56 protein-coding genes and 2 tRNA genes (2 of these 58 running past the window's edge) are annotated in these 57,671 nt (G+C 38.3%); 46 read left to right on the top strand and 12 right to left on the bottom strand.

All coding sequences use genetic code 11. The features are described 5' to 3' along the window. Window positions 1–56 carry the 5' end (the start) of a PHP domain-containing protein gene (locus Q7J54_05165; protein ID MDO8740931.1) on the bottom strand. It extends 778 nt beyond the left edge of the window, so the window shows 56 of its 834 coding nt (coding positions 1–56); the start codon lies at window positions 54–56; its stop codon lies beyond the left edge, outside the window. A gap of 116 nt (window positions 57–172) precedes the next feature. Between Q7J54_05165 and Q7J54_05160 the strand changes: the two genes are divergently transcribed. Further along, a complete protein-coding gene (locus tag Q7J54_05160) occupies window positions 173–1,018 on the top strand; it encodes a GGDEF domain-containing protein (GenBank protein ID MDO8740930.1) in 846 nt (281 codons plus the stop codon). 3 nt (window positions 1,019–1,021) lie between these two features. Here Q7J54_05160 and Q7J54_05155 read toward each other — a convergent pair whose 3' ends face one another. The 5 genes from Q7J54_05155 to Q7J54_05135 all read right to left on the bottom strand — a co-directional run bounded on the left by Q7J54_05155 (window position 1,022) and on the right by Q7J54_05135 (window position 5,766). Further along, the gene (locus Q7J54_05155; protein ID MDO8740929.1) at window positions 1,022–1,537 is read right to left on the bottom strand and encodes a DUF4416 family protein; all 516 of its coding nucleotides are present in this window, start codon (window positions 1,535–1,537) and stop codon (window positions 1,022–1,024) included. Then, a complete protein-coding gene (locus Q7J54_05150; GenBank protein ID MDO8740928.1) occupies window positions 1,534–2,202 on the bottom strand; it encodes a nucleotidyltransferase domain-containing protein in 669 nt (222 codons plus the stop codon). The genes Q7J54_05155 and Q7J54_05150 overlap by 4 nt, the downstream gene beginning before the upstream one ends. Before the next feature lie 70 nt (window positions 2,203–2,272). Beyond that, a complete protein-coding gene (locus tag Q7J54_05145) occupies window positions 2,273–2,584 on the bottom strand; it encodes a hypothetical protein (protein ID MDO8740927.1) in 312 nt (103 codons plus the stop codon). Window positions 2,585–2,741: 157 nt separating this feature from the next. Beyond that, window positions 2,742–4,109: an adenylosuccinate synthetase gene (locus Q7J54_05140; protein ID MDO8740926.1), complete on the bottom strand. Its 1,368-nt coding sequence runs from the start codon at window positions 4,107–4,109 to the stop codon at window positions 2,742–2,744. Between the two features lie 19 nt (window positions 4,110–4,128). After that, window positions 4,129–5,766: an IMP dehydrogenase gene (locus tag Q7J54_05135; protein ID MDO8740925.1), complete on the bottom strand. Its 1,638-nt coding sequence runs from the start codon at window positions 5,764–5,766 to the stop codon at window positions 4,129–4,131. 185 nt (window positions 5,767–5,951) lie between these two features. On the opposite strand from Q7J54_05135, the gene Q7J54_05130 reads away from it, so the two are divergent. From Q7J54_05130 to Q7J54_05075, 12 genes are all read left to right on the top strand, one after another. Next, window positions 5,952–8,087 (top strand): hypothetical protein, encoded by a 2,136-nt coding sequence (locus tag Q7J54_05130; protein MDO8740924.1) that lies wholly within the window; start codon window positions 5,952–5,954, stop codon window positions 8,085–8,087. 1 nt (window position 8,088) lies between these two features. Beyond that, on the top strand, window positions 8,089–11,115 hold the full coding sequence (locus tag Q7J54_05125; GenBank protein MDO8740923.1) for a hypothetical protein: 3,027 nt from the start codon (window positions 8,089–8,091) through the stop codon (window positions 11,113–11,115). Window positions 11,116–11,128: 13 nt separating this feature from the next. Then, complete coding sequence (locus Q7J54_05120) at window positions 11,129–11,278, top strand: hypothetical protein (GenBank protein ID MDO8740922.1); 150 nt, start codon at window positions 11,129–11,131, stop codon at window positions 11,276–11,278. A 1-nt stretch (window position 11,279) separates the two neighbouring features. Beyond that, window positions 11,280–12,242 (top strand): PDDEXK nuclease domain-containing protein, encoded by a 963-nt coding sequence (locus Q7J54_05115; protein MDO8740921.1) that lies wholly within the window; start codon window positions 11,280–11,282, stop codon window positions 12,240–12,242. A 1-nt stretch (window position 12,243) separates the two neighbouring features. Continuing rightward, on the top strand, window positions 12,244–14,871 hold the full coding sequence (locus Q7J54_05110; GenBank protein ID MDO8740920.1) for a hypothetical protein: 2,628 nt from the start codon (window positions 12,244–12,246) through the stop codon (window positions 14,869–14,871). Between the two features lie 72 nt (window positions 14,872–14,943). Beyond that, entirely contained in the window at window positions 14,944–15,555 is a 612-nt protein-coding gene (locus Q7J54_05105; protein MDO8740919.1) for a hypothetical protein, read from the top strand. Continuing rightward, window positions 15,546–16,466, top strand: a complete 921-nt coding sequence (locus Q7J54_05100) for a nucleotidyl transferase AbiEii/AbiGii toxin family protein (GenBank protein MDO8740918.1) — start codon at window positions 15,546–15,548, stop codon at window positions 16,464–16,466. The genes Q7J54_05105 and Q7J54_05100 overlap by 10 nt, the downstream gene beginning before the upstream one ends. Before the next feature lie 161 nt (window positions 16,467–16,627). Then, complete coding sequence (locus tag Q7J54_05095) at window positions 16,628–17,212, top strand: winged helix-turn-helix transcriptional regulator (GenBank protein ID MDO8740917.1); 585 nt, start codon at window positions 16,628–16,630, stop codon at window positions 17,210–17,212. After that, window positions 17,196–17,816: a hypothetical protein gene (locus Q7J54_05090; protein ID MDO8740916.1), complete on the top strand. Its 621-nt coding sequence runs from the start codon at window positions 17,196–17,198 to the stop codon at window positions 17,814–17,816. The genes Q7J54_05095 and Q7J54_05090 overlap by 17 nt, the downstream gene beginning before the upstream one ends. A gap of 1 nt (window position 17,817) precedes the next feature. After that, entirely contained in the window at window positions 17,818–18,558 is a 741-nt protein-coding gene (locus Q7J54_05085; protein MDO8740915.1) for a hypothetical protein, read from the top strand. A 12-nt stretch (window positions 18,559–18,570) separates the two neighbouring features. Continuing rightward, a complete protein-coding gene (locus tag Q7J54_05080) occupies window positions 18,571–20,601 on the top strand; it encodes a hypothetical protein (GenBank protein ID MDO8740914.1) in 2,031 nt (676 codons plus the stop codon). Next, window positions 20,598–26,606, top strand: a complete 6,009-nt coding sequence (locus Q7J54_05075; GenBank protein ID MDO8740913.1) for a fibronectin type III domain-containing protein — start codon at window positions 20,598–20,600, stop codon at window positions 26,604–26,606. The genes Q7J54_05080 and Q7J54_05075 overlap by 4 nt, the downstream gene beginning before the upstream one ends. Here the strand turns inward: Q7J54_05075 and Q7J54_05070 are convergent. Then, on the bottom strand, window positions 26,598–26,834 hold the full coding sequence (locus Q7J54_05070) for a hypothetical protein (GenBank protein MDO8740912.1): 237 nt from the start codon (window positions 26,832–26,834) through the stop codon (window positions 26,598–26,600). The genes Q7J54_05075 and Q7J54_05070 overlap by 9 nt on opposite strands. 51 nt (window positions 26,835–26,885) lie before the next feature. Next, the gene (locus Q7J54_05065) at window positions 26,886–27,152 is read right to left on the bottom strand and encodes a hypothetical protein (GenBank protein ID MDO8740911.1); all 267 of its coding nucleotides are present in this window, start codon (window positions 27,150–27,152) and stop codon (window positions 26,886–26,888) included. A gap of 40 nt (window positions 27,153–27,192) precedes the next feature. Between Q7J54_05065 and Q7J54_05060 the strand changes: the two genes are divergently transcribed. Next, entirely contained in the window at window positions 27,193–27,459 is a 267-nt protein-coding gene (locus tag Q7J54_05060; protein ID MDO8740910.1) for a hypothetical protein, read from the top strand. An 11-nt stretch (window positions 27,460–27,470) separates the two neighbouring features. On the opposite strand, the gene Q7J54_05055 is transcribed toward Q7J54_05060, so the two are convergent. Further along, a complete protein-coding gene (locus Q7J54_05055) occupies window positions 27,471–28,136 on the bottom strand; it encodes a hypothetical protein (protein MDO8740909.1) in 666 nt (221 codons plus the stop codon). 175 nt (window positions 28,137–28,311) lie between these two features. Between Q7J54_05055 and Q7J54_05050 the strand changes: the two genes are divergently transcribed. The 30 genes from Q7J54_05050 to Q7J54_04905 all read left to right on the top strand — a co-directional run bounded on the left by Q7J54_05050 (window position 28,312) and on the right by Q7J54_04905 (window position 55,450). Continuing rightward, window positions 28,312–30,234 carry a nucleotidyltransferase domain-containing protein gene (locus tag Q7J54_05050; protein ID MDO8740908.1) on the top strand — a complete coding sequence of 641 codons (1,923 nt, stop codon included), beginning with the start codon at window positions 28,312–28,314 and terminating at the stop codon, window positions 30,232–30,234. A gap of 11 nt (window positions 30,235–30,245) precedes the next feature. Continuing rightward, window positions 30,246–30,794, top strand: coding sequence for a CBS domain-containing protein (locus Q7J54_05045; protein MDO8740907.1), 549 nt, complete (start codon window positions 30,246–30,248; stop codon window positions 30,792–30,794). Window positions 30,795–30,843: 49 nt separating this feature from the next. Continuing rightward, window positions 30,844–31,028 (top strand) — tRNA-Leu (locus tag Q7J54_05040). Window positions 31,029–31,107: 79 nt separating this feature from the next. Further along, on the top strand, window positions 31,108–31,983 hold the full coding sequence (locus Q7J54_05035) for a hypothetical protein (protein MDO8740906.1): 876 nt from the start codon (window positions 31,108–31,110) through the stop codon (window positions 31,981–31,983). Next, the gene (locus tag Q7J54_05030; protein MDO8740905.1) at window positions 31,949–32,296 is read left to right on the top strand and encodes a hypothetical protein; all 348 of its coding nucleotides are present in this window, start codon (window positions 31,949–31,951) and stop codon (window positions 32,294–32,296) included. The genes Q7J54_05035 and Q7J54_05030 overlap by 35 nt, the downstream gene beginning before the upstream one ends. A 75-nt stretch (window positions 32,297–32,371) precedes the next feature. Next, window positions 32,372–33,088, top strand: a complete 717-nt coding sequence (locus tag Q7J54_05025) for a PGF-pre-PGF domain-containing protein (protein MDO8740904.1) — start codon at window positions 32,372–32,374, stop codon at window positions 33,086–33,088. 149 nt (window positions 33,089–33,237) lie between these two features. Beyond that, a complete protein-coding gene (locus Q7J54_05020) occupies window positions 33,238–33,483 on the top strand; it encodes a hypothetical protein (GenBank protein MDO8740903.1) in 246 nt (81 codons plus the stop codon). Between the two features lie 67 nt (window positions 33,484–33,550). Then, window positions 33,551–33,784: a PLDc N-terminal domain-containing protein gene (locus Q7J54_05015; GenBank protein ID MDO8740902.1), complete on the top strand. Its 234-nt coding sequence runs from the start codon at window positions 33,551–33,553 to the stop codon at window positions 33,782–33,784. Between the two features lie 137 nt (window positions 33,785–33,921). Then, window positions 33,922–34,074 (top strand) — tRNA-Val (locus tag Q7J54_05010). A 59-nt stretch (window positions 34,075–34,133) separates the two neighbouring features. Continuing rightward, window positions 34,134–35,102, top strand: a complete 969-nt coding sequence (locus Q7J54_05005) for an AI-2E family transporter (protein ID MDO8740901.1) — start codon at window positions 34,134–34,136, stop codon at window positions 35,100–35,102. After that, entirely contained in the window at window positions 35,099–36,592 is a 1,494-nt protein-coding gene (locus Q7J54_05000) for an AMP phosphorylase (GenBank protein MDO8740900.1), read from the top strand. The genes Q7J54_05005 and Q7J54_05000 overlap by 4 nt, the downstream gene beginning before the upstream one ends. 177 nt (window positions 36,593–36,769) lie before the next feature. Next, window positions 36,770–37,270: a hypothetical protein gene (locus tag Q7J54_04995; protein ID MDO8740899.1), complete on the top strand. Its 501-nt coding sequence runs from the start codon at window positions 36,770–36,772 to the stop codon at window positions 37,268–37,270. A gap of 39 nt (window positions 37,271–37,309) precedes the next feature. Next, window positions 37,310–37,858 (top strand): nucleotidyltransferase domain-containing protein, encoded by a 549-nt coding sequence (locus tag Q7J54_04990; protein ID MDO8740898.1) that lies wholly within the window; start codon window positions 37,310–37,312, stop codon window positions 37,856–37,858. Beyond that, on the top strand, window positions 37,833–38,390 hold the full coding sequence (locus Q7J54_04985) for a HEPN domain-containing protein (protein ID MDO8740897.1): 558 nt from the start codon (window positions 37,833–37,835) through the stop codon (window positions 38,388–38,390). The genes Q7J54_04990 and Q7J54_04985 overlap by 26 nt, the downstream gene beginning before the upstream one ends. A 204-nt stretch (window positions 38,391–38,594) precedes the next feature. Further along, entirely contained in the window at window positions 38,595–39,113 is a 519-nt protein-coding gene (locus tag Q7J54_04980; protein MDO8740896.1) for a THUMP domain-containing protein, read from the top strand. 117 nt (window positions 39,114–39,230) lie between these two features. Further along, a complete protein-coding gene (locus tag Q7J54_04975) occupies window positions 39,231–39,821 on the top strand; it encodes a hypothetical protein (GenBank protein MDO8740895.1) in 591 nt (196 codons plus the stop codon). A 2-nt stretch (window positions 39,822–39,823) separates the two neighbouring features. Further along, window positions 39,824–42,466 (top strand): AIR synthase-related protein, encoded by a 2,643-nt coding sequence (locus tag Q7J54_04970; GenBank protein ID MDO8740894.1) that lies wholly within the window; start codon window positions 39,824–39,826, stop codon window positions 42,464–42,466. Window positions 42,467–42,472: 6 nt separating this feature from the next. Continuing rightward, on the top strand, window positions 42,473–43,291 hold the full coding sequence (locus Q7J54_04965; protein ID MDO8740893.1) for a phosphoribosylformylglycinamidine synthase subunit PurQ: 819 nt from the start codon (window positions 42,473–42,475) through the stop codon (window positions 43,289–43,291). Window positions 43,292–43,303: 12 nt separating this feature from the next. Then, window positions 43,304–45,235: a glutamine-hydrolyzing GMP synthase gene (gene guaA, locus Q7J54_04960; protein MDO8740892.1), complete on the top strand. Its 1,932-nt coding sequence runs from the start codon at window positions 43,304–43,306 to the stop codon at window positions 45,233–45,235. 14 nt (window positions 45,236–45,249) lie between these two features. Beyond that, window positions 45,250–46,512, top strand: a complete 1,263-nt coding sequence (locus Q7J54_04955) for an AIR synthase-related protein (protein MDO8740891.1) — start codon at window positions 45,250–45,252, stop codon at window positions 46,510–46,512. Further along, window positions 46,496–47,386 (top strand): AIR carboxylase family protein, encoded by an 891-nt coding sequence (locus Q7J54_04950; protein MDO8740890.1) that lies wholly within the window; start codon window positions 46,496–46,498, stop codon window positions 47,384–47,386. The genes Q7J54_04955 and Q7J54_04950 overlap by 17 nt, the downstream gene beginning before the upstream one ends. Before the next feature lie 47 nt (window positions 47,387–47,433). Next, window positions 47,434–48,258 carry an IMP cyclohydrolase gene (locus tag Q7J54_04945; GenBank protein MDO8740889.1) on the top strand — a complete coding sequence of 275 codons (825 nt, stop codon included), beginning with the start codon at window positions 47,434–47,436 and terminating at the stop codon, window positions 48,256–48,258. A gap of 1 nt (window position 48,259) precedes the next feature. After that, the gene (locus Q7J54_04940; GenBank protein ID MDO8740888.1) at window positions 48,260–49,549 is read left to right on the top strand and encodes an IMP cyclohydrolase; all 1,290 of its coding nucleotides are present in this window, start codon (window positions 48,260–48,262) and stop codon (window positions 49,547–49,549) included. A 15-nt stretch (window positions 49,550–49,564) separates the two neighbouring features. Beyond that, a complete protein-coding gene (locus Q7J54_04935) occupies window positions 49,565–50,626 on the top strand; it encodes a phosphoribosylaminoimidazolesuccinocarboxamide synthase (GenBank protein MDO8740887.1) in 1,062 nt (353 codons plus the stop codon). 6 nt (window positions 50,627–50,632) lie between these two features. Then, window positions 50,633–52,081, top strand: a complete 1,449-nt coding sequence (locus tag Q7J54_04930; protein ID MDO8740886.1) for a lyase family protein — start codon at window positions 50,633–50,635, stop codon at window positions 52,079–52,081. Between the two features lie 11 nt (window positions 52,082–52,092). Beyond that, on the top strand, window positions 52,093–53,400 hold the full coding sequence (gene purD / locus Q7J54_04925) for a phosphoribosylamine--glycine ligase (GenBank protein ID MDO8740885.1): 1,308 nt from the start codon (window positions 52,093–52,095) through the stop codon (window positions 53,398–53,400). A gap of 4 nt (window positions 53,401–53,404) precedes the next feature. Next, the gene (locus Q7J54_04920) at window positions 53,405–54,256 is read left to right on the top strand and encodes a formyltransferase family protein (GenBank protein MDO8740884.1); all 852 of its coding nucleotides are present in this window, start codon (window positions 53,405–53,407) and stop codon (window positions 54,254–54,256) included. A gap of 47 nt (window positions 54,257–54,303) precedes the next feature. Beyond that, entirely contained in the window at window positions 54,304–54,771 is a 468-nt protein-coding gene (locus Q7J54_04915; protein MDO8740883.1) for a hypothetical protein, read from the top strand. Continuing rightward, a complete protein-coding gene (locus tag Q7J54_04910) occupies window positions 54,768–54,917 on the top strand; it encodes a hypothetical protein (protein MDO8740882.1) in 150 nt (49 codons plus the stop codon). The genes Q7J54_04915 and Q7J54_04910 overlap by 4 nt, the downstream gene beginning before the upstream one ends. Continuing rightward, on the top strand, window positions 54,914–55,450 hold the full coding sequence (locus tag Q7J54_04905) for a methyltransferase (protein MDO8740881.1): 537 nt from the start codon (window positions 54,914–54,916) through the stop codon (window positions 55,448–55,450). The genes Q7J54_04910 and Q7J54_04905 overlap by 4 nt, the downstream gene beginning before the upstream one ends. Window positions 55,451–55,468: 18 nt before the next feature. On the opposite strand, the gene Q7J54_04900 is transcribed toward Q7J54_04905, so the two are convergent. The 3 genes from Q7J54_04900 to Q7J54_04890 are packed head-to-tail and all read right to left on the bottom strand — an operon-like array spanning window position 55,469 to window position 56,434. After that, window positions 55,469–55,780 carry a hypothetical protein gene (locus Q7J54_04900; protein ID MDO8740880.1) on the bottom strand — a complete coding sequence of 104 codons (312 nt, stop codon included), beginning with the start codon at window positions 55,778–55,780 and terminating at the stop codon, window positions 55,469–55,471. 22 nt (window positions 55,781–55,802) lie between these two features. Further along, window positions 55,803–56,033: a hypothetical protein gene (locus Q7J54_04895; GenBank protein ID MDO8740879.1), complete on the bottom strand. Its 231-nt coding sequence runs from the start codon at window positions 56,031–56,033 to the stop codon at window positions 55,803–55,805. A gap of 41 nt (window positions 56,034–56,074) precedes the next feature. After that, complete coding sequence (locus Q7J54_04890) at window positions 56,075–56,434, bottom strand: hypothetical protein (protein MDO8740878.1); 360 nt, start codon at window positions 56,432–56,434, stop codon at window positions 56,075–56,077. 211 nt (window positions 56,435–56,645) lie between these two features. Here Q7J54_04890 and Q7J54_04885 point away from each other — a divergent pair, with 211 nt between their 5' ends. Further along, window positions 56,646–57,254, top strand: coding sequence for a nucleotidyltransferase domain-containing protein (locus Q7J54_04885; protein ID MDO8740877.1), 609 nt, complete (start codon window positions 56,646–56,648; stop codon window positions 57,252–57,254). A gap of 2 nt (window positions 57,255–57,256) precedes the next feature. Beyond that, window positions 57,257–57,671, top strand: partial view of a hypothetical protein gene (locus tag Q7J54_04880; GenBank protein ID MDO8740876.1) — the 5' portion only. The gene runs 209 nt beyond the window's last position; the window shows 415 of its 624 coding nt (coding positions 1–415); it begins with the start codon at window positions 57,257–57,259; the stop codon falls past the right edge of the window.

Below are 57,671 nucleotides of genomic sequence, written 5' to 3'. Positions count from 1 at the left end.
CTTTTCAGCGCCTTCAAATTGGGCTTTTTGAAGTCAACTCTTGCCTTTATCAGCATATATTTCTGCGGTGAAAGCTTGCTTATAAAGGTTTATCAAATAAAATAACTACTTAAAAGTGACTATAAAATAGAAAGATTTATATAGTAGCTGTGCTTGGTTATTAAGGGATAAAATGGATAAAGATACAGACGACAGGTTAAGTGTAATAATCGGGGAATATGAAAAATTAAAGAGAGATCAGAAGCCTATAGGCTATGATGATGTTTTAAAGTGGCAGAAGCAATTAAACAGCAATTTTGATTTACTCAGACTGTGCCAAACAATAAAAAATGACGCTCTTATAGGAGATATTCATCCAATTCTGGAAAGAGGGCTGGAAGGCTATATCATAGGTAAAGAAAAGGAAGCCTCAAATGAAATAGAGGAATCAACTACAACTGATGAGCTTACAGGATTGACAAATGTAAAAGGGTATAACAGCGGCATTGAGAGGTGCATAAAGAGAGCAAATAGAGAAGGATACAAAGCATTGGGCAAGTATGTTGCATTGGTGTTTATTGATATAAATAGATTTAAAGAAGAAGCAAATGACAAATATGACCATAAATTCGGCGATGATGTGCTAAAATACGTTGCTGGCGCACTTAAAGAATATACGAGGGATACAGATTTGAAGGCAAGAGTGGGCGGCGATGAATTTATACTTGTATTTGATCCCTTTAATATGCAAAACCCAAATGATTTTCTGATGAACCTGACCGCCAAGATCAACAGTTATGTGCAGAAGAAGATTGGGCTTGAACACCCAGATAAGCAAGCAGCAGTTAGCGTCAGCTTGGGAATGTCATTCTACGAAAAAGATGCCGAGAATAAGGAAGAGCTTAAAGATCATGGTGATAAAGCAATGTACTATGCAAAAACCAACCCTGCCAAGACTGAAAAAGGCATACTTAATTTCCACTTTTTCGATCCAAGCATAAATTATGTTGAAAAGAAAGATAGAAAAGGCCGTGTTTAAGTCTCATATTAAAGATGTGATTATCTTCTTGATAAAATCCTGATTCTTTTTCTCCCTATAATCCGGAAACGTATGCCAAAACATGATTGCTTCATTTTTCCTGAATTCCAGCACTTTGTGCGCATAAACCCTCTCGCTTATCTGCTCCTTGTAATTTGTGCCTTTCTTGAAAGAAGCCAGGACTAGGGAATCATTTGTCAGGCAGCCCGGATCAATGTTTACTTTTCTTTTTTTGTATCTCTTATATTTGTTTTCTACTTCTATTGTGAATAATTTTATTCCTGCCAGATCATCTTTATTTATTTTATTCTTAAAAACTAAAAATTTTTTTAAAATCCTGCTGCCCATTTCATCTGCGTAATAATCAGTTATCTTTGAGAATTCATATTCCTTGCTTTCAGCTTCAATATCGCCGAATCTGGATTTTAGATCATTCATGGCATTGCTATAGAGCTTCTTATCCGAGAACATGATGCCGATGAGAAGCTTTGCCGGATGGGCTGTTGTGATAATCTTCATTTTTCTCTGACCCAAATCTCTGTAATCTTGGGTGTTACTTTCTTCTTTGTAAAAAATTTTTGCACAACAACGGCTTCTTTTGACGGAACTATTATGTTGTTATTTTCCAGTTTTACGCCGCTTATTTTTTTAATCAGACCCTCATGAACGTATGTTTTCTTCTTTTTCCTCGATTTATATCCTACCAACTCCCTCAAGAAAGCAACCCTGTCTTTCTGCTTGAAATCCTTAAGCGAGTATTCGAACAAGCTGTGCGATTCAAGATTCTCATAACCGCTTTTGAAGCTGCCATAAAGCACAATGCCGTAAGACTGAATCTCTTTCTTAAGCTCCCTCCACTTTTCGTCCTTTAGTGCCCCGATAACGCATTTTATTGGGTTTTTGATATTGCGTATATGCCAGACTTCCCTTGCTTTTATTTCGAACTCGTTTATTGTCGAGTCTACAATCTCTTCCGTGTTTTTTACTTCTATTCTGTCTTTTACATCAATGAAAAGATCAATATCGCTGTCCTTATCAAAATCTCCTCTGGCGACAGAACCAAACAATATGACATTATTTATTTTATCTAAAAAATCCTTTTTAAAATACAAAACAGATAAAAAATCACCAATGTATGAAAATATTTCATTCCTCTTCATTTTTACCGCTCTTTTCCAGCTCATTTTCAATCAGCTCTTTTAAATTGAAGTAATTTCCTATGGCTTCTTTTGCAAGGGACTCATCTTTGTTTTTTCAGTAGCACAGCATGTCCCTGTACTTCTCCTGCTTTACCAAAAGCTCAAGAATTTTAGCTTTGTTTTGAAACTCAAAACCAAACTTTTCTTTTGCCCTCTCCACCGATGCAAAAAACCTATGATTCACATTAAAACCCGGGCTGATCAAGTTTAGTTTATGCAACAATCTGGCAAAAAGATTGGCTGACGCTTCTGATGTTGAAAAGCCGATTAGTTTCTGCCGCTTCCCTATAATGCCTCTGCTGATTTTTTCATTCAGATCTTCTTCGAGCTCATCCTGAATGGTTTCATGCTCTTCTTCTGTCGTCATGTTCTATCTTGTGATGTCCGGATATTTAAATCTTTCTGTTAATGTTAACATATTTTTCCGTTAATCATAACATACTATTCTGTTAACAATAACAACATTTTCTGTTAGTATTAACACAGAGAATTTTGGGTTTTATATAGATATTTATGTTTCGGGGTTATAGTTTAACTATCTCTCCTCTTGCCGGACCTATCGACATGCCGATAATGGGTTTTTTGATGTAATTTTCATGATCAATAATGTATTCTTTTAGACTTTTAGGAAGGCTCCCACTTCCTTCTTTAACATAATCTGCTCTTTTATCATGAAGCGCTTTGTCAACTTCTTCGGGCTTGGATAAATCAGCAGGACCGTCCCATAAATGCCAGCTATAAATTTTATCAGAGTAAATTGGCGTTGCTGTTTCTAATTTTGAAGGAACCCTTTCTGTTCTTTTCCCGTTGACCTCATAGGCTGTGCAAACTTTTATGTCTCTATCTTGTACATTATCAACTCTTGTTAAATAAATTCCGTCTATATCATTAAGCATAGCGGTATATTTTATTATGACCCAATCCGGATAGCCGACTCTTCTGTCTCTTCCTGTACTAGCTCCTACTTCTCCAGCATTTTTCTGGGTTTCAATTCCAAAATTATCTTCTGCCAATGTTGGCATGACACCTTCGCCAACTCTTGTAGGATAAAGCTTTTCAACGCCATATATCCTGAATGCGCTTCTCGGCAATCCCAAACCCGCCAGCGGATCTGTAGCTAAAAGGTGGGAAGAAGTTTGAGTTGGCTTAGTTCCCATGTCTATATCCAACATTGATCCTTGAGCTCCTTCAAGGATTATATTTTCTCCTTTTTCCAATGCCTCCCTTAATATATATTCAAGTTCGCAGGCACATTCTTTTAACTCTTTTCTTATGGGATCGTGTGTTGCAATCAGCGTATCAAGGTATTTGCCAGTTACTAGGCCGGGTATTCTTGCTGCTACCAGCTCATGGCTTTTTTGTTCCAGGACTTTTGCTAACGTATCATGGAAGTTGTCACTTACATACTCTGCAAATGTTATTCTTGTTGCCCTATTAGCATTGTCCATATAGAAAGGACCGATTCCTGAAACTGTTGTTCCTATTTTTAAATTGCCAGTTCTTAAGCTCTCCTGCCAGGCATCCAGCTTTCTGTGATAGTCAAATAAGATTCCTGTTCTTTCAGAGATATGGATTCCGGCATTATAGCCAAATAATTTCCTTGCTTCTTCAACCTCTTTTATGAATTTTTCAGGATCAAAAGCAACATTGGGGCCTATTCCTATTTCTGAATTGCTAGTTACTCCGATTGGCGCAGCATGGGATACAAATTTGACAAGTCTTCCATCAGGCATAAGAATGTAATTCGTATGGCCTGCATTTGGGCCGCCTTGAAATCTAACAACCCATATTTTTTTATCATTGGCCTGTTTTGCTTCCTGGACTAAATCATCCAGAATTTTTGCTTTTCCTTCATCCCCCCATTGCAGTCCTACGACGATTGTGTTTGGCATTTTATTATTTTATGGTCATCTAAACTGACCACTCATTGTTTTTATATTGACCCAATCTATCTGAAAAAAATGAGCCATCATCTTTTGGTATTATATCATGAACTCTTCCCTCTCTTATTGAAAGAAATGAAGGCACCTCAACCGTAACAGGCCTTTTGTGCATATCCAGTATGCTTTTCCTTGCTGTATCGCACATTGCTTCTTTTATTTTAGGCATTAGTCCGATAAGATTGCTTTTAAGATCTCCTGCAAATGGAACATATCCTTCAACGCCCTCTTCAAAATTTTCTTGGCCGTATCTTTGCCAGTTTCTTGCCCTCATAGAACCCTCCCCCCAATAAGGTTTCAACTTATGTCCGCCTCTTTCTTCAATTTCAGTAGGGCTTTCTTTTAACCTTGCAAACCATCTTCCCATCATGACAGAATCTGCCCCGAATGCATAAGCCATAGCAATGTCTTTCGCATTTACCAGGCCTCCATCTGATATAAGCGGAATGTAGATTCCAGTCTCTTTTAAATACTTATTTCTTTCTTCAGCTATCTCGTATAAAGCGGTTGCTTGCCCTCTTCCAGTTCCTTTCTGCTCTTGAGTGATACATATAGAACCGCCACCCATTCCAATTTTAACTGCCCATGCCCCATTTTCAACAGCATGCCTAAAACCTTCTTTTGTTATATAATTGCCTGCAACAATAGGAATATGCGGAAAATGCTTTTGCATAAATTGCAAACATTCTCTGCTGTATTGAGAAAATCCATTTGAAGCATCTATAAAAAGAATATTGACTCCTGCTTTGACTAACTCAGGTACTCTTTCGCTATAATCGCGTGTGTTTATCGCAGCTGATGCAAGTAGCCTTTTGTCGTCATCTGCTAATTCAAAAGGGTAGTTTGTATGTCTTTCCTTATCTTTTGAAAAAACCATTGATTCCAATATATCCTCTTTTCCAATTATTGGCAAAAATTTAACCATGCTTTCACTTAGAATGCAGTTTGCTTCTTCCAAAGAAACCCCGCTTTTTGCATAAGTGATATAATCACGGACAGCTCTTATTACTTCTATCGTGCAGTCTTTACTATTTGTTTTTATCAGGTTGTTGATTATTCTTTCAAGCGAATCACTTGTAAAAAGAATCATAACATTGCTGACTTTTTCATCTCCTGCAATATCTTTAAGCCTATTTTGATTTATTACGCCCAAAAATTTTGAATTGGAAGAACCATCTTGTGTTACAGCAATATTCGAATAACCGGATTTATTAATTAAACCCTTGGCCTCTTCTACTGATGCAGTAGACGATATTGAAACAACGTTTCTTTGAAAACCCGCTTTATACCGTTTAACACTTCCAACCATCGCAGCTTGATTACCTATAGATTGGCTGCAATAGATAGCTCCGATACCGCCCTCCAATGAAAGTGCCACGGCCATATCAATCCCCGTTACGGCTTGCATTGCTGCAGAGATCACAGGAGTGTTTAACTCGATCAGAGCTTTCTCACATTTATCGTTATTGAATTTTGTCAAGGGTGTACGAAGATTAATATTTCCCGGAGTATATTCGTATGTCTTTTCCTCATTTATCAAAAACCTATACTCCCCAAAAGTTCTAGAAGTCTTTTCGCTAATTATCACCGGTTCAGTTTTATTCCCCATCAGAAATCAAAAAGTTCATTCGTTTAAATAATTTTCTATTCTGTAATGGTGATTTCCAAAAATAATGAATGCAGTAAATTAGCAAAATACTTTTTCATCGTCGTATATTGGTGACGAAAACAAAATCCAAGAGAAAACCGAAAACTATATATAGTAATCTTAAAGGTTATTGATGATAAATAAAAATGCCAATTAAAAGAGGTTTTTCAGGCAAAAAGGCCCAGATAACAGTATTTATAATAATCGGCTTAATCATCGTTATTGCAGCCGGGATTCTTATTTTTGTCAGCCAGAAAAAAGAGGAAGTAAAGTTAACAATAGACCAGATTCCTGCAGAGCTTGAGCCGATAAGAACATTCACAGAATCGTGCATCGCAAAGCTGGGGGAAGAGGCTGTTGTTGAAATAGGAAAGCACGGCGGCTATATAAGCCTGGATGATCCTTATCTGCTGCAAACACCGTATTCTTTCATTATAACAAACAATCCTACAGAATCAGATGCAGTTGCTTTTTCTCCGGGCAGTAATTTTAAGATCCCTTACTGGTATTATATGACCTCTCCGAATGCATGCTCTGGAAACTGCAGATTCAGCTTTGGCAAGATTCCCCCTCTTGAGGAAGGCAGCACTTCAATAAAAGCGCAGATTGAAAGGTATGTAAACAGGGAGCTTCCGAAGTGCCTGAAGAATTATGATGCATTCAAGCCAGAATTTGCAATAACTCCGAGTGCTGCTGTTGATGCAAAAGTTATAATAACAGACCAAGTCATCATAGCAGTTGATTACCCTCTCACAGTCAAAAAGCAGACAGCAAGCGCAATGCAGCACTTTAATGCCAAAGTCCCTGTCGACTTGAAAAAGGTTTATGATGCAGCGATGAATCTTGCATTGATGGAGCCTGTTTTTGGCTATATTGAGCGCTATACGATGAACCTTATTTCAGCATTCTCAGATGTTGACAGGTCAAAGCTTCCTCCAATATCAGAATTCAGGTTTGACTTTGGCCCGACAACATACTGGACAAAGACAGAAACCAAAAACAAGATTGAAGGGATTTTAATGGCATACATTCCTTTAATGCAGGTCAATAAATCATTGACTTACAAAAGAATAACAACTGGCAGCGACTATCAGGATGCGCTTTACAACAAAGTTATTCTTCCTGAAATTTCAAATGACCTTTCATTCAGCTTCAATTATCTTGGCTGGCCGATTTACTTTGACATAAACAGCGAGGGCGAGCTCATAACTCCGACATCAGCATCAACCAGCTTTAAAAGCTTCAACTTTGGAATGCAGCAGTATGAATTTTATTATGATGTTTCTTATCCTGTTGTTGTTGAAATCAGAAGCCCGAATGACCTGAACAAGAGAGGCTATACATTTTGGATTGCCCTTGAAGCAAATATACGGAATAATGCTGCATTCAATGAAAGCTACATAGCTCAGAAACAGGAAGATGTAGGCAAGTCTCTTTTCTGCAACCAGAACCAGAGAAATTCAGGCAATATAACAATAAATATCACAGATGCAAAAACAAAAGCGGCTTTGAAAGATGTCCAGATAAGTTATGGCTGCGGTGAAAATGCGTGCTTTATCGGCCAAACAGATGAGAACGGATTGTTGAATACAAAGTTCCCGATCTGCACAGGCGGGCTTGTTTCAGTTGTGAAAGAAAATTATTACTCTCCGCTGTCTGCCCTTGATACAAAACTCGATGAAGAAAAATCAGTTAAAATGTCCGTGGAGCCTTACAGGACACTGAACTTTACAATAAAGAAAAAAGTGATCAGGAAAAATGCAGTTGGAGACTGGGTTCTGAGCACCAATCCTTTGAGCTTGTCAAACAAGGAAGTTTCAAGCTTAGTGCTTAGCAGGGTTAATTCAGTTTATGATACAGATTTTGTTCAGGCATCTGAGTTTAGAAAAAACATCAGCGAAACATTCGAGATAAATTTAATTCCAGGGAAATATGAGGTCACAATCAACAATATACTGTATGATAATATTACAATCCCTGAAGAAACAAGAAAAGAAAGCGGTGGATTGTTCAGCGATGATATTGAATACACAATTCCTGAAGTGAAATTCAAAGCAGAAGATGGCATAACAGCAGGCGGCTTAATGCTGAATAATGCAACCGGATTGTGGGATGTGAAAGCTGCTTCGCTTGACAGCAGCAATCTTGTAACATTTTATATAATGCAGGCAGATCCTTACAGCTTCAGGCATATTGAGGATCTGGAGCAGATGGGAAAAACAGAGGATTACAGCGGCCAATACAGAAGGCCGGAACTAGAGCCGCTGTTTAGCAGGGAATAAAATGCTGAATAAAAAAATCGCTTCAATTGCCCTTTTCATGATGGCTTTAATTATTTTAATCCCTGTTTACAGCGCAAATGCAATTGCAACAAGCTTTTCTGTCTATACGATAAGCGGCAAAGACGGCGTTAATGGATATAGGCGATATGATGATCAGACATTAATAACAGCGCAGGCAGAGCTTGACGGAGATTCTGATATAACCCCGAATCAGGTTAGATTTGGGACTGACAGCTTTTCAACCTGTGTTAATATCGGAGGCGGAATATTTCAGTGCAGCTATTCTTCATTGCAGTTTGCAATAACACCGAAAAGCTACACTGTTTCGCTTTATTTATGGAATGACACTAATGTTTCGCTGTCAACAGCAAGCTCAGAAATAACTGTTGACAATACTGCGCCTGCTGTATCTTCTTTTGATACAACGCAGACATCTGTTGGAGCAGAGGATATTAATTTTTCTTATACAGTGGATGACACAGCATGCACAGATGCAACATGCTCGGGAAAATGCTCGGGGATAAATAATATTGATGTTTACGGCAATAATGCATTTTTGCAGAAAATAAGCCTGAACTCATCATCGTGCTCTGTTTCAGGCGCATTCGGAGTTAATTCATCGCAGCTGACAGCAACAAGCAGCGATGTTTCAGTCTGCATAACTGCTTACGATAAATTTAATTTTTCATCATCTGCTTCATGCAAGACATTGTCTGTTGATTTAAGCGCGCCTACGATTGATACAGCTTCATTCGCAATAAAAAGCAATGATGTTTCAATTTTTTATATCCCGGCTGCAGGCATTTCAGCAACTGTTTCGGTTGATGTCAGCGACGATTCCGGAATAGTTCCAGCTGTTTCAGCTGATTTGTCGAAAATAAATCCAATCTATGCTGTGTCAGTTCCAGCAGACAGCTGCACCGGGCCAGGGCCATTCACATGCTATTGGAACAGCAGGATTGTGACGGCAAATTCAACTCAGATTATTAATATAACAGCAACTGATAGTGCTGGCAATTCAAAGACAGAGCAGATAACATATAATTTCGGGATTGACAATACTGCTCCTGATGTAACATTCATTGGGACAGACAACATATTTAATGGCACAAGCTATATTGTTTCTGGCTACAATACATTGAAGGTTACAATAACAGAAGCAGAATCCGGCATTGATGCTGTTTATCTTGATTTAAGCGAAATTGGCGGGGGAGCATCTGTAGCAGCAAACAACTGCACAGCATCTGGCTCAACATGGGACTGCTATTGGTATAATGTAACATCAACGCTTGCGAACAATATAGATGGTAAGATATGGATTTACGGCGATTTAAAGGACAGATCAGGCAATACTTATACAGGACTTACTTATGGAACAGTAAAAGCAGATTTATTAACACCTTCTGTTGATTCTATAATTATGTCTTCTTTTGATGCCCTTGGCAGCCACAACTATACAAAATCAGGTGATTTGCTTACCCTTGTTGTGAATTTAACAGAAGACAAGGATTTAAATGCAATGGCTAATTTTTCAGGCATTGGCTTAGGAGAAAATGAGCCTGGCGCATGTGTTGATTTAGGAAGCTCAAAATGGAGCTGTTTATGGGAGACTACCGGAATTGCATCAGGCCCTCTTTCAACATATCTGAAATTTAATTTTTCAGATCCTTTTGGGAATTCCCTGCTTTATTCTTACCCGATTGTTATTCTTGCTGTGGGCAATGAAACTTCTCCGGATTACTGGGAGCTTGGCACAATAACAGCAATGCCATATGCGCTTGAATTGGGTGTTATGAATCTTATCGAGCAGAGGATGTATTTTAGCATTCCTTTAAGTTCATTGAATCCTGATGCCGGAATTTTAAGCATGGAGCTTGGAAGCTGCACTGGCGATGTTGCTTATTTATCTGAAGATCCTTCTTTGATAAATGCAGAGCAGAGCCTTAACCCTTACATTTTACTGCAGTTTGCAGCAACAGCAGACAATCTTACAGAATTGGTTTATAACTGCTCGCTGAACATAATGTCGCAGGTTGGCAATACAATAATGGACTATCCTGAAGTTGAGAATCTGAGCCTGGCTGTGAGCTTCTATAAAGGCGACCTGGGCGGATTTGGGGATAACGTTGAAGATAAAATAGAGAAAGAAAAAGACAACTGGCTTGTGGATAGCAAATGGATAAGCACATTGAAGAAGTTTTTGTATTATGCTGAGAAGATCTGCGGATTGCTGAATACTTTGGGAAAGCTAAAGGCTCTTTGGACTCAGATCACTCAGTGGACGACAGTAATTGCGAAATTTCAACCCATTGCTGTGCAGCCAGTTTTGATGACTACTCAAACATCTAATGAAGTTACAACAACTGGCTTAAAAAAGGCAACAGATTATTTAGATGGCTTTTGCAAATTCGTTTCCTGCAGCCTTTACGTTGATCCAAATGGAAAATTTGGGATAATTGGCAAAATTCAAACAGGAGGAACCAGTTTAATAGATAAAATGGGTGGAGACCTTGTTTGGAGCTGGACTGGCAAGACACCATTTAACTTTGATTATACTGGCAGAGATCCAAGCGGCTATATGAACCCAAAAGACAGCATTGTATTGAGTATGCTGACATTTTGCATACCCGGAATAATTTATAATCTTGAAAAATACAGGCAGATAAAATGCCAGTACATAGACTGCCTGCAGAATGAAGTGCCGCAGGGAATTCCAATTTCCGCCTGTGATGCAGTCCAAAGCCAGGAAACATGCAAGTATTTTGTAGGAGAAATTTTCAAGGTATTTCCATTCACTGCTATGTTTGATTATTATATGGGTATGATAAAAGATATGCTGTCTGATCCGTTAAAAATATTAGGAACACTTGTAGCATGGTATTGTAAGCCGCTTATCGGTCAACATGAACCCTATCTAATTTGCACAATAACCGACACTCTTTCATTAATAGGCGACATAATACAAGATGTCAAGGCAATGGGCAAAGGATGGAAGCTGGAAGGCGAGGATTACTGCAAGAAGATCTGAGGCAAACAATAAAATGAACAAGAACCCATCGCTCGGAGCAGCGCTTTTAATGGTTTTAATAGTTACAGGAATATTCACATTCGGACTGTTCAGCGCAGTACAGAGAGAAAACAAGGCAACGGGAGCGGCTGGGCTTGAGAAAGTGATGGGGATGGATAGATAAAATGGGAAAAGAGATAGAAATGAAAAAGGAGATTGAGGGATATAATGATTTAGTCAGGGATATACGGTCTATCCTTCAAAAAGGACTCGGCAGAGCTTATAAAGCAGTCGATAATATTAAAGTACAAACATACTGGCAGGTGGGCGATAGGATTGTGAGAGAGGAATTAACGCATAAGAATAGGGCTGATTATGGACAAAGGGTAATTGACAATTTAGCTAAGGACCTTAGTTTTAGAAGAGACGAACTTTATAGAATAGTTCAATTTTATAAAACATACCCGATTGTCGTGACAGTGTCACAACAATTGAGCTGGTCACATTATGTAGAGTTAATAAAGATTAAAGGAGAAGAACGTAAATTTTATGAAATCCAGTCAGTAAGGGAAGGCTGGAGCATTAGAGAACTTAGGAAAAAAATAAAGGATAATGAATACAAGCAAATTAAGAAAAAAGGGCAATTAACTGTTAAATTGCCCCCACAATTACCTGCTCCTGAAGATGTATTTAAGGATGTTTACAATTGGAATTTTTTAGAGCTGGAAAAGAATCACGATGAAAAACAACTGGAAGGTGCCTTATTAAACAACATCCAAAAAATTCTTTTGGAATTCGGGCATGGTTTTGCGTTTATGGGCAGCCAACAAAAGATACTAATTGCTGGCCAATGGCATAAAGTTGATCTGGTTTTTTATCACAGATTTTTAAAATGCATTGTCTTAGTTGAATTAAAAACAGAAAAATTCAAGCCAGAGTTTGTAGGCCAAGCAAATAAATATTTAACTTATTTTAGGGAAAACAAGCTTGAGGACGAAAGAGATCCTATTGGCTTGATAATCTGCAAAGAGAAAAACGATGAAGAAGTTCATTACGCGTTAGGAAAGTTAAGCAAAGATATTTTTGTAGCTGAGTATAAGGCTTATTTGCCCTCTGAAAAAGAGATAAAAGAAAAGCTAAAAGACTAAAATGAGCAAAAACCCATCAGTCGGAGCAGCGCTTTTAATGGTTTTAATAGTTACAGCTATATTTACATTCGGCCTGTTCAGCGCAGTACAGAGGGAGAACAAAGCAACAGGAGCGGCTGGGCTTGAGAAAGTGACGGGGATGGTGACAACCACTATAACTTATGCTGAACCAAGTGACACTCAACAAAAATTGATGGCGGAGAGAGCAGCTAAAAGTTATGCTCAAAATAATTGGGTGAAACAATATGGAGATGGAACAAACATGCCACCAGCGACATATTCTGAAGCGGTATGGAATTCAAACACAGGCGCTTATGAAGTGACTGCAACAGCTGAAGGCAAAACTGCAACTGGTTATGGGACCTCTTCAACACTTCCATATTACAATGATGTAGTATCTAGTATTGCAGATCTAAACGCGCAACAAGCAACAGCACAAACAACTCCAGCAGTTTCCGTGGCAACATCAGGTTATGATATTAAAATAGAAGAAGGAGGACAAGTTTTATACAAAGATGGAACAAAGATAGCCGAAGGTTATTCTGTTAGTGATTATTTAGATGGGAGGTATAGTGTGCAAGCTACTGGAGATAGCAAAGAGGTATTATACGACTCATCTGGCAATAAAATAGCTGAAGGTTATTCTGTTTTTTCTTATGAAGATGGCAGATATAGTGTGAAAGATACTGCATATGGCAACGATGTATTATACGACTCATCTGGCAATAAAATAGCTGAAGGTTATTATGTTTTTTCTTATGAAGATGGGCGGTATGATGTGCAAGCTACTGGAGCTAGCCTGGCAGTACATTACAATTCAGACGGGACAGTGATTACTGAGGAGTATGCAATAGCACCACCACCAGCACCAGAAGCACCACCAGCAGAAGTAGCACCAACCACACCAATAGTAGTAACATCAATTGTTCCACCAGAAGGAGCAACTTATTTTATAAAGAGCGCTGATGGCACAATAAATTACTATAAGGAAGGAAGTTGGTGGGATGGCATATCGGGAACTAAATCTTACTGGTGGGATAACACAAACCAAAAATGGGTTAGCAGTGCTACAGCAGTGAGTGGTATGAGTAATGTACAGTCAATAGAAGTACTGGGATCACCTCTAGAAGTAACACTGCCACCAACAGAAGTAGAACCACAAACACCTACACCAACAGGATGGGATTATGATTTTAAAACGAACACATTTATCAATCTTGCTACAGGATGGAGTTATGATGTAACTACAGGCATATATACAGATCTTGCTACAGGATGGGATTATAATCCTGCTACAGGGCAGTATGATAATCCTACTTTAGGTACGAGTACAACTGAACCTCCTGCAGGATTGATAGCACTGCCAGCAAGCAGTCTGCCAATTCAAGAACCACCAATAACCGCGTCTGGAGTAGCAGAGCCTGCAGTGCAGACGCAGGCAGTTGCACCACTGAAATTTCATTTTGATACTTCTAACAAAATTACCAACGTGGTTGATTGGGACAGCACCGATTATTCTAAATTTAGCACTAAAAAAGAAGAGGACAAGGATGTTCTTTACTATAATAATGAGGAGGTTACTGGCGTAGTTAATGGTGTTGTAACCACCACATCAAGCACTACAGAGAACGGTGTAACAACTAAAAGAACAACTGAATATAATAACAAAAATCTTATTGAAGATTTGGCGACAGTGACAACAGACTCGACTGGGCAGATTCTATCAAGAACAAAACTGACCTATACGCGTGATGACCAAAATCAAGTTACTTCATATACAACTGTGGATACAACTTACAGTGAAAATAAACAGATTGTTGTAACCACTGAAAACGGAAATATGGCTTCTTATGAGGTAACAGATGGGCTTGGTAACTCACTATATAAATATGATGAGAAAACTAAAACATACACTTGTAATGGCGGAACTTGTAATGACAATGATCTCAAATACATCAAATCTGAAGTAACCCAGTTTAAAACACAGCAGTTCTTCGGTCGCCTTGACTTTGCCCTCACAAAATTCTCTGGATTGTCGGGATTCTCATCCTTGATCTGGGGTGATGACAAGCTTAATGAATGGAGAGAGTCTGTTGACAAGGCATTTGCAAGCGCTTATCTTGGCACAGAATACTGGACAAGCGAGATCTGCAAGTCAAATATTGAAAGCGTTCCGTCAAATGTTGCAATGGTTGAAACTGCACCTGGAGTTTTCCAGGCAGCTGCTACAATATCAGCAGAAAGGTCTCCGCCAGTTCCGTTTGAGAATGAAACAATAAACATAACGCAGAATGTAGTCCAATACCTTTACAAGATCTCAGCTTATGTCAAGGCAGTGGAAGACAACACAAAGTTCAACATCTATGTCATGGGATCTGGCATGAAAAAGCCTGTTTTTAATGGATCGCGGATGATCAATGAGAGCGGCCAAACTTTCTCTCTGACCGGAGATGCTATTATCGTAAAATACAGCTTTAATTATTATAACACAATCTGCCTCGTATTCGAATCTGGCGGCATAGACATGACATGCAACACAATACCTGAAGCAAGCGGCATAGTGCTGAAAGGAACAGAAACAGGCACAACAACCACTGGCGGCACAGCATCTTCCTGGGAAGATTGGTAAAAAATTACTTGTTCTGAAAAAGAAAGATTTAAATAGTTATATCATATTTCAACTAAAAGGTGGAAATGTAATATGAAAAAAACAGAGATTGCTTTAAGAGAGATGAAAAGCAAGATTATAACAAGAAAAGATTTAGACGGCCTTGCCGATAAGTACAAGTTTAACAGGCTCTCTTTAAGAAAACTTTTGCTAAACAAAGGCTACTTGGTAACTATCTTCAGGGGGATATATTACCTTAAAAGCTATGAAGAAAAAAACTTCAATAGAATCGGATACTCTCCGTATGAATTATTGTCAGCAGGATTGAAGCTTAAAGGGGTAAAATGGCATTTTGGGCTGAATTCCGCATTAAAATTCCTGAATCTCACACATGAAGTCTTTCCAGTAAATTATGTTATTAATGACAGGTTTAACAGGCTCAAGCCCATGAAAATTGCCGGTACAAGCTTTCTTTTCATTAAAGTAAAGCCTTCCCTGTTTTTTGGGCTTGAAAGGATAAAAACTTCAAATAAGCTTATTTTAAACTATAGTGATTTGGAAAAAACATTATTGGACTTCATTTACTTAAAAAGGGGCATTGATCTAAAGGAATATAAATTCAGCAAGCAAATATTTTTAAAATATTTGCCCAGATACGGCAGATCAACAGAAAAGAGGGTGAATCAAATTTTACAATGGAAATAAACAAAGCCAAGCTGAGGGAATTTCTGCTGTTTATCCAAGAGAAGACAGGGACAGCCTCTCTTGAGCTTATCGAAAAGGATTTTTACCTGAATGTGCTTTTATCAAAATTAAATCTGGAGGAGTATATTTTCAAAGGGGGAACTTGCCTGGCAAAAATCTACCTTGATTATTTCAGATTTTCGGAAGATTTGGATTTTACGTTTGCAAATCAAAAATTATTAGAGAACAAATCTGCAAACCAGATAAAGAAACTCTGCAAGGAGAAGATAAATGAGCTTGGAAAACAGCTTGAAGCTATTGGCTTAAATTTTGTTTTTGACAAGGCTGACCGAAAATATGTGGAGCTAGGGAGCAATAACAAACTTGTTACATTTAAAATTTGGTATGAGTCGGTTTTTACAGGCGCCTTTTCTTTTATAAAGCTGCAAATTAACTTTCTAGAAAAAATTAAGTTTGAAGTAAAATCAATGGAAACGCTCTCCTTGATAAAAGAGGGCCTAAGAAGCGAGGAAAAGATTTACTTTCAGGAGTTTATTGTTTTTTATGAAAAAAGGGAGCTTCTTGCTTATGATATCAGAGAGATTGCAGCAGAAAAGATACGCTCTTTAGTTACAAGAAAAGCCAAAAAATCAAGAGACGCTCTTGATCTTTTTTTTATTTATCAAAGATTTAAGATAAAACCGGAAGATTTGGCAAAAGAGGCAAAAGAAAAAATAGCTTTCGCAATCAAATATTATGAAAAATATAAGGAGAGCCTCATATTAATCAAGGAAAAAATCGGCAATATTGATTTTTCTTATGATGAAGTAAAGCACTTAATAGTTCAGAACTTGAAAAAAGAAGAGTTTGAAGATTTTGCAGTGAGAATCAGGCTATTTTTGCAAAAAATCCTTAAAGAAATTGAAGTGTAACAATACACATTCTACTGTATTTTTATAGCTTTCACCAAAAAGCGAAAGCTTCACTAGTGCTGTGAGTTTCCATATGGTAACTTTAAGTTACTATGACCTAACTTAAATATCTTTCTTAGAAAATCGAAAGATTTATAAATAAAGGTGTTTTAATTTAAATCGTGAAAAAGATCGAATTTGTCTACAGGGAAGTGCTCTACCAGTTTATAGAGAAGAAAAATAAGACATTGACGCAGTCCGAATTAGCTAAAACTTTAAAGATCTCATTAAGCACAGTGAATCTTGCATTAAAGCCATTAGTAAAGATGAATTCAGTAAAGGTGAACCAAAGGAATTTTGATGTTATTGATGCCAAGAAAATCCTCTATTATTGGGCAAGCACAAGGAACATAGAAAAAGACGCAATATATAAAACAAGGGTCGAAAAGCCTGTTAGGAAAATAGAGTCTGAAATGCCTGATACTGCCGTATACGCCGCATATTCCGCGTATAGAATGAAATTCGGGGATGTCCCTGCGGATTATTCAGAAGTTTATGTTTATGGCGATGAAGAAATTGAAAAAAGATTTCCGAAAAATATCAACAACCCCAACTTATTTGTGTTAAAAAAAGACAGCGCCATAGATAAATACGGCAAAAGCTCAACAACAGCCCAGTTATTTGCCGATTTGTGGAATTTAAGGGAATGGTATGCAAAGGATTTTTTAAAGGCCCTGGAGAAGCGATTAAATGGAATTTTGGAATAGCTTATTGACTGAAAAAAGCTGGGACATTCTTGTTGAATTAAATAAAAAGCCATTCGGATTTATAGTTATTGGCGGCTGGGCTGCTTACCTGTGGACAAAGCTGCACAAATCAAAAGACCTTGATATAGCATTAACAGATCTGAGGCAATTGGAGTATCTGAAGGAAAATTATAATTTAAAAAAGAATGACAATCTTAAAAAATATGAGATAAGCTTCGAAGAGATTGATGTTGATATTTACGCCCCATTTTTCTCAAAATTGGCGATTCCTGTTGAGGACCTTAAAAATTATTCCACAAAAATAGAAAACTTTAATGTTGTGATCCCAGAAGCTCTATTAATATTAAAGCAAGGCGCAGAAATTGACAGGGAAAAATCAGTCAAAGGCGGAAAGGACAGGATCGATATAATGACTTTATTGTGCTTCACCGATATAAACTTTAAAAAATATCTTGAGCTGCTAAAAAAATACAAAATAGAACATTTTAAATACAGATTAACTGAAATAATAAAGAATTTCAAAGACATGCAATACCTTGAGCTAAATCCAAGGCAGCTAAAGCTGAAAAAGACCAAGATTTTAGATGAATTAAAAAGGAATTAAAATGCCAAAAAAAACAGAAAGCTGGTTAAGGACTTTGCTTCATTCCTTTATTCCGAAGCCAAGATTCCTGCTAATAATGCTGCTCGACTTTATCTTCCTGTTCCTGCTGGCCAATGCAGCCTATTTTCTTGAGTATGGAATAAATCAAGCAGCAGCAATAGTCGGAAAAAACAAGATAAGCGATCTCGCAACAACATCTTTAACCCAGTTAGAAGCAACAACAGCCGCGATGCAGTCCTTTTTCAATGCATTATACCTTTACGCTTTTTTATTCGTTTTGTTTGCTTTTTTAATGATTGTAATTTTCCAGGGCATTGTTTACGCTGTTTTATTAGGCAAAAAGCCTGATTTAAACTATTTCAAAAACTTCTTTCTTGCAAATCTCATATGGATTCCCGCAGTTTTAATCCTATTTTTTGCAATTTTTAAATTGTTCAAGGAAAATGTGATGATCAGCCTGTTTATGCTGGCATTACTGTTAACAATCTACTTCACAAATATCCTCTACATATTGCTCGCAAAAAGAGGAAAAGTATTTAAATCAATAAAAACAGCATTGCAGTTAGGTGTGGAAGAGCTTTATATTTTCATAGCTTTGGTCATAGCGGGAATAGCGGCTTACGCTTCAAATTTCATAGCATTGCTGGGCATGCCGGCAGCACCCATAATTGCGGCAATAGTGCTTTTGTACTGCCTTGCCTGGTTCAGAAGCTACACGGCGATAATGCTTGATAGCAATTAAAAAAGAGGATAGATGAAAAGAGCGCAGATAACAGTTTTCATGATAGTCGCACTTGTAATTGTAATAGCTGCTGCCACTCTTATTTCTTTTCTTTCACAAAAGACGATGTTCTTCCCAAGCAGGGTAATTCCACCCTACATCTCGCCAATCCGCAATTACATAGATTCCTGCGTCAATGTTGTCAGCCAGGATGCAATAGCAAGATTGGGCCAGCAAGGCGGCTATGTTGTATTGCCAAACTCAATAAAAAATAACCCTGCAAAAAACATATTCTTCTTCGGGCCTTACAAAGTGCCTTACTGGTATTATGATGCTGCCTCGCATATTCCTTCAGAGAAGCAGATGGAGCAGCAGATAAGCGATTATATAGAGGAAAACATCAATGACTGCATACAGGATCTTGCTTCATTCAGGCAGGATTTTGATATTGAAATAGTAAAGCAGCCTGCAGCGCAGACAAAAATCGCTGAAAATGATGTTGTGATCAATGTTGATTACAGGCTTAAAATCAAAAATATAATAACGGGTGAAGAAACAAAGCTGAAGGATTTCTCTGTGCATTCAGACGTTAAGCTGAAAAAGATCTATGAGCTGGCAAAAAAAATCCTTGAAGCTGAAAACAAGGACGGGCTGTTTGAGAACATGACTGTGAATTTGATTGCAATGAATCCGAAAACGCCCTTAACCGGGATGGACTTCAGATGCGATCAGCTTACGTGGAATATTTTGGATGTAAGAAAAGAGCTGCAAAGCATGGTCTATTACACTGCTCCGCTTGTAAGAATAAAGAATACAGGCTATGCTCCTTTTTCAGCGCCTGAATCAGTGTATGAGGAATATGGCAAATATCATGATGAGCTTAGAAAAAAAGCAGCAAACATAAATTATCTTCCTGAAGACGAGGGTCTTTTTTCAATTCCAGAGTTTACAGACACGCAGGCTGAATTGAGCAGCGTTAAAGCTCCCTCTGCTCCGCTGCCAGAAGATGCATATGATTATTTCCATTATTTCTGGGATGTAAAAACAAAGCCGAGCGACTTGAAAGTAGGATTCAGGTATCAGCCAATATGGGGCATTGACCTGGCTGTGAGGCCTTCAAAAGACGGATTGCTGAAATCAAATACAGGGAAAACATCGCAGAAATTCCTCAGCTTCATGTGCGTAAATATTTATCATTTCACCTATGATGTTTCTTATCCGGTTGAAGTAATGCTATCAGATGACGCCGCATTCAACGGCAATGGCTTTTCATTCCATTTTGCAATTCCAATCATGCTGAAGAGCAATGAAGCAAGGAGAACAACTGAAATTGCACCGGCAGAATTCAATCCGCCAATAGAAGATGCAGCATATTGCGGCCAGCGCAGCCCAGAGGCAGTTGAAATAAGGGCAACTGGCAAAAGAGAAGGGCTTTCAAACATGGAATTAAATGCAGTCAATATATCTTTTACATGCGGAAGATACAGATGCAATCTAGGGCAGACAAAGCAATCATCTGGAAGCTATCAGCTAATAACAAATTTGCCTTCATTCTGCAAGTATGGCAATATAGAAGCGAGAAAAGAAGGATACATGGATGCTGTAAACCAATTTATCAAATCGCCATTTACAATAGAGCTCAAAGCGCTTAAATCACTTGACTTTGAAATTGTAAAGCGAAAAACAACAGCGCCTGCATCAGAATTGCAGCTTGCAGGTGATGAGTCAGTTACGATATATCTGTCGCAGGAAGATGGAAGCTACGATTTATATAGGGCATATCCCTTTGACAGCACAATGCCTGAATCTGACAAAAAGATCGATTTGCTTGACGAAGATACAACATATAACTTATTTCTTATTTTAACAAAGGGCGAAAAGATGATTGGCGGCTATAAGGGAATATGGTCAGTCAGCGAGCTTGACTTGGAAGGCAAGACAAAGATTAAGTTTAATGTTATTGAGAAGGCTCCAACTCCTGTAACAAATGACGATCAGATGAACTTAATAGGCGACCTGGAAAAACAGGAATATCAAACACAGCTGGTGCCTGTACTGGAATGAAAGCAAACAAAAAAGAAATCACTGCATTGTTTTTAATAGCTTTGATGCTGCTGCTCCCGGTTTATTCTGCAAATGCGCTGACAATATCGAACATCAGGGTGAAAAACCTTACTTCAAGTTCAGCTGATATTTTATGGGATACAGATGCTGCAGCTGATTCAAAAGCGATATATGGAAATTATTCCTATAGGGATTTCTCAGTTTCAGATGCCGCTCTTTTAACAGAGCATGCTTTAACATTGCCTGATTTGCTGCCTGATTCAAAATATTATTACAGCATAACATCAGCAAGCGGAAGTGACAGCGCGGCAATCGGCGGAGATACTTATTATTTCTATACAAACGTAGGTGATATTATTGCGCCGGTTATATCAACTATCTTAGTTTCAACAACAGAAACAACTGCGACAATAAGCTGGACAACTAATGAAGCTTCAACTTCAAAGATTTATTATGGCGGAACAACTGACCTCGGATCTGAAGTCAGCGTAGGCGGAATGCTTACGCAGCATAATGTCCAGCTGACAGATTTGACAAACAACACACAGTACTTCTATATCGCAAATTCATGCGATGCCTATAACAACTGCGCAAATTCTTCTTTGCTCAGCTTTGTTGCGCAGTATGCAGATACAACGCCCCCCTTCATCAATGCAACAATTCCGACTTTATACGGCTCATCCCAGCTCGATATAAGCGGAAGAACAAAGCAATACACAACTGTGCAGCTCTATCAGAATGATGTGCTGAAAAGGGCATTGACAACTGATTACAATGGAACATTTTTGTTCCCTGCTGTTGTGCTTGACCCTGCTGTTGTGCCGAACAAGATAAGGCTGCATGCAAAAGATGCTAGTGGAAATGAGAATGATGCAAATTACAATATAACTGTTGATTTGACATATCCTTATTTGGACATAGCGCCAATTCCCCAAATTTCTCCAGTGCAAACATTAAAGGTTAACGGCACAGTTGACAAGAACTCAACAATAAAATTTTATGTCAGCTTAGAAAGCTTTGACACAACCCCGCCGCCTGCTGTAGAGAATGTTTCCCAAAGCATTGTAACTGCCAGTTCGATAAAGATAATCTGGAATCCCGTCAATGTAACTGACTTAAGCAAATATGCTGTTTACAGAACAGATGTTGGAAGAATAGCAACAAGGCTTGCAAATGATTTCACAGATGTTATGGTAAGCACAAATAAAACATATGCTTACCAAGCCAGCGCAGTTGATGCATCGGGAAATGAAGGCCAGAAATCAGCAATGCTTTACGCAACAACTTTGGCTGGCGGCAGCGTGATAACGCAGCTTCCTCCTGTGGTTGATTTTGACATCATAACCCCGCGAACCATACTGAACAATGTGCATGGCAACTTTTCAACTGGCCTTAGCCTGCAGAACGGCTATAACAAAATAAAAATCGAGGCAACTGATAACATAGGCCATGTAACAATTCAGGAGAACACAACTTTGTTTGACCCTAATCCGCCTGTGATAGTTGAAAATAATCTTGGCGCATTAAGCCCGTCCTACATCCCGGATGTTACAGTAAAAGGCAAAGTAAGCAAAAATGCAACTGTTTATGTTTATGTCAATTATGATGATGAATCAACGCCTTCATATGAAAAAGTGACAGAGCCAGACGGAACTTTCAGTGTTGATATCAGCCTGACAAAAGAAGGCACATTGGAAGAATATGAAACAACAGGAATAGCTGGGACGCCGTCAACAGGGCTAAGCGGAGAATACTCTCCGGCTTATGTAAACAAAATAAAATTAATTGCAAAGGATTCTGTTGAAAGGGAAAGCACTCCTGTTATGGGCGATATAAAATACACGCAGTGCGGATTCGGAGCATGGTGGCAGGTCAACATAAGCGAAGCCACTCCTGATATGCTCACTCCGAAGCTGATGCTTATTGGAATGTCGCAGATCGGGATAACTTCCCAGATAGGATGGCAAAGCGGCTATCTGGACGGAAATATAATAGCTAACCCGACTGTGGAAATAATGCCGTTAAGCGCAGAGCAGAAGGAAAAATATGATGAAGACTGGCTGCAGAGCTCGCAGGCAATATGGAGCGGCGACAAAAAAACAGGCTACGTTATTCTCAAAATAAAAAGGCTCGATTCAATAATAAAAGGCAACACATCACTTGAGAAAGAAAATAATCTAAGCGACCACAGAAGCGATGAATGCCCTGTCCCGGGAATGGGCTGCATTAAGATTCCCTTGCTGCTCACAATAAGGTTTCATGACCCGAATCTTCCAGGCTACAGCATCTCGCCAGGAGTCGGAGGAACGCAGGGAACTTTGACGCAAACGCAGACACTGACTCAGAAGCAGTGCTGGGATGTGATTGTCAATATTGACAGAAGAGCGCCCTCAGATAAAATTCCAAAGGCATTTTTAACTTCATCTGTTGAATTGCTGAATGTAACAATAGAATTGATAGATATGATATTGAAGCCTTTGAATCAGGTCAAGACATGGGTGTTTTATGGCTGCATGGGATCATGGGCATATTCCTTCTTCAACTGGTTCAATGAAAAATGGAACTGTGAGTATTCAGGCGGATTAGGGGAGATATTAAAGAATCTTGTTGGCGGCAGCGGCACTATGAAAAAGGTTGCAGAGCAGGGGTTGTGCGACCAAGCATTCTCGCCAACTGCAAGCGATGACAACGGAAAGAATCAGGCATGCAAATCCTGCAGCGATTCAATACAAAGAAGAATAAGCTGGGATCAGACAATGCATTGGGTCTGCGACAGGATATTCTGCCCTGCTGCGCCTACATTGCAGAATTATGTTGAAGAAAAGAAAAAAGAAAGTATAGATTTATTTGGTCAAACGGATCTCGGTAAAAAAACAACAATAGTTAGTGCAAAAGATCTTGTTGTTAATGCAAATTCTGACTGCGGGCTTGTTGATATAGACACGGCAACAGGCGGTGTTGGTGCAAAGAAAGTGGAAGACATTTATAAATGGTACAAAGGCGAGACTTCTTCTAGTACAGTTCCTTTATCTGCAGAAGAGTGCAAAAAACTTCATCCTTATGATAAAACTTGCTGCGGCTTTGAATACATGCGCGAATGGGATTCTGCTTGCGGAGCATATCCTAAGTTCGGGTTTAATGAATTAGAAGAATCTTACTGTCTGGTTAATCCTGATGACAAGAATGTTTGTACAACTCCGAGAAAGATCTTTAATTCTGTTGCAGGATTCTGCGATCCTCAGGGAAAGGCAACGCCGCAGCTTGTAAGCGGCTTGGGAAATTATAAGGAAGGCCATAAAATAGAAAGTAAAGATGTGCATGGAGAGGCTATATTCTACAGCATAACGACTGACGATACAACCAAACCGCCGACAAATACTGTCAAGAGAGGCTATACATTCCAGGGAAAACAAATTACAGCGGCAGCAATACCAACAGCAGTAGGGCATATTCCATTAACAGAAGTTTCTGAATTCATTCCTGATGAAGACCTGACAAGTATATTCAAAGATCTACAGGTATTAGATAAAGAACAGCCAGCGTATAAAACTGCTCTTGATGCATTTAGAACTGATTATAAGAATGTAGCAAACCCATCAGTAACCAACGCAGGTTATTCTACTCCCAGTACTACAACAAACGCCGATAAAGTATTCAATGATATTTTATCAGCCCTTGGCACAACAGACAAGAAATACATTGTTGATCCGACCTCTGGCTTGTTAAGATCAATCCAATGCGTCTGCCTGCCGGGGATCACAAGCTATCTTTCGCTTTACAGATCCATGATGGATGCTATAAGAACATGCTTCAACACAATCTTATTGACGGGAGACGGAAATCCGGGAATATGCCAGGCAGTATTGACGCAGTATGTGTGCGATCTTGTTTATGATCTTATAAAGTGCTTTACAAAGAAATACAGCTCGGGCTTTGGCGGAAGATCTGCCGGAGGCATTGGAGGATTTTTGGGAGCTTTGACATCTGCAGGAACAGGTGTGCAGAAATCAATATCAGGCAGATACGGCGGCTCAACAATATGGCGCACAATGTTTGCTGAAAGAAAGTTAGTTCATGCAATCTGCCTGTTTGCATTCACTGGCGACTGGAATCTTGATGTAAATACATTATTGAATGAGAACATTTCAGTCAGTATACAAAGCCAGCCGATATTATATCCATGTACAAGAAGATTTATTGCGTATAATCCTGTAAGCAATCCATCTGGATTGACAACATGGAGTTATCATCTTGGAATCGGATTGGTTGCAGGCTCTCCTTTGAGTTACAGAATTTATCTGAAATGCTCAAGCGGATATACCTGCGATACAACTAATTTCGCAGGGGGAAAGTGCGACTGCACCGGCGCAGAGCAGACCATGGGTGTTGCTGCAGAAGGCGGAACAGGAACTCTGACCTCCGGACAAATCTTAGACAGCGACACCTATGTTCCATTAACAGAATCAAAAGTAAGGTATGATACAGCTGTCCTTGAATGGACATGGACTGACAATACCGGGGCAACCAGGACAGACAAGCAGGAATGCAGCATAACGCAGGAAGGCGGAAATCCGCCGGCATTCTGCAGCTTTGACATAGGAACTGCGAGCTATCTGTGCAGATTGAACATCGGCCAAAACATAGGAGAGGCGTATTTTGATGGCGATCCTTATGTAAAAGCAGAGCCTTTCAAAAAAGATGAGAAGTTGCAAGTATCTGCGAGAATAGCGCAGCAACTGCCTACAGATGCGAAAGAGCGCCAATATGAATATTGCGCTGGCGGAGCTGGAGAGTTCTGCTCTTATACAAAACAATTGAGATGGACTGTAACAAACCAGAATGGCGTTGTAATTCCTGAGATGAGCAGCGGCAATAATGCACCAAATCAACCAGTAAAACTGCTTTCTGAGAATAAGCAGCATCAATTTACATTGCCTGATGTTATAATAACGGAAGACATGTTCAGAAGAAAAGCCTCAACACCAACTTCAACAACTGGGTGTGTGCAAATCACCAATGTAGCTTATGATGCCAATAAAATAACCAGCGGCGGAAAGATTTCAGCGAGTTCTATTTCAATCAATCCTAATTTAATGCAATGCAATGATGCTTTTGAACTAGTTTATAATAAAGCTTCAGATAAATTTGGATATAGAACTGGTGCTTATTCTGATGGTCCTCCTCCAACTTTCACATCATCAGTAGCGGCTGATAAAATAACAGATTGCACTTATGATTTTTTAAATAAAAAAGTAACTTGCAGTGCAAATATTCAGGTTTATATAAATGACAAACCAAGCACCGATGCTTCAACAATATTTAATTATAACCCTCAGGCAGCCCAGACAACCACAATCGACTCTAGCTTTAATTGCGACAATAAAGAACAGCCATGGAATGCTGTATTCGCATTATATGACTATAAAAAAGATACAGCCACGGAACAGTATGTTCCTTCTGAGCAAAAAACAACATATAACGGAGCAATTCAGGAAAAATCAGTGAATTTCAAAGTTATATGCGATCCTGCTGCTCAAGGAACCGGTCAAACAGTTTCGGCAACTGTTAGTTCTTTCACTGTTGATGGTAAGTCAACAAGTCCGATTTTATTAAAAAAACCCGGAAGCTATGAAATTAAACTAACAACAAGCAGCGATATGAACAGTGCTTATGTAATTATTAACAATCTGCAACCACCTACCCCTACAGTCATATCTACTACAGACAAGAAAACAAGCACCTATAGTTGGACACCCACTTTAAATGACAAACACACATTTCAAGGCAAAGCATTGGTTGCTCCAGCAAATGCAGAGGCTTTTTCACAAATAATAACAGCTTATGTCTGGGAAAAGGAATGTAGTGATAAGAGCAATCCTGCTAAAAAAGGAGTTTGTCTTCCGCCTGAAAATAGCGGAGCATGTCCTACTTCATTTACGCAATTAACTGATTTAGCTGATACTGGTAAATGCGATTCTGGCCAAATCTGCTGCCAATCACCTTAATCTTACAATGACCCTCACAACCCTCTTGACCAAAAGCCTCAAAGCAACATTCCAGGCTATAAGAAAAAACTCTCTTTTATTCATTCTCTCGGTTTTTCTCGATCTTTTATTTTTGCTCTTTTCTTTTGGTATGCTTGGCTTTACAGTTAAAAAAATATTTGACTCGCTGAAAATACTCATTCCGATACTGAACCAGTACTCTGCAATAGCCCAGCAGATCTCAGTCAACCCAGGATCTGTTATTCAGCCTGATTTCTCTACCCAAAATGCACTGGTGAATCAGAATTTGAATACAATTATGCAGTCGGCTTTTATTTTTGCTTTATTTTTATTCATAGCATGGTGCATTCTGCAGTCAATAAACTGGATTATTGCAAATAAAATGCTGAAGATCAAGGCAAGATTTTTTAATTTTTTTATGAAGTTTTCATTGATCAGCTTTATTTTATTTTTAGTTGCTTCGTTGATTTCAGTAATATCTTTTGATTCCATACGCCGCAGCATGACATCGGTGATTGCAGTCCCGCAGAATACAACTATTGCCATTTCTGTGGTTGTTTTTATTATATTTTTTTATTTTATAATTATGGCTTATTCCATTATTCAGAGATATAGTTTAAAAGAATTAATAAAAAAGATCTTCATAGTTGGCATTAAAAAAATAAAATATGCCTTTTCCATTTATTTGATTTTGATCTTTATTTTGTTTTTGATTGTTTTAATATTGAAATACTCCCTTGCAATAAATTATCTGCTGGCGATTATTTTATTTTTGGCGATCTTTCTGCCTTATTTTACGGTATCAAGGGTTTTTTTGATCAGAACAATGGATGAAATGGAAAAAGAAAAATAATTGGGCTACCACTAGTGAGTATCCTCATCAGTTGTACCTCTTTTCTTTGTTTTATACCCTTCATCTGTTTTATGATCTTCCAACTGGTTGCTAATTTCTTGCTTATATGCAGATTTTATGGCGCCAACTATTCCTTCCTGCGAAGACATCTTAGTAAGCTTCCCTTTACTGAACCTTAGTGTCGGACGTAGACTTGCATAATAATGAGCTATTCCGTGGTAAAAATCAAAATCTTTATCAGGCGATAATATTTTTCTCATTTCATAATCTAACTTTCCTTCTAAATCTCTGTCTTTTTCCAGTTGTAATATTTGGGTTAATATAATGTGAGCATTTCCCTCTTTTAACATTTTTTCAGGGTCTTCACCGAGCCCTTTTGAAAATTCCCTATCATTAAGAATGTGCCTGATTTCAGATACAACATAATGTCTGTGCTTAGGGTCATCGCTAAAAGGCAGATTTGCTGCCCTTCTATATGCTATTACTGCATCAGTTAAAAGTTCAATTCCATCATCAATATGAGCCACACCCTTTCCCTTTAAAACTTCTAAAGCCGATGTCCAAGCATCTCCGTGTTTTTTTGTTTGTTTTATGTAATCTTTTAAAGGAATTGCTTCTAACATCTTATGATAAATCTTTTTATGTTCTTCTTCATATTTGTATTTTTGTCCAGCCATCTTTCATCACCTTTTATCGTTATTTTTAAGTTTAATTAATACCATTCCTAAGTCATCACTTCTATATATATGTTTTGTTTTTTATGGAATTAAAATTATGAAAATCTCAAAATCAATAAAACCATAATATTTATAAACAATCGCTTATTAGTTCTCTTTAAGGGTGGGTCTTTAAATGGCAAAGAAAGAAGAAAAGGAAAATAAAAAAAATTCTGAAGAGAAGCAAAAATCAGGTAATGAATTGGCATTAAAGATCCCTGAAAATCTCCCAAAAGAAGCCCAGGAAAAGATAAAGGAAATAAAGGAAAAGATTGACAGGTTCCAGAAAGAAGTTCTTAAAAAGTTCGACAAATATATCATGGGGATCGCATTGCTGCCGCCGCAGAGGAAAGGCGAGGAAAAACCTACTCAGGCGCAGCCAGAAGAATATATTGATCCAAAAGAAAAAACCAGTGAAAAACAGGAAGAGAAAAAAGAAGGTACAGAAAAAATAAATGTTCTTGTATTGGTTGATGATTCTGACAGCCAGAAGATGTCAAAGCAGGAGCTGGCAACAAAGCTTTCTGCAATAATAACAAAGATGGCCGAGGATGTTGACAAGTCTTTGACTCCTGAAATAGTGATTCTGTCGGAGCTTTGGCAGAGCTGCTATGATGCAAAATATGACTTATTGCAGCTTATTGCAATGTCTGCCCCTGTTTATGATCTTGGAATGCTTTCAGCAATAAAAATAGCCGAAATACACAAATCAATGGTGCTGAAGAAATTCGAGCGCTACATTGTTTCTTATGTTTTGGCAGGCTCATTAGTTCAGGGCAGGGCAACAAAAACATCTGACATTGATGTCTGGGTTGTAATTGATGACACAGATGTCAAGCGGATGACAAGGGCAGAATTGAAAGACAAATTAAGGGCGATAATAATCGGCATGGGAATTGAAGCAGGCGATATAACCGGGGTTAAAAACAAGCTGAACATCCAGGTTTACATTCTGACAGATTTCTGGGACAGCCTGAAAGAGGCAAACCCAATAATATTCACATTGCTCAGAGACGGTGTTCCATTCTACGACAGGGGCATCTTTATGCCCTGGAAGCAATTATTGAAAATGGGCAAGATAAAGCCAAGCGCAGAGGCAATTGATATGTTCATGTCATCAGGCGAAGAAATGCTGAAGCGAGTTCATTTCAGGCTGCAGGATCTGGGAATGGAAGACATCTATTATGCAATACTTACTCCAAGCCAGGCTGCACTGATGCTTTTTGGCATACCGCCTCCAACTCCTAAGGAAACTCCTGCATTGATGAAGGAAATATTTGTTGATAAGGAAAAGATGCTTGAAGAGAAATACATCAAGCTTTTAGAGAAGAATATCCAGGTCAGAAAAGAGCTTGAGCACGGAACAAAAAAATCACTCACAGGAAAAGAGCTTGACGAGCTGCTGACAAATGCAGAAGATTACCTTAAAAGAATAAAAAAATTATTCGGCCAGATAGAAAAGATAAAGGAAGAAGAAGACATGGTCCGCATTTATGACACGATTGTAACCATGATAAGGGACATATTAAAATTAGAGGGCGTTGAAAAAGTTGCAGATGTTGAAATTGTCAGTATGTTTGAGGACAAGCTTATAGCTGAAGGGAAGATTCCTGCAAAATTTTTGAGAATATTGAATGAAATAATAAAGGCAAAAAAAGATTATGATGAAAAGAAGCTCACAAAAGTGGAAGTTGAAAAGGTAAAGAAAGATTCCTCTTCTTTCATAAAGTTCCTGATCGAATACATCCAGAGAAAGCGCGGCCTGGAAATAGAGAAAGCCAGAGTGAGAGTGAAACACGGAACAAAGTTCGGCGAAGTTTTGCTGCTCGAAAAGGAAGCGTTTATCATTCATGACATAGATGCTGAGCAGAAGGAAATTACAAAAGCCATTATAAACAAAGACGGCAGCTTGGGCGCAGCAAAAGAGTCTTCAATTGAAGAAATGGAAAAAGCACTTGTGAATGAAAAAATCCCTCCGCGCGTGTTTATAAAAGAGCCATTATTTGAGAGCCTTAAATCATTTTTCGGCAAGGATGTCGAGGTTATGGTAAACTATTAAAGGTGAACTAAATGAAAACCGGCTTTAAAGTCTGCGATGCAATGACGGAAAATCCAATTACAATCACTTCTGGAATGAGTTTGCAGGATTGCGCCAAGCTCATGGCTGAGAAGCATGTTGGCGCATTGCTGATCAAAAAAGCAGAAGAATTGCAGGGCATAATAACAGAGCAGGACATTGTCAGAAAAGCTGTTGCGAAGGGCATTGATGCTTCTAAGTCGAAAGTCGGGGATTATATGGAAATAAATATGGTGTCAATCAGCCCTGAAGCAGATATTTTTGATGCTTTGCTTAAGATGAGAGACTCAAACATAAGGCACTTGCCTGTTATTTACGGTAAAAAATTCATCGGATTGCTTACATTAAAAGATGTACTTAAAATAGAGCCGCAATTGTTTGATCTTCTGGTTGAAAAATTCGAAATAAGAGAAGAGGAAAGAAAGCGATTAGGCAAGCGAAAGGCGTCAGAAGGCGTATGCCAGATATGCGGCAAATACGCTGAGAAAGTCACGGATCTTGACGGCGTTCTGATGTGCATGGACTGCAAGGAAGAAGCTTAGAAAGTTTTATAAAGTGTTTTCTTATTTCTGTTTAAAGACTAGGCATTATGCGGAGGTAGCGAAGCCTGGTCAAACGCGCAGGACTCAGATGTGGTGCGATACTTAAGACCAGCTAGGACATCCTGTCCCTTAGAGTCTGGGCATGCGAGTTGCCTTGGCAAGGAATGGGTCCGAGGGTTCGAATATCCCAGAGGAAAAGCAAATCCTCAGGATTTGAGAGTCCCTTCCTCCGCATTACATTTCTAATAAAATTATTAATATTTTTAATGAAAAATCGAAATATTTAAATATAAGTATTACTTTATAAGGTAATATGAATGAAAAAATATTAAAAATAGTAGCGGAGAAAGAAGAGCTATTTGTTCCTCTGATATTCACAGAAAAACAGTTCAGTGTTCTGAAAAAGTACAGTAATCGCCTTAGACTTTCAAATGCCGAGAAAAAGTCGCTTTACACATCTGTGAAGAAGAAGATGGAAGCACTCGACTCGCTTTCAAGGGAACAAAAGGACAGAGAATACTGGGTTAGTGGATCTAGTGAAATAATTCCGGCAAGATTAGCGGAAGCCAAGAAGCTCATAGACGGCTATTCAAAGAAGCACGACAAAGTCTTCATAGCCGGCTCTTTTTTGTTCTCCAAGGAATTTAATGATATTGATGTTTTTATCATTGCAAAAAAGGGCTACAAGGAAAAATGGGATGAAAATAAGCACGTGATCTTCCTATCAGAGAAAAGATTAACCAATCCTGTATTTCAGTCAGCTTCATTGATTTCAGCATCTAATTTCATGATACCAAATAACGCGAAGAAGAAAAAGCCCTCTTTATCAAGGCTGATGGGAACATACCATGAGGCAGTAATTGAGCATATGAGGAAAGAAAAAAAGCCGGAGTCTGTAAGAAGGCTTGTCTTCGATTACAATCTTTTTTGCAGGAACAGGCTGCTTAATGGCAGGGAGCTGAAAGAAATATCATCAAAAATCAAACTAGAGCATCTCGATATGCTTATGAAAGAATTGTGCAAAAATATTTTTTCAGAAACATATTTATACGTCGAAGTCCATACTTATATAAAAACGCTTGAAGAATCGATTAAGAACATCAAGCCAAACAGCCATTTAGTAAGATTCAAGAACGCATACGAGGAGATGATTTATGGAAGACAAAAAAGCAAAGCAGAAATTGCTTGAGATCTTTGGAAACCAAATAAAGTTTAACAAAAATTTTGATGATTACATTGTCAAATTAAAAGAAGGGATGTTAAATGACCTTATCGAGTGGTGCAGAAGATGCAAAGAAAACAAGGAGCTTGGCTCTGTCCCTTCAAAGAAGGAATTTAAGCATTTGTATGTGTTCTTCAGGAAAATAGCCTCTGATGTGAGAGCTGTACTGATCAAAGAGCAAAACAAAGATTTCATCGAGATAATCTTGGAGGATCATAAGGCATATGATGATGCGAGATTGAAGCTGGGTTATAAGAAAAGCTCGTATTATGGGAGCTAGGCATCTTCGGCATTACATTTTTAAATTGGACCGCATTTTCTTCATAAAAGGGGGTTTGGGCAATAGGGGGTAAGTATGAAAATAAACAGCCATAAATTGTTTTTAATAATTTTTTGCATGATTTTAATCAATTTATCAATAGTTTCTGCTATAACAATAACCCCCAGAATATCAAAGGACAACTACCAGATTTTTTTGTTTTCGATCCTGGGCTTTACTGACGCGACATTGTCAATAACAACTGATAAGATCGCTTTCACCAACATGCACCTTGAGCTTACAGAAGAATTTGTGAATACGAGCATGAAACTTGAAAGGCTTGCAGAGCCTGAAGAAGGAATAGGGGCGCCTGCTGGCGCATACCAACACATCAAAGTTGTAAACTCGAACATAAGGGATGCTGAGATGGAATCCCTGAAGATTGAGTTTAGAATCAAAAAATCATGGCTTGAAAGATTTGCCGAAGACCCGAATATTGTTCTTATGCGGTACAACCAAAAGGACAAGTGGATGGAGTTCCCGGCAAAAAGAATAGCAGAAAGCATAGATTATGTATATTACGAAGCAAAAGTCCCTGGCTTCGGATATCTGAGCTATTTTTCAATAATTGCGAACAGTTCCGTGGGTGTTGTCAGGCAGCCGATCATCGAGCTAGAAAAAGCAGAGGAGAAAATTCTCAATAAAAGCAATGATGCTGTAAGCGATGCCAATAAAGCTACTAATGCAGCATATCAGCAGCGTTCCGGCATAACTTCTTTTTTCGAATGGCTCTTCAAGGCATTTAAAATTTAAACAAACTTTATAAATAACAAATAAAAAACAACTGTTATGCCTCCGTAGCATAGTAGCTATTGCGCCACCTTGGTATCGTGCTAAAAAGGTGGAGGTCGCGAGTGCAACTCTCGTCGGAGGCTCTTTATTAACATAAAGGGGGCGTTATAATGAAAGTTTTATATGAAGGAAAAGAAACAGAGATACGCGAACTGCCTGAAGGCAGATATATGCCCAGACTGCCTTGCTATAATTGCGCAACACCGCCATTGATCAGCAGGGATAATCTTGGTGAAAGAATAAGGAAGCTTGGCTATGACAAATTCAACATCAACAAAAATGAAGTGGTTGTTGAAGTTCAAGGCCCATTTCAATATTTGCATATATCCGCATCTTGTTGTAGAAACCCGCGATAGAGCTAAGTGTATCTGCTAATGTGCTTTATCTAAAAGTATTTAAATGACAATAAGATGATGTGTTAAAATGGCAGCTGAAACAGCAATGTGGATGGGCATCTTCATTTCATTACTGTTCTTAATCTTTATGGCAATATTCATCCTTGCCTTTATTTTCTGGATCTTCATGATAATTGACTGCGCGAAAAGAACATTCAAGGACGAAACAGAAAAGATCGTCTGGATTCTGGTACTAGTTTTAGTCGGCTTAATCGGAGCGATCATATATTACTTTGTTGTAAAAGCCAAAGACAAAAAGTAATGCCAGACATAAATAACTCATAAAATTGTTATGTCTGGCAAACCTTAGTAAGCGATTTATTCTATGGCTTATTTTTGTCGCTTACTAAAGAAGCAAAAGCTATATAAATGAATTCTCGTTTATGGTTGCATATTGAAGGGCTCATGATCTAGTGGCTATGATGTCACCTTGACGAACGAGCGTAGCGAAGTGAGTCGAGGCTCGGAACGAGCGAAGCGAGTGACGCTGCCTTGACTAGCGTAAAACGTTCAAACTGGTGAATGTCGTCGGTTCAAGTCCGGCTGGGCCCATTATAACTTAAAAAGAGGTGTTTCAAATCAAGCAATACAGGGGCGTGTTTTTCATTGTTTTGGCTGTTGTCATCTTCATTCTTGCTTTTTTAATTGCAAGGCCATTCATTGAAGCATTGCTTACAGCTGCAGTTGTTGCTTACATTTTTTATCCGGTTTACAGATGGCTTCTGGCAAAAACAAAAAGGCCATACTTATCTGCATCAATAACAGTTATTCTCATATTGCTGATCTCAATAGCAGCAGCGTCTTTGCTGATAGGAGCGCTTTACAAACAGGCATATTCTGTATACAGCGCAGCCAAAGGCGGCTTTGCCATAGAGGGTTTTAAAATTTTTATCAATGAAAACATAAATAACTATATAACGCAGCTCTTAAAAGACTCTGCTTCTTTCATATCAGACCAGGCTTCAGGATTTTTGCTAAGCATCCCAAAAAAGCTAATATCCATGTTTGTTGCGCTCTTCACAATATTCTTCCTTTTAGTTAACGGCGAGCAGCTGCTGAAAAGGATAAAAGAAATCCTTCCGCTGAAAGAAAAACAAAAAGAGACTCTTGAAAAGGGAATTGGGAGCATGCTTTATGCTGTTGTATTCTGCACAATAATTGTTTCAATTATCCAGGGCATAATAGGCTTGATAGGATTCTATATTTTCAGGATTGATCATCCTATATTCTGGGCCCTTATACTGACGATTGCAGCAATGATACCTTTTGTAGGGTCATGGGTTGTCTGGCTGCCAGCTGCATTAATTAAGCTAATCAACGGCTATTATGCCGGCAGCAACACTGAAATCTTTCTGAGCATCGGGCTTTTAATTTATGGCGCGCTGCTGATTTCAACCATTGATAACATAATAAAGCCGAAAATTATAGGCGACAGGTCAAAGCTTCATCCTGTTTTTGTGCTTATCGGAGTTTTAGGCGGCCTGGTTTTGTTCGGCTTTGTAGGCGTGCTGATAGGCCCAGCCATCATGACATTGTTTGTAAACATAATTGAATTCTATAGGGAGTCTATCCAAAAATGAAATTAATTGTCAAAGACATGGATATTGCAACAGGGGATGTTTTAGTGGCAATACTCAACCAAAAAGATGCTGCAAAAATGGATTTGCATGCATTGGACAGGATTAAAATAAAAAAAGGAAACAAGCTTGAAACTGTTGTGCTTGATATTGCAGAAAGCGAAAAGGCTGTTCCAGAAGGGCATATCGGAGTTTTCGAGGAGATTATTGATTCTCTGAATTTAAAAGACAAGGACATTGTTGAGATAATTCCTGCAAGAAAGCCCTTGTCAATTGATTTTATAAAGAAGAAGCTTGACGGCGGAACTTTGGATAAAAAAGAGATTGACCAGATTGTGTGGGACATTGTGCACAACAAGCTGGATGCAATAGAGCTCACTTACTTTGTTTCTGCCTGCTATGCAAACAGAATGACTATGAAAGAGACAGCTTTGCTGACAAAGGCAATGTCTGACATTGGCGAAAAGCTAAAGCTGCACCGCTATCCTGTTATGGACAAGCACTGCTCTGGAGGCGTTGCTGGCAACAGGACAACAATGATAATAGTTCCGATAATTGCAGCAGCTGGCCTGGCAATTCCAAAAACATCTTCGAGAAGCATTACAAGCCCAGCTGGAACAGCAGACACAGTTGAAGTGCTTACAAATGTCAATATTCCGCTTCCTAAAATGAAAAAGATTGTTGAAAAGACAAATGGCTGCTTAGTGTGGGGCGGCGCTCTTAATCTCGCTCCTGCAGATGATAAGATTATAAAAGTTGAAAAGCCTCTTGCAATAGATGCAAAATCGCAGCTGCTTGCCAGCGTTATGGCAAAAAAGGCATCTGTTTCTGCAACGCATGTTTTGATTGACATTCCTTATGGCAAGGGCTCGAAAATTTTGGATAAAAAATCAGCATTGCAGTTAAAAAAAGGCTTTGAAGAATTAGCTAAAGCTCTTGGGATGATTGTTAAAGTTATTTTAACTGATGGTACGCAGCCAATAGGAAATGGAATCGGGCCTAGCCTTGAAGCTCGTGATGTTTTATGGATTTTAAGAAATGATCCCAGAGGGCCTCAGGATTTGAGAATAAAAGCACTGAATATGGCCGGTATGATGCTTGAAATGGGGTATAAAGCGAAGAAGGGAGAGGGCCTGAAAAAGGCATCTGAAATAGTGAATGATGGAAGAGCTTACAAAAAATTTATTGAAATAATAAAAGCGCAGGGCGGAAAAGAAATTATGCCGCAGGACATAAAAATCGGCGAGTTTGCCTATACTGTGCTTTCGCCAAAACAAGGTGTTGTTAAGATTGTGAATAATCATTCAATATCAAAGATCGCAAGGATTGCAGGCGCTCCGCAGAACAAGGGAGCAGGTGTTTATCTTTACAAGCATGTCGGCGATAAAGTGAATAAAGACGAAACATTATTTACAGTATACGCAGAAAGCCAGAGAAAGCTGGATTATGCTGTTTCAGCTATTAAAGAGTTTGATGGCGTTGTTGTTGTGTAATTATCTGGATTCTTCTGAATAAGAAAGTTGAAATAGATGAGAAGCTTCTTTTTGAAAAGTTAAAAGAGGAAAAAAGCAGCCTTTCTAAGCTGAAGTTTCCTTCAAAAGAAGAATACGAAAGAGACTTAAACAATTTGATTAATTTCTTTCCTCCTTACGAGCAGGTTAAAAAAGAAGTTGCAGATTCAGGAGCAGAAGAAAGAGCTTGAAGAAAACATAATCCCGCAGATAGAGCAAAGAAGAAAGCTTGCTGAAGAAAAGCAGGAAGCTGTTGTTTATGAGTCATTAGAGGGTATGAAATCAGCATTCAACCTTATTCTGGAAACGCTGAATAAAGGAGAAGAATATCTTGTTTTTACACTGGGAGAAGAGCTTAAATTAAAGGAAACTATCATATTTTTTCAGAATTTTCATAAAAAAAGAATTGAGAAAGGAATTAAAGCAAGATTAATATCCAATATTAAGCTAAAAGATACTCTATTAGAGCATCATAAACATCCAGGAATGAGATTTAGATTTACAGAACAATCAATACCAATAGGAATCTTCATATTTAATGGCAATGTAATGACTGTGGTCTGGCATGAGAAACCAACTGCCTTTATTATTCATTCCAAACAAAATTATGAATACTACAGGGAATTCTTTGAGGATATGTGGAAAAATGCAATGCCTTAAACGAAACATTTATATAGTACTGTAATATTATTGTTACATATGTCACAAAATAATTACAATATTAAAATCATCGAATCGCTTTTCAAGAGCGACAATCACATCAGAGGGCTTGCTAGGCTGTTAAAAACCAATCAAACCACCATTGCAAGAAAAGTCCATGAATTGTACGGAGATAATATTGTTGATTTTAAGCAAGAAGGAAGAAATAAGGTATTTTTTCTGAAAAAAACACTGGAGGCAAAGCAATATGCTTATCTTGTTGAACCGCATAAGCTATTAGAGATATTAAAGAAGTACCCTCATTTAAGGAGGATCATAGAGCTAATCAGGAGAAATCAAAAAATAAGCTTGGCAATCCTATTTGGCTCATATGCAAAAGGCATTGCAGCTAAAGGCAGCGACATTGATATCTACATAGACACCAAAGATGCTAAGCTAAAAGAAGAAGTGGAGCAGATAGATTCAAAAATAAGCGTAAAAATAGGCAGCTATAATAAGGATAGCCTGCTTATTAAAGAAATAGAAAAAAATCATGTGATAATAAAAGGCACTGAGATTTACTATGACAAAAATAAATTTTTTGATTAAGCTGCATAAGCAGGAAAAACTGCAGGAAGTTGAGCCAAGTGAGGATATTAAAGAAGCGTACATCCTAAGGTCAAATGAATCTTTATCTTCAGCAAAGGCTCTATTGAAGATAGGCAACCTTAAAGACGCAGTTGCATTGGCATATTATTCCATGTACCATTGCCTTCTTGCGGCATTGTTTAGGATAGGCATAAAATGCGAAAATCATGCTGCCTCAATAATACTTCTCAAAAAAGCATTTGGAATTGACAATGCCAAAATTTCAAATGCAAAATCTGAGAGGGTAGACAAGCAGTACTATGTTGATTTTGCAGTTAACCAGAAAGAAGCATCTAATTCTATCAAGATTGCTGAAGAATTCATTACAGAGATGAGCAATCTTATGGCTAATCTAAATGAAGAGAAGATAAAAGAGTATCATGGAAATGTCAGAATTTTCCATCCAGTCTTTGACTGGTGGCAGAAAGCCAACCTTTTTCATATGTGGAAAATTCTGAGCATGCTCAAATGTCAAAAATGTTTGCATTTTTGAGCAAATTGGAAATGTGAACATTTCCAATTAACCGCCTGATGCGATGGAACGCAGCTACATGCCACCCATCTATGATGGGTGGTTTTTGACAGGCAATTGGGCTCTTTATTGAAGAAGATGAAGAGAAGGGAAAAGAAGCGGAGGAGCCTAAAACAAAAACTATAAATACTAAATAACATATAGCTGCAATAAGGGGTGATAAATATGGTTGATGCAAATCTTATTGTTACATATGATCCTGCACATGCAGGAAGCACAAAGGCCGAGATAGAAGCGTTGTTGAAAGAGCTGAAAGTAAAGCCTAAATTTCTGAAGTCAGGCATTGACGGAGTGTTCATGATTCGGGCTCCAAATCCGAAGAAGATTGTAAGCTCGCTGTTAAACAAGGCAAAAAAAGACATCTCTAAATTTGAGCAGACATTCCACTATACGCCTATAGACAAATGGGTAAAATCCACTGTAAAAGACATGCAGAAAGGAATAAAGGGCCTTATTAAAGGCATAAAGCCGAATGACAGATGGAAGATGGAATTAAATAAAAGGCATTATGACAAGGAAGGCGTAACGGATCTTATTTTAAAGCTTACCGAAGTTATTGACAGGAAGAATGTTGATCTTGAAAAGCCGCAGAAGATCATAAAAGTAGAGATATGCGGCAACAAGGCAGGATTGGCTTTGCTGAAAGCTGATGAATTGCTTGATGTGCTTAAGATGAAGAAATGATTTTGGTTTATTTGTATATCTGAATTACAGCCATATCTTTAAATGTTACCATTCTAGAATAGAAATGTTTATAAATATACCACTTAACTTTACATAATTGTTTCAAGAGGGGATGGAATGATAGAAAAAGCTAAAACTATTTCAGTTATCGCTGTTGGGAACAGTAAAGAGGATAAAGTGCCCGATAGAAAGGGCATCGGGCAAAAAGGCTATCTTGTCAGAAATTTTGGGCTTCAAATTGATGAACTAAACATTTCTAAATTGTGGCTAATAGAAACAAAACCAAATGATGATGCTGGCTATTATGAAATAGCGGAAGAAATTTTGATTAACCCCGTCATTCATTCTTATGCCCTATATGCTGGTTTTGATCCTTTTGCAGAAAAATATTTTAATAAAAAGCATGTTGGAGACTGGATTCTGCGCTTTGGCTTTAAGACGCAGCCCTTTGTTAGTGATGTGGAGGGTGAATTTGTCCAGCGAGCAATAAAAGATGTTTTAGGAATAGAGCTCAGCTCTTTAAGAACAGCAAGCCAGTATACGCTTAGAGGAAAATTAAACAAAAAAGATCTTGAAGTGATTGCAAACCAAAGCCCGATTGACTCGAAATGCCATAAAGTCATTTATTTTCCTATTGACATGGATAATATGGGCGCTATGCAAAGCCCTATTAGCAAAAGGCACCAGAGATTGATTTACAGAAAATAAAAATGGCAATAGATGAATCAGTAAAATTTGAATGGGGAAAATTTTTGAATTTAAAACATGAAGAGCTTGATAGTTTTGTTGCCCATCACAGATTGGCTTTTCTTCCAGGTGAGGCGGCAGTTGTTCAGAAAGAAATGAAAAAAGAACTGCCCTACTGGAAAAATAAAGGCATTGAAATAAACTCTGATTTTGCACAAATGTTTCTTAAGATGGTTGATCAGCAGTGGTGTGAGCATTCAGCGCATGGAACAAGCAAAGGAAGAATAAAACTTCTCGATTATTCTCTTGGCAATGGCGTTGAGCCAATCATAACGCAATATAAAAACCTCATTAAGGAAACAATCTTCCATGCTTCTGAATTTTTAAATAAAGATTTTGTCGCATCAATGTTCAAGGACGATGCAGGCATAATTTACATGGGTGTTTTTGAAGGCAGCAAAGTTGGTTTTGATCATAAGAAATTTGTCAAGCTTGGCCTTGCGTACAAATGCGAAACACACAATTTCCCATTCAAGATTTATGCAATAGGCGGCACAGAAACAGCATTAGGCGGAGACATAAGAGACATTTTGGCAGTTCTTGGTGATTTAAGAGGAGCAACTTATGTGCTATGCCTTCCGCCACCTGATTTGGACTTGAAAAAAGTTCCTAAAGGCGTTCATCTTCCGATTCAATATTTGCTTGATGGGGTAAAGGGAAATGAAAGTTATGGAAATAAATTTGGAGTTCCTACAGTAATCTCAAAAATAGATGCCAATAGAATATTTGCTACCAATCCTTTATGTTTCTCGGGTGCTTTTGGCGTGGTGGATATTGACGAATATCTCAAGGCACAAAGGATTATGCCCGGAGATAAGCTAGTTGCATGGGGAGGCGCAACAGGAAGAGATGGCTTAGAAGGCGCTACCATGGCTTCAATGGGCGGGCATGTTATTGGCAAAGGAGCCCTAACAGAGACTGAGAAAAAACAGGCAAAAAGGCTAAGCGGTGCAGTTCAAATCGGAAACCCTGTTGTTCAGCAGGCATGGGCTTATGTCCTTAACAGATTTATTTTTCCAATGAGCATAATAACCAAGCAAAGAGATACTGGCGGCGGCGGCTATAATGCAAGTTGCTTTGAATTGTTTGAAATGAGCAATGGCGGAGTTCTTTATCTAGACAGGATTTGGACAAAAGAAAAAGGCCTAACAGACCTTGAATTGATTTTGTCAGAATCACAGGAAAGGCAGACTGCAACTGTTCGGCCACAGCACGCAAAAACATTAGTGGAAACAATGGAATATTTTGGTGTTCCTGCAGCTGTTTTAGGAACTTGCACAGGAGATGGCAGAATCAGATTAACGAAGAATAATGGAAAGACTGTTGTTTTTGATGCGAATGTTAATTTCTTAAGAAATGGCAAGCCAAAGGTTAGGAGAACAGCTATTTACAAAGAGCTCCAATTGCCAGAGCCTATTATAAAAAGAAAAAAAGACCTTACAGAAGATTTTCTGAAAGTATTGGCTTACCCAACAATAGGAAGCAATGAGATGGTTATGGCGAGGAAATTTGACCATCATGTAGGCAATGCAACTGTCCACGGCCCACTCTCAGGCCCTCATTATGATGCGCCAAACGATGCTGCTGTGATTCAGCCATTTATGGATTACTATAAAGGCGCTGTTATTTCCATAGCAATTAACTCGAGAAGGGGAATAAAGAGCGTCAGGAATATGGTTAAGTCAATGTTTGATGAGGGCATTATGAGAAATATAGTTGCCGGAGGAAATCCCCATCATATGGCAACAGGCGACAATTGGTCATTTGCAAACATAAAAAGAGATGATGAGGAATTAGGAAGAATGGCTGTGGGTTATCAGACTTTTGCTGATATGGTTGTTTTATTTGAAGCGCCAGGCATAGTAGGCAAAGACAGTTCCAATAACAATCATGTGGAAGACGGAGAAAAGTACTATATTCCCACAATGCTTCATTTTTCAGCAATGTCAGTTATAGACGATGTAAGAAAAACATTAACATCATTTGCAAAAAATCCTGGAAATCTGATTTATCTTGTTGGTTCACCTACTAAAGCAGAGTTGGGTGGCTCTGTATTTTATGCGATACAGCATTTTAAAAGAAAAGGAAAAGACGAGTTTGCAGGAGGAAAGTCAGAGTACCATGTTGATGGTTATATAGGTAATAAAGTTCCGGAATTGGACGAGCAGTTAGCAAAAAGAACATATCATGACCTACATCATATTGTTCAAAATTGTGTGAATGCAGATCCAAAAGAAAGCATTATCCGCTCTTCAAAAATAATTGCAGCTGGAGGCCTTGTGACTGCCCTGGCTTTAATGGCTTATGGTGGAAGACATGGAATGCAAATAACGCTTTGCGATAAGGATTTCTCCTCATTAGAAAACCATGAGCTTTTATTCTCAGAAACTCTTACAAGAGCATTATTTGAAGTAGATGCACACAGACATAAAGAATTTGAGAATATGATGAACAGAACGCATATACCTTATAATTTAATCGGGCTTACAGACTCTACCCAAGATTTCAAAGTTGTCTGCCCTGACTTAACACCCGCTGTTTCGACAACACTAGATAAAATAGGAAAGGCATGGAAATCTGCTTACAATTTCGCAGAACTTCCATGAATAAAAATGCCGACAAAAAAACCAAAAGCTGCAATATTGTGGTTGCCTGGTAAAAACAGGTATAGGGAAAGTGAATGGTCCTTGAAGCATGTGGGCTTTGAAGTAGAGCATGTCTTCATGAATGACCTGCTCTCAAAAAAGAAAAGTGTTCTTGAATATTCTTTGATATTTGATATTGGAGGATTTGGCTTTGGGGATTATAATTTTGCAGGCTCACTGGCTGGAAAATATTTCCTGCATCCCAATGTGAAATCTGAAATGGAGCGGTTTGTAGATGAAGGCAGGCTTTTTTTGGGTGTGTGCAATGGTTTTCAGGATTTGACAGTGGCTGGGCTTATTTCAACAGCAAAAAAACCATTTGGGGAAGTTAATTTAGCACTTTATGATACAGATGCCGGAAGATTTATGGATTATCCTGTAAGTCTTGATAATGTCAACAGAGGAAAATGCATATGGACAAGAGGAATTGATGATGTGCTGCTTATGCACATGGATAATGGGGAAGGAAAGTTAGTCACAAAGGGATACTATCGCAATGATATTGCTGTTTTGAAAAAACTTCGGAATAATGATCAGGTTGTATTTACATATGTTACACCTGAAAGAAAAATGTTGGGAAAAAGACAAAGCAATCTAAGGGCAGATCCAACAGGTTCTGTTGACCATATTGCAGGCATATGCAATTATAAAGGCAATGTGCTTGGGATGATGCCTCATCCAGAAACAACTAACCCATTGTCAGATCCTTTGTGGACAAGAGATGGAGCCAGAAAAGAGCCTTCGGGCTTAATTTTGTTCAGAAATGCTTACGAGTATGTTAAATGAGAATGATTTAAGATGAAAGAAAAAATAATTGTGCTTGATTTCGGAGGCCAATACACGCAGCTGATAGCCAGGACAGTAAGGCAGTGCAATGTTTTTTCGGAAATAAAGCCCCATGATTGCAGCCTTAACAGCATCCTGGAAGAAAAACCAAAGGGGATAATCCTTTCAGGAGGGCCTAGAAGCGTATATGAAAAAGGAGCTCCTCTTGCTGACAAGAAATTATTTGAACAGGGAATCCCGATGCTGGGCATCTGCTATGGAATGCAGCAGATGAATCATACACTTGTAAATAAGGATTGGTGGAACAAATATTTTCTAAATTTCTTTTTTGGAGACGGAATTCTTCATGGAGAACATATTGTAAAAGAGTATGGCGAAAAAGAAATTAAAATCGACAATGCTCACCCGTTGTTTTCACGTTTAGATGAAAAAATTATTGGCTGGATGAGCCATGGCGACAGTGTTGATGGAAGAAGGCTGGCAAGCGGATTCAGGGTGATTGCAGAAACAAAAGACCATGTTGCGGCAATAGCGAATGACAAAAAGAAAATTTACGGCGTTCAATTCCATCCTGAAGTGACCCACACGCCAAAGGGAAAAGACATTATTTCTAATTTTGTGCATGATATTTGCGGCTGCGGCAGCGGCTGGACAATGGGAAATTACATAGAAGAGTGCAAAAGATACATAAAAGAGACTGTTGGAAAAAACGACGTTATATGTTTTGTAAGCGGAGGAGTTGATTCAAGCTTTGTCGCAACAGTTCTTGCAAAGACAGAAGGCATAGGAAAAATTTACAATGTTTATATCGAAGGGTTGATGAGAAAAAACGAGACAGAGGAGGTTGAAGCCAGCTTAAGAAAAACAGGTGTAGCGCTGATAGTTGTGAAAGCTGAGGACAGATTTATCAATGCAATAGAGGGGATGAGCGACCCTGAACAAAAAAGAAAAACAATTGGCAATTTATTTGGAAAAATAATGCAGGAAAAATGCTCTGAGTTAAAGCTTGATCCTGAAAAAACATTCCTTGCTCAAGGGACGCTGTATACTGATAGGATAGAAAGCGGAAAAGGAGTAGGCAGGAAAGCGGCAACAATAAAATCACACCACAACGTAGGATGCAAATTCATAGAAGAAATGGAAAAAAGTGGAAGGATTGTAGAGCCAAACAGATTGATATTCAAGGATGAAGTCAGGGAAGCAGCAAGAGAAATTGGGCTTCCCCCCACTATTTCTGAAAGGCAGCCATTTCCAGGGCCAGGTCTCGGAATAAGAATAGTAAATGGAAATCCTGAATGGGTAAACGATGCACTTTACAAAATAAATGATAGAGTAAGCCAGATAGCAAGAGAAGAAGGACTAGAAGGGTATGTATTGCCGATAAAAACAGTAGGAGTGCAGGGAGATGGAAGAACTTACTCTTATTTGGCTTTGTTGAGAGGAGAAAGAAACTGGCAAAAGATAAGAAAAGCAGCTAAAAGAATTCCAGAAGAGATTCATGACATTAATAGAATTGTGTATGAAGTTAAACCTAGAGCTGATCCTGTAAATATTTCTTCCTTAATACCTACAACTGTAAGCAGAGAAACAATTGATTTATTGAAAGATGTTGACTACGAAGGAAGAGGAATAATAGATGATTATGGGTTTAGCAGGAATATAAGCCAGACAATATTTGTATTGTTTGGAGCTGACATCTATAATGCTGGAAAGAGAAGTGTTGCATCAAGGAATGTTTTAACTGATGATTTTATGACAGTTTCCCCTATAGAACCTCTAGATGTCAAAAGAGAGAATTTAGCAGAATACCGAAAAAAAAATATGATCAGAATGTCATGGGAATGCCTTGATGAAATTCACGATACTTTGATAAAAAAATACAATGTCGGCGCATATGTAATTGATGTTACAGACAAGCCGCCGGCAACAACGTGCATGGAGTGAGGGGAAAAAATAAAATGACACAAAAACTGGGAGAAGATTACGAAAATCGCGAAGCCAAGTCAGTTGAAGCTGCAAAGAAAGCAATAGCAAATTCAAAAGCCGATCTGTTCTCAAGGCGCATAGTCGGCGGGTTTTTTTCTGATTTATACGAAACAATCCATCCTGAATATTATTCTTTCTCAACCTGCGACAGCGTAGGCAGCAAATTAATGCTGGCTCATGCCTCTGTGCAATATCCTGAATTATCAGATCTTCTGCAAAAACAAAGAATAGCGTCAATTGCCGGAAAATTTGACACAATTGCAATTGACGGCATTGCAATGAATGTAAATGATGCTGCTCCGTGGGGAAGCGCATTTTTTGATCAGCTCACTAAATTTACAGCATGCCAGGCTGCTTATGAAGAGAAAGAGATTGCAGGCGATGTTGAGCTCGGGCTCATAAAAGCAATGAAATTAGCAGATGTTTCCAACATTCTCAAAGTGCCTAAAATAAATCTCGGAAAATGTGAAACAGCATCTTTAGAGGAAACAATAACAACAGTTGATGAAATGCATGGTTTCGAGCTGGTGTTTTCGGGCTTCGGCTTTATCAGCAAAAGGGATGTTCTTGAGAAAGGCGTATTCACGGAAAATGGATTTGAGTTTTATATAAAGCCAAAGCAAATTATTGTTGGGTTTGAGTCATCCGGACTTCATTCAAATGGCTATACTGCAGCAAGATTAAGATTGCTTAATGGGCATTTTGAAAAAAGGGAAAAATACAGGAAAGAATACACGGGATGGTTCCATCTTGATGAAAAAGTTCCTGGCTATGGCTCAAAAACATTTTTAGAAGTTCTGCTGGAGCCGACTATAATCTATTCGAGGGCAATGGCAAGGATCGCAAAAGAATTTCCCTATGTCATTGGCGTCAATATAACAGGAAACGGACTGGCTAATTTTAACAGAGCCGGCAAAAATGTGGAGTATGTTATAGATGATCCAATCACGCCGCAGCCCATATTCGAATTATTTGAAGAGGAAGTGGAAGGGCAATTCAAAAAAGGCAAGATCACAGAAAGATATGATGCAGAAAAAATATACCGAAAACTGAATATGGGAATGGGGTTTGCATGCATTGTAAATAAAAATGATGCAAATAAAGCAATTGAATTGGCTAAGCAGGAAGGAATCAAAGGCAAAATAATAGGCCATGTAGCTTCCGGGTCTGGCGATTTAAAAACAAAACTCATCCTGCCTGGAAAAAAGCCTGTTGTGTTTGAAGGGTATATGTAAAACAAAAGAGGTTAAAACGACAAGATTAACAGCCATATTCGGCTCAACAAGCGACGAAGAAAAGGTGCTGCCGGGAATTGTGAGGGCGGGAAAAGAACTGCCTAGCTTGGAGGTTGCAGTTTTCTATGCTTCCGCAGACAACACGCCTGAAAAGGTTGCTAAAATAATGGCTGAACTTAAAGCCCGAACTGAAATGAAAGTTTACATATGCGGAGCTGGCATGAGCAATGTTCTCACCGGAGTTGTAAAGACCTACGCAACAATCTCAGATATTGTAATAGGCATACCAATAACAGACAGCGTTACTCATGGATTAAGCTCATTCCTTTCAACAGCAGAAAAGCCGCCTTTAAATCCCGTATTGACAGTAGGCTTGGACAACAGCTATGCTGCATTAAACATAGGATACAGATTCCTGCAGAGCAGGTTTAATGAAACAATTGCTGTTCTGAATAACGAGCATATCGGCAAAGAATCCATGGATGAATTAGAAAAAGCTTTTAATGATCTGAATCTAAAATACCAAATCAAAGATATTGAAGAAATTAAGAGGAACGATGTTGTTGTAACCATCTTTAACAGCAGAGGGAATTACATTAATCGCATCGATAGGCAGCTAAGAAATGGTGTTCAAATATGCATCAGAGAACCGCCTATTTATGACTTTTTTGAATATATGAGAGACCTGCATGAGACAGTAGCAACGGGTGTTGTGAGCATCGGTTCTTATAAAAATGCAGTGCAGATTGCTGCGCAATTGACGCAAAGCTATGCAGCCTTTGGTATAATAGAAGAAGCAAAACAAAAGAAATCAAAAACGTTAAATGACCATAATGGCGTGCTTGTTGTCAATGGAGAAGTGAAAACTTTATAGTGAATAAAAACGAGAAGTGTGAAAGATTTTAATTGGAGGTAATAAAAATGATTGAAGGATTAGAAGCATTAGCAAATATGGAATATCCTGGAAGATTTATCATAATCGGCCAAGATCTTGGTAAAGAAAACAACATACTTGTTTACGGCATTACAGGAAGAAGCCCGCCAAGCCAAGCAAGAAAGCTCGTAGAAGATAAGGATGCAGAGGTTGGAAGCGGGGTAATTCGAACAGATGTCACAGACAAAAAGCAGCTGGAAAAAGGAAATCCTGCTTTGCTGATTTATCCTGCAATAGCATTAATAAACAATGCGCTAATTGTCAGCAATGGGGCACAAACAGCATTAATCTATAGGGCAGCCAAAGCTAATCCTCTTAAAACAAATGCTGCAAAAATATTAAACGAGGCTTTTGAAATAGCATCTCCTCAATATGATTCTAAAAATGGCTGGATTGATATAACGAAGCATGAACCTGATGATCCGAATTTCACGCCAAGGATAAGCGGCTGCCTGCAGCCAGACAGCGCCGCGTTTTACATAATGAGAAGAGACCAAATGGGTTCTAGGCATGATGATTGTTATGATATTGCTTTAGAAGGAGGCAAAGGAAAATTAATTGCAACTTATAGTGGAAAAAACATTGATCCACTGCCTTCATTTGCGGGGGGGCCTCTTGATGTTGGTTTAGAGGGCAAAACAATTGACGAAACTGCAAAAGAAGTTTATGATGCATTGGCGCCTCTTGAAATCAGGGGAATGGAGGATCCTGCAAAGGATTTCCGTGTTGGAGTTGCAGTTGTTTATTCAAACAGAAAAACATCAGAAAATAAAATATCAATAATAAATAGATGCGATTTGGGAGGAAAATAAAATGCCAGAATCAGAAAAAGAAAATCATGACTTTCCAAAACAAGTTTCATTTGTGAATATGGATGCGCTGCTCGGAGATCTTGCTAAGATCTATGGTGATTTGCCATTAGACCGCCATTTGCCTACAACCAAAGGAGATTTAATAGGCAAGATCAAAGAAATAATAAAAAGCTCTTCGATTATTTTTGATAGAAAAATCTCCTGCAGATATGGCGAGAATCCGCATCAAAAGGCATCGGCTTACGAAGATAAAAACTTTAATGGGTCTTCCATTTTGCATGTTGATCCGCTTCATGGAAAGCCTCTCTCTTACAATAACATAATTGATGCTAATGCAGCTTTAGAATCGGTTTTGGAACTAAAAAAGCCAGGCGTCTCTGTAATAAAACATACAAATCCGTGCGGCTATGCTACTGGGGAAACATTAGCAGAGGCCTTTGAAGCAGCATGGTTTGGCGATCCAGTTTCTGCATTTGGCTCTGTAGATGCCTTTAACAGAAGGCTTGATTTAGAAACAGCGCAGAAGATTATAGATACTAATAAAGCTCAGAAATCCTTTGTTGAAGTTATAATTGCCCCTGAATATGAGCCAGATGCCCTTGAAGCTTTAAAAGCATGGAAAAAAGACATAAGATTGCTGGCTGTTGGTGATTTGATCAGAGGCTATGCAGGATTGGAGATAAAATGCGTAATAGGCGGATTATTAATGCAAACTCCTGATGACAGGCTGTATTTAGAAACAATCGAGGATTTGTTTGAAGGCGCTTATCAAATAATTGAAGGAGAAGATGTAAAAACAATCGGCATTGTAACAGATGCAAAGCCAAGCACGAGCTTGATGGGGAATTATGACCATGCATGGAAAGCAGCAAAGCATACAAAATCAAATGCCATAGTTATTGCGAGAGAGTATAAGCCAGGGCATTATCAAATACTGGGAATGGGGGCTGGCCAGCCAAACAGGGCTGTTTCTGTCAGAATTTCTGCTGAAAAGGCAAGGGAAAATCTGGCAAGAGAATTTGATGAAAGATTTAAAGCCAACTTGCAGCCTGAAGAAGATCATATGTACGGCAAAAGAAAAAAAGAATACATTGAATTGCAAATGGGAAATTGTGCCTTGGCATCAGATGCCATGTTTCCTTTCAGAGACGGCATAGATGATGCAGCCAAAACCGGCATTAAGCACATAATACAGCCAGGCGGATCTAAATACGATGATGATGTTATCAAAGCCGCAAACGAATATGGCATAGCCATGATCTTTACAGGAATGAGGCATTTTAGACATTGAACAAGGAGGTGAAAAATGGCAATTGATAAAAAACTAATAACACCGGAGATCATGAACAACACTTTGAAGAGAGAAGTCTACCCTGAAATTGATGTCAGAACTCCGCCCAAAATGGGCAAGGTAAGAACTGTTTATGATGTCACAGATAATGAATTGATCATGATATCAAGCGACAATCTTTCAACCCATGATGTTGTGCACAAAAGACGAGTATACGCAAAGGGGGAAAACCTTGATGCAATCTCCTCATATTTTTTTGAAAAAACAAAGCATATTGTTCCAAATCATTTTATCAGGAACATTGCGCCCAACACATGGCGTGTGCTGAAAGCAAATCCAATATTGGTTGAGATGGTTTTCAGAAAATATCTGACAGGCTCTGCATGGAAGGATTATGAAAAAGTAAATGGACCTGAAAAAGGAATGGAATTCTGCGGTGTAAAATTAAGGCCAGGCTATAGAAAAAATGAGAAATTAGATGAGGTAATATTTACGCCAACAGCAAAAGGCCAGGCTAAAGATTTTTCAATCCCTGAGTTCAGGGGATTGAATCCAGAAGCAAATGACCCTAAACTTACAGCAGAGATCATAAAAAGAAATTATGAGGCATTTGGCTTAAGAAAGCCGGAAGACCTTACCCACATAATGGATATTGGATTTGAGCTATACAATTTTATAAATTCTTATCTGGAATCCAAAGGAGATTTGCCAGCAGACACAAAATGGGAGTTCGGCTATCTGCCTAGCGATGTTATTGGACTAATAGACGAGCATGTAACGCCGGATTCCTCAAGATTCTGGAACAAAGAGAAATATAAGTTTAACCCTGAAAAAAATGAATTTATAATCGTGCAGGCTGACAAGCAGCATTTCAGAGATCATGTAGAAAGCCTTGGTTTGCACAAGGATGAAAAAAAGCTTGCAGAATATTGGATGCCTGATGATGTCATGGTAGAGGGGATAGTAAAATATTGCAATATACGGGAAGCAATAACAGGAACATTGCCTGAAATAACAACAGCGCCGAGGAAAAAGATCATATTGGAAGCATTAGCAGAAGAAGGATGTTTGAGGTGAACCAAGTTGAAAGAAGAAAGAACTCAGCCAAAACCAAGATTTCCAAAAGATTACAAGGTAGATACAACTAAATTGGCAGCAGGAAGATACGGGACTTTTGAGATGGTTGACATCTGGGGGGATGAAAAGACCTTTGAATATAGCTTATATGTTCAAGGCGAAGCAGCAAGGACATTGGCAAAATTATACCCCGATATTGTTTCTGTGGATTTGGCAGAAGAGATCGCAGAAAAAGCGTCATTAAGGCACATAGACCCTGATAGGATAAGGGAATTAGAAGAGAAAGGAAGCCATGATGTTATTGCAATTAACACGTCATTGGAAGAAAAAGTAAGCCCTGAAGCAGGATCCCACATAAATAAAGCAAAAACAAGCGCAGACACGACACAGCCAGCAAGAGCAATACAGCTAAAACTGTCTTTGTGTGTAATCGCGGATTCCGTAGAAAACTTAAGAGATATTTTAATAGATAAATCTTCATTATGGATTGATAAGCCACATATGGATGAAACACATGGTTACGATGCTCTTCCAACAGTCGCTGGCAGGCCTTTTGCACATTACGCAGAAATGCTTCAGTCCGGACTAGACGTTCTAAGATTTGTTTATGAACATTCGGTTATTGGAAAATGGGGAGACGCTACAGGTAATCATCACTCTGCTTTGGCTTTAGGCATTGATGGGATAAAATTACAGGAAGAATATTGCAAAAAACTAGGAATTGGCTTTATGGACGCTGCAACACAATTGCCGGGGCTAGAGTTCGAAGCAGACATTGCATATGTTATGTCGAGATTGGGGGAAACAATGAACAACATTGCAAAATATATTGCGTGGGGAAGAAGCGATGATGTCAATATTTTCATCAATGCTGCTCCGCAGAAGAAAAAAGGTTCTTCTGCAATGCCTCATAAAGATGCTAAAAACGGCAACCCGACAGAAGAAGAGCAGTTTATGTCAGCAAGAAACTACCTGGCAGGCAATCTCGTCACCGCTTTAATGAATTGTGAGATGCCTTATGCAAGAAATTTAGCTGCATCGGCAAACTCAAGAATAAATCTCGAAGATGGGTTTAAATTTACAGATCATGCAATAAGAAGATTGGCTAACATTGCCTATTGGATCGAGTTAAGGGAAGAGAGAGCAAAAGAAAGAGTTTTAAGAAGCTATGGAATTGTTACAGCCCAATTAGTAATGACTTATTTGACAGATCACAGAAAAGTAAAGGACCCATTAACAAGGAACCAGGCTCATGATTTGATGGGGGAATTAGCAACTTGCGCCTGGAATTCTAGAACGGCATTTATTGATGTTTTACTGACGAATGAGCAAGTTACAGGCAGATTAAATGAAACAACTTTGAGAGAGATAACAGACCCGCTAAAATATATAGGACAAAGCAAGGAGATTGTTAGATTAATTGCTGACAAATATCACCATAAAAAAACATTGTAGGAGTAAACAAAATGGCAAAAGTCTTAGTTATTGGATCAGGCGGAAGAGAGCATGCATTAGGGTGGAGTATTGCTCAGGATCCTAAAGTGGATGAAGTACTATATGCTCCTGGAAATGCAGGAACTGGAAAAGATGAAAAATGCAGGAATGTGGACATTAATGTGGCAAAAAAAGAGAATGTTGACAGACTTTATGATCTTGTTATGAACGAAAAGGTTTATATGGTTGTTGTCGGTCCAGAGCAACCTTTGGTTGACGGCATTGTTGATATTTTCAACCAAAGGGGGTTTTATAGAATATTTGGCCCAAGAAGTGTTGCTGCTGAAATAGAATCTGACAAATTTTTATCGCATGATTTAATGGCGAACTCAGGTATTCCTCAGGCAAGATCTATTTGCTGCTCTACAACATCAGAAGCTTTAAATGCCATACACCAAATGAGTACAAGCAAAGGCGTTGTTATTAAAGCCCGCGGTTTGACGGCAGGAAAGGGTGTTTATGTCTGTGGTAGCAAAGAAGAAGCTTTATCTAAATTAGAGGACCATGCTAAGCTGTATGGGCCTAATGTTTTGGTTGCTGAAAGATTGTTTGGACAGGAATTTTCTGTTTTTGGAATTTCTGATGGTGAAAGAGTAATTCCTTTAGAAATGTCTGTGCAAGATCATAAATGTTTGCTTGATAATGATTTGGGTCCTAATACGGGTGGAATGGGTGCTTATGGCCCAGCTCCTATTGCAGACAAAGGGGTGGTAAGGTATGTTGCAGATACAATGATGACTCCATTAGTCAGGAAAATGAAAGGGGAGGGCAGAGAGTACAAAGGGTTTTTATATGCCGCTGTTATTATGACGGAAGATGGGCTTAAGATTCTAGAATATAACTGTAGATTTGGAGATCCTGAAGCCCAGCCATCTGTTATGATGTTTAAGGGAGGCATATATCCGGCAATCTCAGCTGCTCTCGATGGAAAACTTGACGAAGTAAATGTTGAGTTCAATCCAGGCGCTTCTTGCTGCGTTGTGATGGCTTCCAATGGTTATCCTGGAAAATATGAAACCGGGTTGCCGATCGGATGTCTTGAAGAGGTTTCTGGCTTGTCTGATGTTAAAGTGTTCCATGCAGGTACTGGAATAAAAGATGGGCAGATAGTGACCACGGGCGGAAGAGTATTGGGAGTTACTGTATATTCTGCTGATGGAATCAGAGATGCCCGATCAAGAGCTTATAAAGCAGTACACTTTATTGATGACACTACAACAAGGCTGAATAATAAGATTGTATTTATCTATAGAAAAGATATAGCAAATAAGGCTTTATGAGAAAATGACAGAAAAAATAACTCCAATCTATTCAGGCAAATACGAAGATTTCAACTGGGTCGGCTTTGGATCTGGATCTGGGACTAACCTGAGGGAATGCGCTAAAGTGATAAAGCCGAAACTGATCTTTTCAGATAAAGAGAATGCTGGGCTATTGGTACTTGAAGAGCTGGCTAATGTTGAGAAGAGGTTTCTTAAAAAAGAAGAAGGTGAAAAAAGCATTGACTATAATAAGCGGATATTGGATCTATTAAAAAGGTATGAGAAAGAAAATGACTTTGCAATAGATCTTATTGTTCTCGGCGGCTATATGAGGCTGGTTAAAGAACCCTTGTTAAGCTGTTTTAAAGATAAAATAATCAATGTGCATCCTGCTGATCTTTCTATTCTGGATTTTTCAGAATTTTCCATTCCAAGGGATTCCAGAGACCATTTTGTTAAGGTTTATCAGTATAATGAGCCACGCAGAAAATACATCGGGGATGATGCTGTTTATGATGCGATAAAAGCAGGTGAAACAAAAACAAGGTCATCGGTAATAATAGTTGACGGAAAGCCAGACCATGGCGAGATTCTGGCACAGGGGCATGTTTTGCCTGTTGATGAAGAATTTTTAAGATTGCCGGTTCAGGAAAGAGACGCTCTTTTACGGCAATATATTGATGGAACAAAAGAAAAGAAAGGCCATCAAGGTAGGCAGAAAGAAATTAGCGACTGGCCTGCCCTGACAACTGTACTGAAGATGATAGCAGAGGGAAGGATCGCATTAGGAACTAAAAAAACCCATTACACTGAATGGCGAACTGTTTATGCTGATGAAAAAGCTGTTGGATATGGAGGATTTCAGGTGAAATAAAACCTTCAATCAAAACCTATATAAACAAGCTATTCTAATAAATGACCATGGATCAAAAAGTCTCGAAAGACACGCCGCTGGCTGAAATAACTTTAAGGAGATATGAAAAGCCGCAAAACCTTGAAAGAAGGGATCTTGTTAAAAAATTATGCCTGAGCCTTGGCTTGCTGCAGCCAGGTGATTCCCGAGATGTTGTTGTTGATGTTCTCTATGTTTTATTGGATGCTAAGAAAAACAAGAAAGAATTAAGCAGTGTTGATGTTGAAGAGCAGGTTAAAGAGCTCAGAAAAAGCCATAAGCTTGCAATGCTCGGAATAGCAGGATCAAACATAAGAAGGCAGCTAAAAAGATTGAGGGATTTGTTCCTGATAGAAAAAATAGATAACATGTACAGAATTACAGAGCATTCAATGATCCTTGATGTATTCAACGAGAAAATAGAAAGCTTTTTATTAAGCTCAATATTAGCAAGGGTAAAAGAGTATGTTAAAAAAATAGATGAGGAATTCAAATGAACAATATTCTGTGCATAAAATGCAAAGTCGGGAAGATGGTCAGAAAAGGTGTCATGGACAGCGGCAATTCCCGCTATACTAATTATGAATGCGACAACTGCGGAAATCTCATTACAATGTGTGAAGGGCTTAATCCTGGAAAATGACGATCTATGAGCCTAGTGATGATTCTTATTTATTAGCGGAGCAAGTCAGGAAATATGCAAGAGGAGTTGTGCTTGATCTCGGAACAGGCTCAGGGATACAGGCAATAGAAGCAGCAAAAAAGAAAGACGTAAAGAAAGTTATTGCATCAGATGTGCAAAAAGATGTTATTGATCATTTAAAAAATAAAAATAAAAACAAAAAAATAACATTCAGGCAAAGCAACTTGTTCTCCAATGTTAAAAACATAAAATTTGACACCATTATCTTCAATCCGCCTTATCTGCCTTCTGATCTGAAAGTCAAGGATATAACCATAGAAGGCGGCAAAAAAGGATATGAGGTTATTGAAAGGTTTCTGAGCAAAGCAAATAACTATCTTAAAAAAGAAGGCATTATTCTGATGGTTTTTTCATCGCTGACAAATCCGAGAATGATTAATAGTTTGATAAAGAAAAACAAGTTAAAATACAGATTATTGTGCAAAAAGCACGTGTTTTTTGAGGATTTGATGGTTTATTTGATCCAAAAATAAAATGGATTTGCAATAACTTCAACCTTCTTTTCGCAAATTTTTACTTAAATAATACTCGAAAATTCTTCTTTCTAATAAATTAAGGTGCTTTAACTTGATTATACCACCAGAAGACACTTTTGTATGAAAAGGCGGTGAGTAGTTTATTTCAAACACTCCACGAGTATAGTCTACTGGAATTTTCGGTAGATTTTCTGCTAATTCCCTCAAGGTATCCCCTTTTAGATAACTAGTAAAGCAAGATGCTTCATCTGAATCGGCGTAATAAGTACTTTGCCAATCTTCTTTTTTGCCTGAATATTTTGCTTTATACACATCTATCGATACCATTTTCATTTACCTCTGATTTTATTTATTTTTTCTCCGAAATTTCATATATTGTATATTCGAGTGAGATAGGTTTACCAATAATTTTTTGTGTTCTCAAAGCACTATCTAAAAATTCATTTCTTATCTGTTCTACTGTGCTTCTTAAACCTCTCTCACTAAGTGTTCCTGTTTCAGTTAATCCATATTTGAGAGTTTCTTCCTCTCTTGACACATCAACTGTTCCACCGTAAATTTCTTGGTATTGTCTTTCCATTTTCCTTTACCTCCTTGATTTATTATTTTTTTTAGTTAATCTCAGTCTTTTGTTATTCTCAGATGGGTTTTATTCAGTCTGGTATCCTTGTGGTAACTGTACATCCCATAACTGCCATGGTTGCCCCACGAAGAGTCATCACATCGATAATCTCTCTTTGTCAGTGCGGTATCCACGCGGTCCATTATGGTCCAGTTTCTGGCCACTATACCTATCTTGTCGCTTTTTACCATGTCGGCTATGTGAGTGCCCAGATTCTTGGTCGAGTCTATGTAGTATGTGGTGTGGCTGTCCAAGTTACTCTTTATGCAATCCACATCATATTCACTGAAATGCAAGACCCCCTCTGCGACCAGGTCGTGCAGTCCGCTCATCAATACCGTATCTCGGTTTGTTTTCATTTTTCCTCACATCATCTTATATTTACTTACCTCATAGTAGTAATAGTGTGGCAGGTATTTAAATTATTGTAGTCTTAATCAAGACGACAGAATAGAAAGATTTAAATAGACGCTTTGCTTTTACTTGCCTGTATTGTCAGAGTCAAAAACAAAACATTTTTATATAACTTATAATTAATATCAGTTGATACTACCATTAGTATAATAAAAAATGCTAACCAAGACCCAAGAACAAATTTTAGTTTTTTTATTAAGCCATCCCGAAGAGAAGCCTACCATTAGAGGCATTGCTAAAAAACTAGGCAAGTCATATACCTTGGTTTACAATAATATTGCTGATCTGGAGAAGAAAAACATCATTAAAAAAGAGCCTGTTCCCCCTGCACAGATTGTCACATTAAATGAATTCGCGCCAACCCCTGTTTTTGTTGATATTGAACTAAAAAGAAAAAAGGACTTACTGCAAAAATACCCGTGGATACAAGTGATGCTTGAAGATATTTTTATATCTGCCAAGAATCTTTTTTTTATTTTGCTTGTTTTTGGCTCTTATGCTAAAGGACTTCAAACAGCAAAATCCGACCTTGACTTATTAATTATTGTTCGGGATAAAAAAGATATACGTGAAATAGAAGATGCAATGCACAAAGCGTACACAAAAGTAAAAAAAGCGCCGAATTTTATCGATACAAATGATTTTAGGGAAATGATTCTTAATCCCGGTGCATTAAATATAGGAAATGAAGCGAGAAAATACCATGTTATTTTATATGGTGTAGAAGGGTATTATCAATTACTGAATGGGGCGTATAAAAGATGAAAATGCAGGATTTAATCGAAAAGAAGATCATAATTGCAGAAAAACGAATTTTAGAGCTTACCCAATCGAATGATCTGAAAAAGCTCTCTGAAACAGAAAAGCACCAAATTGCTGATTTCTATCGGGAAAAAAGCAGGAACAGATTGGAAACAGCAAAACTCATCTATAATGCTTCTAAAGAGGACTCTGATAAAAAGATCCTCAAGGTCGGTGAAGGATATAAAGATTATGCAGAAGCTGTAGCTGCTGCTTATTATTCCATGTACTATATTGTTCATGCATTTTTGGCATTAAAATACAAAACAAAACTAAGGGAAGGCTTAAGGGGAGTTCATATAACGACGGAGTATATTATACTGTATTATTTAGTCAAAACTAAAAAGTTAGCAAAACATCTTTATGAAGAATATTTAAAGA

The organism is Candidatus Woesearchaeota archaeon (assembly GCA_030651135.1).
Classification (GTDB): Archaea; Nanobdellota; Nanobdellia; order Woesearchaeales; family JACPBO01; genus JACPBO01.
The sequence above is the reverse complement of the archived record's forward strand: the minus strand, read 5'-3'. Positions and strand labels throughout refer to the sequence as shown.

Excerpts from the sequence above, each read along its gene's own strand:
- Q7J54_05160 (MDO8740930.1), top strand. The coding sequence starts at position 173 with ATGGATAAAGATACAGACGACAGGTTAAGTGTAATAATCGGGGAATAT.
- Q7J54_05155 (MDO8740929.1), bottom strand. The coding sequence starts at position 1,537 with ATGAAGATTATCACAACAGCCCATCCGGCAAAGCTTCTCATCGGCATC.
- Q7J54_05150 (MDO8740928.1), bottom strand. The coding sequence starts at position 2,202 with ATGAGCTGGAAAAGAGCGGTAAAAATGAAGAGGAATGAAATATTTTCA.
- Q7J54_05145 (MDO8740927.1), bottom strand. The coding sequence starts at position 2,584 with ATGACGACAGAAGAAGAGCATGAAACCATTCAGGATGAGCTCGAAGAA.
- Q7J54_05140 (MDO8740926.1), bottom strand. The coding sequence starts at position 4,109 with ATGCCAAACACAATCGTCGTAGGACTGCAATGGGGGGATGAAGGAAAA.
- Q7J54_05135 (MDO8740925.1), bottom strand. The coding sequence starts at position 5,766 with ATGGGGAATAAAACTGAACCGGTGATAATTAGCGAAAAGACTTCTAGA.
- Q7J54_05130 (MDO8740924.1), top strand. The coding sequence starts at position 5,952 with ATGCCAATTAAAAGAGGTTTTTCAGGCAAAAAGGCCCAGATAACAGTA.
- Q7J54_05125 (MDO8740923.1), top strand. The coding sequence starts at position 8,089 with ATGCTGAATAAAAAAATCGCTTCAATTGCCCTTTTCATGATGGCTTTA.
- Q7J54_05120 (MDO8740922.1), top strand. The coding sequence starts at position 11,129 with ATGAACAAGAACCCATCGCTCGGAGCAGCGCTTTTAATGGTTTTAATA.
- Q7J54_05115 (MDO8740921.1), top strand. The coding sequence starts at position 11,280 with ATGGGAAAAGAGATAGAAATGAAAAAGGAGATTGAGGGATATAATGAT.
- Q7J54_05110 (MDO8740920.1), top strand. The coding sequence starts at position 12,244 with ATGAGCAAAAACCCATCAGTCGGAGCAGCGCTTTTAATGGTTTTAATA.
- Q7J54_05105 (MDO8740919.1), top strand. The coding sequence starts at position 14,944 with ATGAAAAAAACAGAGATTGCTTTAAGAGAGATGAAAAGCAAGATTATA.
- Q7J54_05100 (MDO8740918.1), top strand. The coding sequence starts at position 15,546 with ATGGAAATAAACAAAGCCAAGCTGAGGGAATTTCTGCTGTTTATCCAA.
- Q7J54_05090 (MDO8740916.1), top strand. The coding sequence starts at position 17,196 with ATGGAATTTTGGAATAGCTTATTGACTGAAAAAAGCTGGGACATTCTT.
- Q7J54_05085 (MDO8740915.1), top strand. The coding sequence starts at position 17,818 with ATGCCAAAAAAAACAGAAAGCTGGTTAAGGACTTTGCTTCATTCCTTT.
- Q7J54_05080 (MDO8740914.1), top strand. The coding sequence starts at position 18,571 with ATGAAAAGAGCGCAGATAACAGTTTTCATGATAGTCGCACTTGTAATT.
- Q7J54_05075 (MDO8740913.1), top strand. The coding sequence starts at position 20,598 with ATGAAAGCAAACAAAAAAGAAATCACTGCATTGTTTTTAATAGCTTTG.
- Q7J54_05065 (MDO8740911.1), bottom strand. The coding sequence starts at position 27,152 with ATGGCAATAGTTGTATTCTGCGGGACTGCAATCACCGATGTCATGCTG.
- Q7J54_05060 (MDO8740910.1), top strand. The coding sequence starts at position 27,193 with ATGGCTTATTCCATTATTCAGAGATATAGTTTAAAAGAATTAATAAAA.
- Q7J54_05055 (MDO8740909.1), bottom strand. The coding sequence starts at position 28,136 with ATGGCTGGACAAAAATACAAATATGAAGAAGAACATAAAAAGATTTAT.
- Q7J54_05050 (MDO8740908.1), top strand. The coding sequence starts at position 28,312 with ATGGCAAAGAAAGAAGAAAAGGAAAATAAAAAAAATTCTGAAGAGAAG.
- Q7J54_05045 (MDO8740907.1), top strand. The coding sequence starts at position 30,246 with ATGAAAACCGGCTTTAAAGTCTGCGATGCAATGACGGAAAATCCAATT.
- Q7J54_05035 (MDO8740906.1), top strand. The coding sequence starts at position 31,108 with ATGAATGAAAAAATATTAAAAATAGTAGCGGAGAAAGAAGAGCTATTT.
- Q7J54_05030 (MDO8740905.1), top strand. The coding sequence starts at position 31,949 with ATGGAAGACAAAAAAGCAAAGCAGAAATTGCTTGAGATCTTTGGAAAC.
- Q7J54_05025 (MDO8740904.1), top strand. The coding sequence starts at position 32,372 with ATGAAAATAAACAGCCATAAATTGTTTTTAATAATTTTTTGCATGATT.
- Q7J54_05020 (MDO8740903.1), top strand. The coding sequence starts at position 33,238 with ATGAAAGTTTTATATGAAGGAAAAGAAACAGAGATACGCGAACTGCCT.
- Q7J54_05015 (MDO8740902.1), top strand. The coding sequence starts at position 33,551 with ATGGCAGCTGAAACAGCAATGTGGATGGGCATCTTCATTTCATTACTG.
- Q7J54_05000 (MDO8740900.1), top strand. The coding sequence starts at position 35,099 with ATGAAATTAATTGTCAAAGACATGGATATTGCAACAGGGGATGTTTTA.
- Q7J54_04990 (MDO8740898.1), top strand. The coding sequence starts at position 37,310 with ATGTCACAAAATAATTACAATATTAAAATCATCGAATCGCTTTTCAAG.
- Q7J54_04985 (MDO8740897.1), top strand. The coding sequence starts at position 37,833 with ATGACAAAAATAAATTTTTTGATTAAGCTGCATAAGCAGGAAAAACTG.
- Q7J54_04980 (MDO8740896.1), top strand. The coding sequence starts at position 38,595 with ATGGTTGATGCAAATCTTATTGTTACATATGATCCTGCACATGCAGGA.
- Q7J54_04975 (MDO8740895.1), top strand. The coding sequence starts at position 39,231 with ATGATAGAAAAAGCTAAAACTATTTCAGTTATCGCTGTTGGGAACAGT.
- Q7J54_04970 (MDO8740894.1), top strand. The coding sequence starts at position 39,824 with ATGGCAATAGATGAATCAGTAAAATTTGAATGGGGAAAATTTTTGAAT.
- Q7J54_04965 (MDO8740893.1), top strand. The coding sequence starts at position 42,473 with ATGCCGACAAAAAAACCAAAAGCTGCAATATTGTGGTTGCCTGGTAAA.
- guaA (MDO8740892.1), top strand. The coding sequence starts at position 43,304 with ATGAAAGAAAAAATAATTGTGCTTGATTTCGGAGGCCAATACACGCAG.
- Q7J54_04955 (MDO8740891.1), top strand. The coding sequence starts at position 45,250 with ATGACACAAAAACTGGGAGAAGATTACGAAAATCGCGAAGCCAAGTCA.
- Q7J54_04945 (MDO8740889.1), top strand. The coding sequence starts at position 47,434 with ATGATTGAAGGATTAGAAGCATTAGCAAATATGGAATATCCTGGAAGA.
- Q7J54_04940 (MDO8740888.1), top strand. The coding sequence starts at position 48,260 with ATGCCAGAATCAGAAAAAGAAAATCATGACTTTCCAAAACAAGTTTCA.
- Q7J54_04935 (MDO8740887.1), top strand. The coding sequence starts at position 49,565 with ATGGCAATTGATAAAAAACTAATAACACCGGAGATCATGAACAACACT.
- purD (MDO8740885.1), top strand. The coding sequence starts at position 52,093 with ATGGCAAAAGTCTTAGTTATTGGATCAGGCGGAAGAGAGCATGCATTA.
- Q7J54_04920 (MDO8740884.1), top strand. The coding sequence starts at position 53,405 with ATGACAGAAAAAATAACTCCAATCTATTCAGGCAAATACGAAGATTTC.
- Q7J54_04915 (MDO8740883.1), top strand. The coding sequence starts at position 54,304 with ATGGATCAAAAAGTCTCGAAAGACACGCCGCTGGCTGAAATAACTTTA.
- Q7J54_04910 (MDO8740882.1), top strand. The coding sequence starts at position 54,768 with ATGAACAATATTCTGTGCATAAAATGCAAAGTCGGGAAGATGGTCAGA.
- Q7J54_04905 (MDO8740881.1), top strand. The coding sequence starts at position 54,914 with ATGACGATCTATGAGCCTAGTGATGATTCTTATTTATTAGCGGAGCAA.
- Q7J54_04900 (MDO8740880.1), bottom strand. The coding sequence starts at position 55,780 with ATGGTATCGATAGATGTGTATAAAGCAAAATATTCAGGCAAAAAAGAA.
- Q7J54_04895 (MDO8740879.1), bottom strand. The coding sequence starts at position 56,033 with ATGGAAAGACAATACCAAGAAATTTACGGTGGAACAGTTGATGTGTCA.
- Q7J54_04890 (MDO8740878.1), bottom strand. The coding sequence starts at position 56,434 with ATGAAAACAAACCGAGATACGGTATTGATGAGCGGACTGCACGACCTG.
- Q7J54_04885 (MDO8740877.1), top strand. The coding sequence starts at position 56,646 with ATGCTAACCAAGACCCAAGAACAAATTTTAGTTTTTTTATTAAGCCAT.